At 72.1% G+C, this 56,463-nt stretch carries 51 protein-coding genes and 1 riboswitch (2 of these 52 cut by a window edge); of the genes, 26 read left to right on the forward strand and 25 right to left on the reverse strand.

Going from position 1 to position 56,463, the window contains the following annotated elements:
- Window positions 1–176, reverse strand: partial view of a hypothetical protein gene (locus ACIRS4_RS08635; protein ID WP_020939540.1) — the 5' portion only. It extends 64 nt beyond the left edge of the window; 176 of the gene's 240 nt are visible here — the first part of the coding sequence; it begins with the start codon at window positions 174–176; its stop codon lies beyond the left edge, outside the window.
- 180 nt (window positions 177–356) lie between these two features.
- Here ACIRS4_RS08635 and ACIRS4_RS08640 point away from each other — a divergent pair, with 180 nt between their 5' ends.
- Complete coding sequence (locus ACIRS4_RS08640; protein ID WP_404191958.1) at window positions 357–1,091, forward strand: rhomboid family intramembrane serine protease; 735 nt, start codon at window positions 357–359, stop codon at window positions 1,089–1,091.
- A complete protein-coding gene (locus ACIRS4_RS08645; RefSeq protein ID WP_358795271.1) occupies window positions 1,088–1,369 on the forward strand; it encodes an Lrp/AsnC ligand binding domain-containing protein in 282 nt (93 codons plus the stop codon). Before ACIRS4_RS08640 ends, ACIRS4_RS08645 begins: the two co-directional genes overlap by 4 nt.
- Before the next feature lie 87 nt (window positions 1,370–1,456).
- Here ACIRS4_RS08645 and ACIRS4_RS08650 read toward each other — a convergent pair whose 3' ends face one another.
- The 6 genes from ACIRS4_RS08650 to ACIRS4_RS08675 all read right to left on the reverse strand — a co-directional run bounded on the left by ACIRS4_RS08650 (window position 1,457) and on the right by ACIRS4_RS08675 (window position 8,541).
- Window positions 1,457–2,818: an aminotransferase class V-fold PLP-dependent enzyme gene (locus tag ACIRS4_RS08650; RefSeq protein WP_404191961.1), complete on the reverse strand. Its 1,362-nt coding sequence runs from the start codon at window positions 2,816–2,818 to the stop codon at window positions 1,457–1,459.
- Between the two features lie 180 nt (window positions 2,819–2,998).
- A riboswitch (SAM riboswitch) is annotated at window positions 2,999–3,115 on the reverse strand.
- Window positions 3,116–3,187: 72 nt separating this feature from the next.
- On the reverse strand, window positions 3,188–4,252 hold the full coding sequence (gene trpD / locus ACIRS4_RS08655; RefSeq protein ID WP_358795273.1) for an anthranilate phosphoribosyltransferase: 1,065 nt from the start codon (window positions 4,250–4,252) through the stop codon (window positions 3,188–3,190).
- Window positions 4,253–4,370: 118 nt separating this feature from the next.
- The gene (locus tag ACIRS4_RS08660; RefSeq protein WP_404191962.1) at window positions 4,371–5,993 is read right to left on the reverse strand and encodes a cytochrome bc complex cytochrome b subunit; all 1,623 of its coding nucleotides are present in this window, start codon (window positions 5,991–5,993) and stop codon (window positions 4,371–4,373) included.
- Window positions 5,990–7,048, reverse strand: coding sequence for a Rieske 2Fe-2S domain-containing protein (locus ACIRS4_RS08665; protein ID WP_404191965.1), 1,059 nt, complete (start codon window positions 7,046–7,048; stop codon window positions 5,990–5,992). Before ACIRS4_RS08665 ends, ACIRS4_RS08660 begins: the two co-directional genes overlap by 4 nt.
- On the reverse strand, window positions 7,045–7,857 hold the full coding sequence (locus ACIRS4_RS08670; RefSeq protein WP_404191967.1) for a c-type cytochrome: 813 nt from the start codon (window positions 7,855–7,857) through the stop codon (window positions 7,045–7,047). Before ACIRS4_RS08670 ends, ACIRS4_RS08665 begins: the two co-directional genes overlap by 4 nt.
- Window positions 7,858–7,920: 63 nt before the next feature.
- Complete coding sequence (locus ACIRS4_RS08675) at window positions 7,921–8,541, reverse strand: heme-copper oxidase subunit III (protein WP_130437156.1); 621 nt, start codon at window positions 8,539–8,541, stop codon at window positions 7,921–7,923.
- A gap of 179 nt (window positions 8,542–8,720) precedes the next feature.
- On the opposite strand from ACIRS4_RS08675, the gene ACIRS4_RS08680 reads away from it, so the two are divergent.
- Window positions 8,721–9,122: a hypothetical protein gene (locus tag ACIRS4_RS08680; protein ID WP_404191970.1), complete on the forward strand. Its 402-nt coding sequence runs from the start codon at window positions 8,721–8,723 to the stop codon at window positions 9,120–9,122.
- A 70-nt stretch (window positions 9,123–9,192) separates the two neighbouring features.
- On the opposite strand, the gene ACIRS4_RS08685 is transcribed toward ACIRS4_RS08680, so the two are convergent.
- The 4 genes from ACIRS4_RS08685 to coxB all read right to left on the reverse strand — a co-directional run bounded on the left by ACIRS4_RS08685 (window position 9,193) and on the right by coxB (window position 13,706).
- Entirely contained in the window at window positions 9,193–10,455 is a 1,263-nt protein-coding gene (locus ACIRS4_RS08685; RefSeq protein ID WP_404191972.1) for an Ig-like domain-containing protein, read from the reverse strand.
- Window positions 10,456–10,618: 163 nt separating this feature from the next.
- Window positions 10,619–11,017, reverse strand: coding sequence for a cytochrome c oxidase subunit 4 (locus ACIRS4_RS08690; RefSeq protein ID WP_404191975.1), 399 nt, complete (start codon window positions 11,015–11,017; stop codon window positions 10,619–10,621).
- Window positions 11,014–12,750, reverse strand: coding sequence for a cytochrome c oxidase subunit I (ctaD, locus tag ACIRS4_RS08695; protein ID WP_404191978.1), 1,737 nt, complete (start codon window positions 12,748–12,750; stop codon window positions 11,014–11,016). The genes ACIRS4_RS08690 and ctaD overlap by 4 nt, the downstream gene beginning before the upstream one ends.
- The gene (gene coxB / locus ACIRS4_RS08700; RefSeq protein WP_404191981.1) at window positions 12,747–13,706 is read right to left on the reverse strand and encodes a cytochrome c oxidase subunit II; all 960 of its coding nucleotides are present in this window, start codon (window positions 13,704–13,706) and stop codon (window positions 12,747–12,749) included. Before coxB ends, ctaD begins: the two co-directional genes overlap by 4 nt.
- Before the next feature lie 280 nt (window positions 13,707–13,986).
- Between coxB and ACIRS4_RS08705 the strand changes: the two genes are divergently transcribed.
- Window positions 13,987–15,369 (forward strand): cysteine desulfurase/sulfurtransferase TusA family protein, encoded by a 1,383-nt coding sequence (locus tag ACIRS4_RS08705; protein ID WP_404191983.1) that lies wholly within the window; start codon window positions 13,987–13,989, stop codon window positions 15,367–15,369.
- A 6-nt stretch (window positions 15,370–15,375) separates the two neighbouring features.
- Here the strand turns inward: ACIRS4_RS08705 and ACIRS4_RS08710 are convergent, their stop codons facing one another.
- Window positions 15,376–16,350, reverse strand: a complete 975-nt coding sequence (locus ACIRS4_RS08710) for a carbohydrate kinase family protein (RefSeq protein WP_404191986.1) — start codon at window positions 16,348–16,350, stop codon at window positions 15,376–15,378.
- A gap of 132 nt (window positions 16,351–16,482) precedes the next feature.
- Here ACIRS4_RS08710 and ACIRS4_RS08715 point away from each other — a divergent pair, with 132 nt between their 5' ends.
- Together ACIRS4_RS08715 and ACIRS4_RS08720 are read left to right on the forward strand one after the other, a co-directional pair.
- Entirely contained in the window at window positions 16,483–16,719 is a 237-nt protein-coding gene (locus tag ACIRS4_RS08715; RefSeq protein ID WP_404191988.1) for a hypothetical protein, read from the forward strand.
- 146 nt (window positions 16,720–16,865) lie between these two features.
- Window positions 16,866–19,046: a hypothetical protein gene (locus ACIRS4_RS08720; RefSeq protein WP_404191990.1), complete on the forward strand. Its 2,181-nt coding sequence runs from the start codon at window positions 16,866–16,868 to the stop codon at window positions 19,044–19,046.
- Between the two features lie 77 nt (window positions 19,047–19,123).
- On the opposite strand, the gene erpA is transcribed toward ACIRS4_RS08720, so the two are convergent.
- Window positions 19,124–19,480 (reverse strand): iron-sulfur cluster insertion protein ErpA, encoded by a 357-nt coding sequence (erpA, locus tag ACIRS4_RS08725; RefSeq protein ID WP_130437147.1) that lies wholly within the window; start codon window positions 19,478–19,480, stop codon window positions 19,124–19,126.
- Window positions 19,481–19,758: 278 nt separating this feature from the next.
- Between erpA and nadA the strand changes: the two genes are divergently transcribed.
- The gene (gene nadA, locus ACIRS4_RS08730) at window positions 19,759–20,943 is read left to right on the forward strand and encodes a quinolinate synthase NadA (protein WP_404191993.1); all 1,185 of its coding nucleotides are present in this window, start codon (window positions 19,759–19,761) and stop codon (window positions 20,941–20,943) included.
- A 32-nt stretch (window positions 20,944–20,975) separates the two neighbouring features.
- Here nadA and ACIRS4_RS08735 read toward each other — a convergent pair whose 3' ends face one another.
- The 5 genes from ACIRS4_RS08735 to ACIRS4_RS08755 all read right to left on the reverse strand — a co-directional run bounded on the left by ACIRS4_RS08735 (window position 20,976) and on the right by ACIRS4_RS08755 (window position 26,529).
- Window positions 20,976–23,300 carry a PQQ-binding-like beta-propeller repeat protein gene (locus ACIRS4_RS08735; protein WP_404191996.1) on the reverse strand — a complete coding sequence of 775 codons (2,325 nt, stop codon included), beginning with the start codon at window positions 23,298–23,300 and terminating at the stop codon, window positions 20,976–20,978.
- A 100-nt stretch (window positions 23,301–23,400) separates the two neighbouring features.
- Window positions 23,401–24,081, reverse strand: a complete 681-nt coding sequence (locus tag ACIRS4_RS08740) for a response regulator (RefSeq protein ID WP_404191999.1) — start codon at window positions 24,079–24,081, stop codon at window positions 23,401–23,403.
- Window positions 24,078–25,304: a sensor histidine kinase gene (locus ACIRS4_RS08745; protein ID WP_404192002.1), complete on the reverse strand. Its 1,227-nt coding sequence runs from the start codon at window positions 25,302–25,304 to the stop codon at window positions 24,078–24,080. Before ACIRS4_RS08745 ends, ACIRS4_RS08740 begins: the two co-directional genes overlap by 4 nt.
- Window positions 25,305–25,416: 112 nt before the next feature.
- Window positions 25,417–25,695: a hypothetical protein gene (locus tag ACIRS4_RS08750; protein ID WP_404192004.1), complete on the reverse strand. Its 279-nt coding sequence runs from the start codon at window positions 25,693–25,695 to the stop codon at window positions 25,417–25,419.
- 33 nt (window positions 25,696–25,728) lie between these two features.
- A complete protein-coding gene (locus ACIRS4_RS08755; protein WP_404192006.1) occupies window positions 25,729–26,529 on the reverse strand; it encodes a PspA/IM30 family protein in 801 nt (266 codons plus the stop codon).
- A 272-nt stretch (window positions 26,530–26,801) separates the two neighbouring features.
- Between ACIRS4_RS08755 and ACIRS4_RS08760 the strand changes: the two genes are divergently transcribed.
- Entirely contained in the window at window positions 26,802–27,431 is a 630-nt protein-coding gene (locus ACIRS4_RS08760) for a DUF3043 domain-containing protein (RefSeq protein ID WP_404192009.1), read from the forward strand.
- An 83-nt stretch (window positions 27,432–27,514) separates the two neighbouring features.
- Entirely contained in the window at window positions 27,515–28,216 is a 702-nt protein-coding gene (locus tag ACIRS4_RS08765) for a class I SAM-dependent methyltransferase (protein ID WP_404192124.1), read from the forward strand.
- Between the two features lie 203 nt (window positions 28,217–28,419).
- On the opposite strand, the gene ACIRS4_RS08770 is transcribed toward ACIRS4_RS08765, so the two are convergent.
- Entirely contained in the window at window positions 28,420–28,632 is a 213-nt protein-coding gene (locus tag ACIRS4_RS08770) for a hypothetical protein (RefSeq protein ID WP_130437139.1), read from the reverse strand.
- Window positions 28,633–28,745: 113 nt separating this feature from the next.
- On the opposite strand from ACIRS4_RS08770, the gene ACIRS4_RS08775 reads away from it, so the two are divergent.
- A complete protein-coding gene (locus ACIRS4_RS08775) occupies window positions 28,746–29,963 on the forward strand; it encodes a bifunctional adenosylcobinamide kinase/adenosylcobinamide-phosphate guanylyltransferase (protein WP_404192014.1) in 1,218 nt (405 codons plus the stop codon).
- A 40-nt stretch (window positions 29,964–30,003) separates the two neighbouring features.
- Here the strand turns inward: ACIRS4_RS08775 and ACIRS4_RS08780 are convergent, their stop codons facing one another.
- Window positions 30,004–30,933 carry a class I SAM-dependent methyltransferase gene (locus ACIRS4_RS08780; RefSeq protein ID WP_404192016.1) on the reverse strand — a complete coding sequence of 310 codons (930 nt, stop codon included), beginning with the start codon at window positions 30,931–30,933 and terminating at the stop codon, window positions 30,004–30,006.
- 194 nt (window positions 30,934–31,127) lie between these two features.
- Between ACIRS4_RS08780 and cobT the strand changes: the two genes are divergently transcribed.
- On the forward strand, window positions 31,128–32,282 hold the full coding sequence (cobT, locus tag ACIRS4_RS08785) for a nicotinate-nucleotide--dimethylbenzimidazole phosphoribosyltransferase (RefSeq protein WP_404192019.1): 1,155 nt from the start codon (window positions 31,128–31,130) through the stop codon (window positions 32,280–32,282).
- 44 nt (window positions 32,283–32,326) lie between these two features.
- Here cobT and ACIRS4_RS08790 read toward each other — a convergent pair whose 3' ends face one another.
- Entirely contained in the window at window positions 32,327–33,088 is a 762-nt protein-coding gene (locus tag ACIRS4_RS08790) for a hypothetical protein (RefSeq protein ID WP_404192022.1), read from the reverse strand.
- 61 nt (window positions 33,089–33,149) lie between these two features.
- Between ACIRS4_RS08790 and cobS the strand changes: the two genes are divergently transcribed.
- The 7 genes from cobS (at window position 33,150) to ACIRS4_RS08825 (ending at window position 44,281) form a co-directional block, all read left to right on the forward strand.
- Entirely contained in the window at window positions 33,150–33,974 is an 825-nt protein-coding gene (cobS, locus tag ACIRS4_RS08795; RefSeq protein WP_404192025.1) for an adenosylcobinamide-GDP ribazoletransferase, read from the forward strand.
- A gap of 363 nt (window positions 33,975–34,337) precedes the next feature.
- On the forward strand, window positions 34,338–35,876 hold the full coding sequence (locus ACIRS4_RS08800) for a leucyl aminopeptidase (protein WP_404192028.1): 1,539 nt from the start codon (window positions 34,338–34,340) through the stop codon (window positions 35,874–35,876).
- A gap of 303 nt (window positions 35,877–36,179) precedes the next feature.
- A complete protein-coding gene (lpdA, locus tag ACIRS4_RS08805) occupies window positions 36,180–37,568 on the forward strand; it encodes a dihydrolipoyl dehydrogenase (RefSeq protein WP_404192031.1) in 1,389 nt (462 codons plus the stop codon).
- Between the two features lie 60 nt (window positions 37,569–37,628).
- Window positions 37,629–39,440: a 2-oxoglutarate dehydrogenase, E2 component, dihydrolipoamide succinyltransferase gene (sucB, locus tag ACIRS4_RS08810; RefSeq protein WP_404192033.1), complete on the forward strand. Its 1,812-nt coding sequence runs from the start codon at window positions 37,629–37,631 to the stop codon at window positions 39,438–39,440.
- A gap of 216 nt (window positions 39,441–39,656) precedes the next feature.
- The gene (locus ACIRS4_RS08815; RefSeq protein ID WP_404192035.1) at window positions 39,657–40,295 is read left to right on the forward strand and encodes a GntR family transcriptional regulator; all 639 of its coding nucleotides are present in this window, start codon (window positions 39,657–39,659) and stop codon (window positions 40,293–40,295) included.
- A gap of 615 nt (window positions 40,296–40,910) precedes the next feature.
- Window positions 40,911–43,622: a pyruvate dehydrogenase (acetyl-transferring), homodimeric type gene (gene aceE / locus ACIRS4_RS08820; RefSeq protein WP_404192038.1), complete on the forward strand. Its 2,712-nt coding sequence runs from the start codon at window positions 40,911–40,913 to the stop codon at window positions 43,620–43,622.
- 140 nt (window positions 43,623–43,762) lie between these two features.
- The gene (locus ACIRS4_RS08825) at window positions 43,763–44,281 is read left to right on the forward strand and encodes a DUF4240 domain-containing protein (RefSeq protein ID WP_404192127.1); all 519 of its coding nucleotides are present in this window, start codon (window positions 43,763–43,765) and stop codon (window positions 44,279–44,281) included.
- On the opposite strand, the gene ACIRS4_RS08830 is transcribed toward ACIRS4_RS08825, so the two are convergent.
- Window positions 44,271–45,131: a peptidoglycan recognition protein gene (locus tag ACIRS4_RS08830; RefSeq protein ID WP_404192041.1), complete on the reverse strand. Its 861-nt coding sequence runs from the start codon at window positions 45,129–45,131 to the stop codon at window positions 44,271–44,273. The genes ACIRS4_RS08825 and ACIRS4_RS08830 overlap by 11 nt on opposite strands.
- A 197-nt stretch (window positions 45,132–45,328) precedes the next feature.
- On the opposite strand from ACIRS4_RS08830, the gene ACIRS4_RS08835 reads away from it, so the two are divergent.
- Complete coding sequence (locus ACIRS4_RS08835; RefSeq protein ID WP_404192044.1) at window positions 45,329–46,513, forward strand: MarP family serine protease; 1,185 nt, start codon at window positions 45,329–45,331, stop codon at window positions 46,511–46,513.
- A gap of 31 nt (window positions 46,514–46,544) precedes the next feature.
- Here ACIRS4_RS08835 and ACIRS4_RS08840 read toward each other — a convergent pair whose 3' ends face one another.
- Window positions 46,545–47,090, reverse strand: coding sequence for a GNAT family N-acetyltransferase (locus tag ACIRS4_RS08840; RefSeq protein WP_404192047.1), 546 nt, complete (start codon window positions 47,088–47,090; stop codon window positions 46,545–46,547).
- A gap of 70 nt (window positions 47,091–47,160) precedes the next feature.
- On the opposite strand from ACIRS4_RS08840, the gene ACIRS4_RS08845 reads away from it, so the two are divergent.
- Both ACIRS4_RS08845 and ACIRS4_RS08850 read left to right on the forward strand, forming a co-directional pair.
- The gene (locus ACIRS4_RS08845; protein ID WP_404192050.1) at window positions 47,161–48,060 is read left to right on the forward strand and encodes a TIGR01777 family oxidoreductase; all 900 of its coding nucleotides are present in this window, start codon (window positions 47,161–47,163) and stop codon (window positions 48,058–48,060) included.
- A 198-nt stretch (window positions 48,061–48,258) separates the two neighbouring features.
- Entirely contained in the window at window positions 48,259–49,689 is a 1,431-nt protein-coding gene (locus ACIRS4_RS08850; protein WP_404192053.1) for an NAD(P)/FAD-dependent oxidoreductase, read from the forward strand.
- A 51-nt stretch (window positions 49,690–49,740) separates the two neighbouring features.
- Here the strand turns inward: ACIRS4_RS08850 and ACIRS4_RS08855 are convergent, their stop codons facing one another.
- Window positions 49,741–51,342 (reverse strand): regulator, encoded by a 1,602-nt coding sequence (locus ACIRS4_RS08855; RefSeq protein ID WP_404192055.1) that lies wholly within the window; start codon window positions 51,340–51,342, stop codon window positions 49,741–49,743.
- Window positions 51,343–51,633: 291 nt separating this feature from the next.
- Here ACIRS4_RS08855 and lipB point away from each other — a divergent pair, with 291 nt between their 5' ends.
- From lipB to ACIRS4_RS08875, 4 genes are all read left to right on the forward strand, one after another.
- A complete protein-coding gene (gene lipB / locus ACIRS4_RS08860) occupies window positions 51,634–52,452 on the forward strand; it encodes a lipoyl(octanoyl) transferase LipB (RefSeq protein WP_404192058.1) in 819 nt (272 codons plus the stop codon).
- A 131-nt stretch (window positions 52,453–52,583) separates the two neighbouring features.
- Window positions 52,584–53,573, forward strand: a complete 990-nt coding sequence (lipA, locus tag ACIRS4_RS08865; protein WP_404192061.1) for a lipoyl synthase — start codon at window positions 52,584–52,586, stop codon at window positions 53,571–53,573.
- 280 nt (window positions 53,574–53,853) lie between these two features.
- Complete coding sequence (locus ACIRS4_RS08870) at window positions 53,854–54,054, forward strand: hypothetical protein (RefSeq protein WP_358799336.1); 201 nt, start codon at window positions 53,854–53,856, stop codon at window positions 54,052–54,054.
- A gap of 69 nt (window positions 54,055–54,123) precedes the next feature.
- On the forward strand, window positions 54,124–54,825 hold the full coding sequence (locus ACIRS4_RS08875) for a DUF4191 domain-containing protein (protein ID WP_130437120.1): 702 nt from the start codon (window positions 54,124–54,126) through the stop codon (window positions 54,823–54,825).
- Between the two features lie 93 nt (window positions 54,826–54,918).
- Here the strand turns inward: ACIRS4_RS08875 and ACIRS4_RS08880 are convergent, their stop codons facing one another.
- Complete coding sequence (locus ACIRS4_RS08880) at window positions 54,919–55,386, reverse strand: RDD family protein (protein ID WP_130437119.1); 468 nt, start codon at window positions 55,384–55,386, stop codon at window positions 54,919–54,921.
- Window positions 55,387–55,607: 221 nt separating this feature from the next.
- Here ACIRS4_RS08880 and glnA point away from each other — a divergent pair, with 221 nt between their 5' ends.
- Window positions 55,608–56,463 carry the 5' portion of a type I glutamate--ammonia ligase gene (gene glnA / locus ACIRS4_RS08885; RefSeq protein ID WP_404192064.1) on the forward strand. 554 nt of this gene lie beyond the right edge of the window, so the window shows 856 of its 1,410 coding nt (coding positions 1–856); its start codon is at window positions 55,608–55,610; the stop codon falls past the right edge of the window.

Raw genomic sequence — 56,463 nt, forward strand, 5'->3', positions numbered from 1 at the left:
CGCACCGACTCGATGGTCTCACTGACCACCTCGCGCTCCTCGACGTTCGGCTCACCCGCCAGATCGAGGTGAACGTACTCGACGACCTTCGACGAGCGCGTCACGTCGAACCGGGTGAGATTGCCGCACAGCGTGCAGCGCCACCGCGTCGTGGCGGTCGGCAGGGGAACCGTCATCGTGACTGTCGCTTCCTTCTAGTGTCGGTCTTCCGCTGGTCGGACACCCACCGGACGCCCGGCGGGCACCCTGTGCGTGTGGCTCGTAACCCTACGGCCTGGCGGGTACTCGTCGCCCATCCGTCCACGGCGGCGAGGCGGTACGGGGGTGTGCGTCCCGTTACGTCATGCTCTGTGTCCATGATCAGCGACTGGAACGGGGCTCTGGACCGGGCGATCCGGCACCCCGCCGCCCCGGTGACGTACGCGACGATCGCGCTGTGCTGTGTGCTCTTCGCGATCAGCCCGGCCTCCGGCCTCAATCCCGCGTACGGCTCCGGCGAGGAACTCGCGGCCGCGCAGCGGGCCTACTTCCGCCGCTGGGGCGTGATCCCGGCCGACCTGTTCGACGGCTCCCCACGCGCCCTCCTCACCCCGGCCACGGCCCTGTTCGTCCACGGGACCTGGGTGCACCTGCTGGGCAACATGCTCTTCCTCTACGTCTTCGGGGCGATGACCGAGCACCGGATGGGCCGCGTGCAGTTCTCGCTCTTCTTCCTCGGCTGCGGCTACCTGGCCCTGTCGGGCTACGCCGCCGCCAACGCCGGCTCCGAGCAGCCCCTGGTGGGGGCGTCCGGGGCGATCTCGGCGATCCTCGGCGGGTTCCTGTACCTGTTCCCCCGGGCGCGGGTGACCAGTCTCCTGCCGTTCCTCTTCTTCCTGCCGCTGCGGTTCCCCGCGTGGTTGGTGCTGCCCTTCTGGGCGGCGCTGCAGTGGCTGGCGGCGGGGCGGGCCGGGCCGGGGCCCGGGGTGGCGTACCTGGCGCACCTGATGGGGTTCGGCCTGGGCTTCGGCTACGCGTGGGCCCGGTTCAACGTGCCCACTAGAGTGAAACCCGCCCCGACTCCGTCCCCCGAGGGAGAGAACCAGCCGTGATCACCGCGATCGTCCTCATCAAGACCAGCGTGGACCGGATTCCCGAGATCGCGGAGTCGATCGCCTCGCTGGAGTCCGTGAGCGAGGTGTTCTCCGTGACCGGGACGTACGACCTGATCGCCATGGTGCGGGTCCGGCAGCACGAGGACCTCGCCGAGGTGATCCCGGGGCGGATCAGCAAGATCCCCGGCGTTCTCGGGACGGACACGCATGTAGCTTTCCGCACGTATTCCCAGCATGACCTGGAGGCGGCTTTCGCCATCGGGCTGGACTCTTAGAGCTCCGAACAAAAGTGGAGCCCGGCCGGCGGTGGACGGTCGCGCGGTTCCCCGCGCCCCAGGGCGTCGCCCCTGACGCGGGCCGCGTCATACCGCCGGTACGCAGCGGCCGTCTTCCGTCCTGTACCGCCACTTCGCGCCCTGCGTGACCAGTTCGCGCACCGCGTGGACGAAGCGGTCCACGTGCTCGTCCGGGGTGCCCGCGCCGAAGCTCACCCTGATGGCGTTGAGGGACTTCTCGCCCGGGGCCGCCTCGGGGGCCCCGCACTCGCCCTGGGTCTCGGGAGCCGTGCCCAGCAGGGTGCAGACCAGGGGGTGGGCGCAGAAGAGGCCGTCGCGGACGCCGATGCCGTACTCGGCGGAGAGGGCGGCGGCGAAGTGGGAGCTGTTCCAGCCCTCGACGACGAAGGAGATCACGCCGACCCGCGGGGCGTCGTCGCCGAAGAGGGAGAGGATCCGGACCTCGGGGACCTCCGCGAGTCCCTCGCGCACCGTGGCGATCAGATGCCGCTCGCGGGCGACCAGCGTGTCGAAGCCGGCCTCGGTGAGGGCCTTGCAGGCCGACGCGATGGAGTAGGCGCCGATCACGTTCGGGGAGCCGGCCTCGTGGCGGGCGGCGCTCTCGTGCCACTCCACGTCCACTCCCCCGTCCTCGCGCCGGGTGACCTTGCGGCTCGCGCCGCCGCCGGCGAGGTAGGGATCGGCGGCCCGGAGCCAGTCGGCGCGGCCGGCCAGGACGCCGGAGCCGAACGGGGCGTACAGCTTGTGGCCGGAGAACGCGACCCAGTCGACGTCCAGGTCACGGACGGACACCGGATGGTGGGGGGCCAGCTGGGCGGCGTCCAGGACGATCCGGGCGCCGTGCGCGTGGGCGGCGGCGGCCAGCTCCCGTACGGGCCACAGCTCGCCGGTGACGTTGGAGGCGCCGGTGACGCAGACCAGGGCGGGACCGTACGGGGCGCGGGCGGCGAGGGCGCGCTCCAGGGTCTCGACCGCCTGACCGGGGGTGCGCGGGGCGTCGAGGTAGGTGACGCGGGCGTCCTGCCAGGGCAGCAGCGAGGCGTGGTGCTCGGTCTCGAAGACGAAGACCTGGCAGCCGGCGGGGAGGGCCCCGGCGAGCAGGTTCAGGGAGTCGGTGGTGGAGCGGGTGAAGACCAGCTGGTCGTCGGCGCGGCAGTCGAGGAACTCGGCGATCGTCCGGCGGGCGTTCTCGAAGAGATCGGTGGAGAGCTGGGAGAGGTAGCCGGCGCCGCGGTGGACGCTGCCGTAGTACGGGGCGTAGGCCGCCACGTCGTCCCAGACGCGCTGGAGGGCGGGGGCGCTGGCCGCGTAGTCGAGCGCCGCGTAGGCGACTTCGCCGCCCGTGACGAGCGGGACGGTGACGTCCCCGCCCAGAACGGGCAGCGGGGCACAAAGCGACGGAGCGACGGCAGCGGTGGAGACGGACATGGCGGAACTCCCGTGAAAGGCAGGCGGATTCACCACGCGAGCGGATGCGGCTCAAGCGCGGAGAAGAGGTGAAAGGGGGTGCGGAGGCGGGGCTCTGCGGCCCTAACGCATTCGCTTGCTCACGGGAGGCTCCCTCGATGACCAGGATCCCTGGGCTGTGCTCATCTCAGGAGCGTGAGGGATCCGCGCTTGCCGCGGACCTCGCTGCCCACGGCCTGGTCTTCACCCGGGGCACCCCGCCACGGACGGAGGGTTGCCGGACAGTCGGCCGGGGCCTCATGACTGTCACTCATGACCTGCGAAGGAACGTACGCGATGGGTTCGCGGTCCCGCAACTCCTGTCCGGATCGCGGGACCGCCTCTCTTCGGCTACGCGTTGCTCGCGGCCACCCAGCGCTCCAGCGCCCGCTTGGCCGCGCCGGAGTCGACGGACTGCGCCGCCTTGTCCATGCCGGCGCGGAGCTGCTCGGTGAGCGGCGCGTCCGACGGGTCCAGCGCCACCAGGGCCGCCGCGGAGTTCAGCAGGACGGCGTCGCGCACCGGCCCCGTCTCACCGTCCAGCAGCCGGCGCGCGACCTCCGCGTTGTACGACGGGTCGGCGCCGCGCAGCGCCTCCACCCCGACCAGCTCGATGCCGACGTCCCGCGGGTCGAAGGTCTCCTCGGTGACCTTGCCGTCGCGGACGACCCAGACCCGGGAGGTGGACGTCGTGGTCAGCTCGTCGAAGCCGTCGTCGCCGCGGAACACCAGGGAGGAGTTGCCGCGTTCGGCGAAGACGCCGGCGATCAGCGGGGCCATCCGCGGGTCGGCGACGCCCACCGCCTGCGCCTTCACCCTGGCCGGGTTGGTCAGCGGGCCGAGGGCGTTGAACGTGGTGCGGATGCCCAACTGGCCGCGTGCGGCGGCGACATGACGCAGCGCCGGATGGAACTTGATCGCGAAGCAGAAGGTGATCCCTGCCTCCTCGGCGACCTCGGCCACCCGCCGCGGAGTCAGTTCCAGATTGACGCCGAGCTTCTCCAGGACGTCGGAGGCGCCGGACGCGGAGGACGCGGCCCGGTTGCCGTGCTTGACGACCTTCGCACCGGTGCCGGCGATGACGATCGACGACATCGTGGAGATGTTCACCGTCTTCGCGCCGTCGCCGCCGGTGCCGACGATGTCGACGGTCCGTCCGGGCACGTCGATGACGTTGGCGTGCGCGTACATCGTCCGGACCAGGCCGGTGATCTCCTGAACGGTCTCGCCCTTGGCGCGCAGCGCCACCGCGAACCCGGCGATCTGCGCGTCCGTGGCCTCGCCGCGCATGATCAGGTCCATCGCCCATGCGGTGTCGTCCGCGGAGAGGTCGCGGCCCTCCAGCAGGCCGTTCAGCAGGGCGGGCCAGGAGCGGCCCGCCGCGGTGTCGCCTCCAGCGGGGGTCACAGCGCTCATAGGGCCGCTCCTGGGTGTCGTAGAAGAGTGCGGTCCCACCCTATCCAGCCGCGGGGAACGGAAGGGCCCCGTCCGAACACCGGACGGGGCCCTTCAGTGTGGTGTGGCGACGCAGTGATCAGTGGTGGCCGTGGCCGCTCGTGATCTCCCGGTACTCCTCGACGGTCGGCTTCGAGATCTGGTTCTCCTCGCCGTAGTACGCCTTGCTCAGCTTGGCGCGGACCTTCTCGGAACGCTTCACCTTGCGCTCCACGCCGTTCTCGTCGACCGTGGGGCCGATCTCGGCGGGCTGGTACTGCTCGTGCGCGGTGAGCGTGTACAGGGCCTCCTGGCTGAGCGGCTCGTGCACCTCGATGAACTCACCGTGCGGCAGGCGCTTGATGGTGCCGGTCTCGCGGCCGTGCAGCACCTTGTCCTTGTCGCGGCGCTGGAGGCCGAGGCAGATCCGCTTGGTGACCACGAAGGCCAGCACCGGTCCGACGAAGAAGCCGATCCGGACGAACCAGGTGACCGCGTTGATCGACAGGTGGAAGTGGGTGGCGACGATGTCGTTGCCACCGCCGATCAGCATGATCATGTAGCCGGTGATCCAGGCGACGCCGAAGGCCGTGCGGGTCGGGGCGTTGCGCGGACGGTCCAGGATGTGGTGCTCGCGCTTGTCGCCGGTGACCCAGGACTCGATGAACGGGTACAGGGCGATCACACCGAGGAACAGACCGAAGAGCACCAGCGGGACGAACACGCCCAGGACCAGCGTGTGACCCCAGAGGTTGATCTCCCAGCCCGGCATGGCGCGGATCAGGCCCTCGGCGAAGCCCATGTACCAGTCGGGCTGGGCGCCGGTGGACACCTGGTCCGGACGGTACGGGCCGAGCACCCAGATCGGGTTGATGGACGCGATGCCGGCGATGGCCGCGATGGCGCCGAAGACCAGGAAGAAGAATCCTCCGGCCTTGGCCATGTAGACCGGCAGCAGCGGCATGCCGACGACGTTCTTGTTGGTGCGGCCGGGGCCCGCGAACTGCGTGTGCTTGTGGTAGAAGACCAGGATCAGGTGGCCGACCACGAGCCCGAGCATGATGCCCGGCAGCAGCAGGATGTGGATCGAGTAGAACCGCGCGACGAAGTCGCCGCCCGGGAACTCCCCGCCGAACAGGAACATCGAGATGTACGTGCCGACGATCGGCACGGACAGGATCGCGCCCTGCGTGAAGCGGACACCGGTGCCGGAGAGCAGGTCGTCCGGGAGCGAGTAGCCGGTGAAACCGGTGAACATGCCCAGGACGAACAGCAGGAAGCCGAACAGCCAGTTGATCTCACGCGGCTTGCGGAACGCGCCGGTGAAGAAGACGCGCATCATGTGCACGAACATGCCGGCGAGGAAGATCACCGCGGCCCAGTGGTGGATCTGCCGGATCAGCAGACCACCGCGCACATCGAAGGAGATGTGCATGGTCGAGTTGAACGCCTCGGACATCAGCTGTCCCTGGAGCGGGACATAGGAGCCGTGGTACTCCACCTCGTTCATCGACGGGTGGAAGAACAGCGTCAGATACACACCCGTGAGGATGATGATGATGAAGCTGTAGAGGCAGATCTCGCCCAGCATGAAGGACCAGTGGTCCGGGAAGATCTTGCGCATGTTGGCCTTGGCCAGGGAGTAGATCCCCAGCCGACCGTCGGCCCAGTCGGCGACCCGCTCACCTGCGGGCGCCTTGCGGCGGTCGTCCTTGTTGCTCATCCGCGCTCCCAGAATGCAGGACCGACGGGCTCTTCGAAGTCGCCGAGCGCCTCGAGGTAGCCCTCGTCGTTCACACCGATACGCAGCTGCGGCAGGGCGTGACCGGCCGGGCCGAAGATCACTCGGGCACCGTCGGACAGGTCGAAGGTGGACTGGTGGCAGGGGCACAGCACGTGGTGCGTCTGCTGCTCGTACAGGGAGATCGGGCAGCCCACGTGGGTGCAGATCTTCGAGTACGCCACGATGCCGTCGTGCGACCACTCGAGCTCGCGCTTGTCCTTGATGTTGTCCGGCTGGATGCGGACGATCATCAGGGCGGCCTTGGCGATCTCGTTCTGGAAGTCGTGGTCGGTCTCCTCGAGACCCTCCGGCTTGGCGAAGGTGAGGGAGCCGACCGCGACGTCCGAGGGACGCAGCGGCTCGTTGGTGTTCATGTTGACGAGCAGCTTGCCCTTGCCCCACAGCGTGTGGCGCAGCTTGTCCCCGGGCAGCGGACCGAGGTCGCGCAGCAGCACGACGCCGGAGAGCGGGAACAGGGCCAGCGCGCCGAACATCGTGTTGCGGATCAGCTTGCGCCGGCCGAGCGCGGACTCCTTGGCGCCCTGCTTGAAGTCGGCCATGACCTTGGCCTTGACCTCGGGGCTCGCCTCGATCGCGTGACGGTCGTCCGCGACCTCCTCGTCCGACATCAGCGTGCGGGCCCAGTGGACCGCGCCGGCGCCGATGCAGAACAGGGCCGCGCCGAGGGTCAGGCCCAGCGCGAAGTTCATCGCGCTGATGTGACCGATCGGGAACACGAAGATCGACTTGTCGTGCGGGATCGTCACGTACGAGGCGATGAAGCCGACGGTGGCCAGCATCGACAGCGTGAACAGGAAGGCGACCGTACGCTCGGACCGCTTGGCGGCCCGCTCGTCGATGTCCTGGACACGGTGCTCGTGGGGCGGCAGCCCCGGGTCCGCGAACGGGTGCTGCTCGTCCGCGACGCTCACCGCGCCGTGGCGGGCGTCCTGCTCAGCGGGCAGGTTCTCTTCTGGAATGTCTTGGCTACTCATGACTTCTTGGCCTTTGCGGTCCGGGCGGCGACCCACACGGCGACGGCGATCAGTCCGCCGAGTCCGAAGATCCAGCCGAACAGACCCTCGCTGACCGGCCCGAGGCCGCCCAGTTCGAGACCGCCGGGGCTCTCCGTCTCATCTCCGTTGACCGCGTTCAGGTACGCGATGATGTCCTTCTTGTTCTGCTCCGACAGCGTGGTGTCGGGGAAGGAGGGCATGTTCTGCGGGCCGGTCTGCATGGCCTCGTAGATGTGCTTCGGGTCCACGCCCTCGAGCGAGGGGGCGTACTTGCCCCGGGTCAGGGCGCCGCCCTTGCCGGTGAAGTTGTGGCACTGCGCGCAGTTGGTGCGGAACAGTTCACCGCCCTTGGCGATGTCCGCGCCCTCCGGACCGTACTCGGCGTCGGTCGGGACGGACGGGCCGGCGCCGAGGGAGGCGATGTACGCGGCCAGCTGGTCGATCTGGGCCTGCGTGTAGACGACCTTCTTCTTCGGCACCTGGACGCCCTGGGAGGTCGCCGCGGGCATACGGCCGGTGCCGACCTGGAAGTCGACGGCGGCGGCGCCCACGCCCACGAGGCTCGGACCGTCGGAGGTGCCCTGACCGCCGGTGCCGTGGCAGCTGGCGCAGCCTACGGCGTAGAGCTTCTTGCCCTCGTCGATGGCGAGGGACTGGGCGGTTTCATCTGCCTGCGCCTTGCTCGCGGGTGCGAACGCGGCGTACAGCCCCCCGGTGCATGCCAGCGCGAGGAGTAGGACGACGAGCGCCGCCAGCGGATGGCGTCGTCGTGCGGAGAGCTTTTTCACGGATTACCCCGGTGTCAGGATCTTCTGCGTCGATGCTTCTGGAATGTGCGGGTGCGGGCCCGGCTACTTGATCATGTAGATCGTGGCGAAGAGGCCGATCCAGACGACGTCGACGAAGTGCCAGTAGTAGGACACGACGATCGCGGCGGTCGCCTGCTCGTGGGTGAACCTCCTGGCCGCATAGGTGCGCCCCAGGACCAGCAGGAAGGCGATGAGACCGCCCGTCACGTGCAGGCCGTGGAAGCCGGTGGTCAGGTAGAAGACCGAGCCGTAGGGGTCGGACGAGAGCGAGAGGCCCTCGTGCTTGACCAGCTCGGTGTACTCGTACACCTGACCGCCGATGAAGATCGCACCCATGATGAAGGTGACGATGAACCAGCCCCGGAGCTTCTTCACGTCACCGCGCTCGGCGGCGAAAACGCCGAGCTGGCAGGTGAGCGAGGAGAGCACCAGGATCGTGGTGTTCGTCGCCGAGAACGGGAAGTTCAGGGCTGCGGCCTGTTCCTTCCAGAACTCTGGACCCGTCACCGATCGCAGGGTGAAGTACATCGCGAAGAGGGCCGCGAAGAACATCAGCTCGGAGCTCAGCCAGATGATGGTTCCGACGCTGGTGAGGTTCGGCCGGTTGACCGACGGGTGCGCGTGCCCGGTATCTACTGTCGTTGCTGTCGCCACGACCGACATTATGTCGGTCGCTTATCTCGCCCTCACTCCCGGGGGTGCCGTTCGGAGTGTCCGTACCGTGTGGAGTGCCCGGATGGCCCAGCACGGGGGTGTTCCGACAGGTGTTGACGTGGTGTTCAGGGGAGTAGCATCCGCCCCATCGGTACCCGGAAGTTCCACTCCAATGACGCGGAGGAACCATGCAGGAGACCGCCACGGTGCTGGTCTACAGCGACGACGCCCGGACCAGGGAGCAGGTGCGGCTGGCGACCGGACGGCGGCCCGCGCCGGACTCCCCCGTCGTGGAGTTCATCGAGTGCGCGACGCACGCGGCCGTGCTGCGGGAGCTGGACGCGGGCGGGGTCGACGTCGTGGTCCTGGACGGGGAGGCCGTGCCCATGGGGGGCATGGGGCTGTGCCGGCAGATCAAGGACGAGGTGTTCCGGTGCCCGCCGGTGCTGCTGCTCATCGGGCGGCCGCAGGACGCCTGGCTGGCCACCTGGAGCCGGGCGGAGGCGGCGGTGACGCTGCCGGTGGAGCCGGTGGAGTTCGCGGCGGCGCTGGCCGCGCTGTTGCGCGAGCGGCGACTGCAGAGCGCCTGAGGGGGCGGCCCTGGGCCGCCGTGAGGGGCCTTGAGCGGCTCTGGGCGGCTCTGGGCGGCTCTGAGGTGATCTAGACGGCCGTCGGGCGCAGGCGGGTGGTGTCGGGCTGCGCCTTGTGCGCGCCGGCCGTCAACGCGCTGCCCTCGGTCCACTTCTTCCAGTCGACGTTCCAGTCGCCGAAGCCGTTGCCGAAGGTCTCCATCGTGCGGCCGTTGCTGTTGACGACCTGTACGACGTCGCCCTGGCGGACGTGGTCGAAGAACCAGGCGGCGTTGGCGGTGCTCATGCCCGTGCAGCCGTGGCTGACGTTGGCGTACCCCTGGGATCCCACCGACCAGGGGGCGGCGTGCACGTACTCGCCGCTCCAGGTGACGCGGGTGGCGTAGTAGACGGGCAGGTCGTAGGAGTCCGAGGAGCCCTCGGGGATGCCGATGCTGGTGCCGCGCATCCGGACGAAGTACTCCTTGCCCAGGACGACCTTGACGCCGTTGCGGGTCTCGAAGCCGGGCTTGCCGGTGGTGACCGGGAGCCGCTTGATCTCCTCGCCGTTCCTGGTGAGGGTCAGCGTGTGGGAGGCGGCGTCGGTGACGGCGATGACCCGGTCGCCGATGGTGAGCGAGAGGTCCTTGCCGGCGCCGCCCCAGAGGCGGTCGCCGATCTTTATGCCGTCCAGGTTGCTGTGCACCCGGATCGTGGCGTGGGCGGGCCAGTACTCCTGCGGGCGGTAGTGGAGCTGCTTGTCGTCGACCCAGTGCCAGCCGCCCTGGACGGCGGGCAGCGACTCCACCTTGAGGGCCCGTTCGACGAGGGCGCGCTGCGCGGGGTCCTTGACGGGCTGGCTCAGTTCCGCGGTGAGGGGCTGGCCGACGCCGTAGGTGCCCGTCTGCGGGCCGAAGGCCACCGTCAGGCGCTTCTTGTCGGCGGGCTTGCCGGTGACGAAGGACAGGACGCGGCGGCCGGGGGCTCCGTCCTCGTCCTCGGTGCTCACGCGGACCGTGTAGCGGGCGTCGGCGGCGAGCGGCTCGGTGCTGTGCCAGCGGGCGCCGTCCGCGGAGAGTTCGCCGGCTATGTAGCGGCCGGTCGCGTCGAGGGCGGTGACGTCCGTCATCCGGCCGTCCGCGGCCCGCGCGGTGATCTCCAGGGGCTTGTCCGGGTCGGCCTTCTCGGCCTCTTCGGTGGGCCCGCTGAAGGCGATCTGGTCCGTGGCGTCGTAGGGGCGCGCGGCGAGGGGGTTGTCGTCCGGGCCGCAGGCGACGGCGCCCTCGGCCAGGGCGATCACCAGCAGGGTGCAGCCGACGACGGTGCGGGGGTGGGGGCGGGGTGCGTGGCTCATGTGGATCACGCTAGGAAGCCGTGTCAACGGCGGCGCGCTGGGAGACACGCACGGGTGACACTCGTTGCGGCGAACGCAGGAGCCCGGACGCTCCTCGCGGAGTGTCCGGGCTCTGCCGCGTTCAGCGGCCGGTGCGGCGCCGTCGGCCGGGCGCCGCCGGGTGCTACTGGGTGCGGTTCTCACCGCGGTAGTACTCGAACACCCAGCCGAACAGGCCGACGAGGATCACGGGTGTCGCGAAGTACAGCAGCCACCAGCCGACCGCGACCCCCAGGAAGGCGAGGGCGCCGCCGATGGCCAGGGACAGCGGCTGCCAGCTGTGCGGGCTGAAGAAGCCCAGCTCGCCGGCGTCGTCCGCGACGTCCGCCTCCTTGTTGTCCTGGGCGCCGGTGTCGACCCGCCGGGCGGTGAAGCCCAGGTAGAAGCCGACCATGATGCACAGACCGAAGGCCAGGAAGAGGGCCGTGGTGCCGGCCGGCTCCTTCGACCACACGCCATAGACGACCGCCATGGCGAGGACGAAGACGCTCAGCCAGATGAACATCTTGCCCTGGATCTTCACTTGCCGGCCTCCTTGCTGCCCGCGATGGCGCCGGTGCCGTGGTCGGCGTGCTCCAGCTGCTCGAGCGCGGCGATCTCCGGGTGGTGCAGGTCGAACGCCGGGGATTCACTGCGGATCCGCGGCAGGGTGAGGAAGTTGTGCCGCGGCGGCGGGCAGGAGGTCGCCCACTCCAGGGAGCGGCCGTAGCCCCACGGGTCGTCCACGCCGACCGGCTTGCCGTACTTGGCCGTCTTCCACACGTTGTAGAGGAACGGCAGGATCGACAGACCGAGCACGAACGAGGCGATCGTCGAGATCGTGTTCAGGGCGGTGAACCCGTCGGCCGCCAGGTAGTCGGCGTACCGGCGCGGCATGCCCTCGGCGCCCAGCCAGTGCTGGACCAGGAAGGTGCCGTGGAAGCCGACGAACAGCGTCCAGAAGGTGACCTTGCCGAGGCGCTCGTCCAGCATCTTGCCGGTCCACTTCGGCCACCAGAAGTGGAAGCCGGAGAACATCGCGAAGACGACGGTGCCGAAGACGACGTAGTGGAAGTGCGCCACCACGAAGTACGAGTCGGAGACGTGGAAGTCCATCGGCGGCGAGGCCAGGATGACACCGGTCAGACCACCGAAGGTGAAGGTGATCAGGAAGCCGGTGGCCCAGAGCATCGGCGTCTCGAAGGAGAGGCTGCCCTTCCACATCGTGCCGATCCAGTTGAAGAACTTCACGCCGGTCGGGACGGCGATGAGGAACGTCATGAAGGAGAAGAACGGCAGCAGCACACCGCCGGTGACGTACATGTGGTGCGCCCACACGGTCACGGAGAGACCGGCGATGGAGATCGTCGCGGCGATCAGACCCATGTAGCCGAACATCGGCTTACGGGAGAAGACCGGGATGACCTCGGAGATGATGCCGAAGAACGGCAGGGCGATGATGTACACCTCTGGGTGTCCGAAGAACCAGAAGAGGTGTTGCCACAGCAGGGCGCCGCCGTTGGCCGCGTCGAAGACGTGGGCGCCGAACTTGCGGTCCGCCTCCAGGGCGAACAGCGCGGCCGCCAGCACCGGGAAGGCCAGCAGGACCAGGACACCGGTCAGCAGGACGTTCCAGGTGAAGATCGGCATACGGAACATCGTCATGCCGGGGGCGCGCATGCAGATGATCGTGGTGATGAAGTTGACCGAGCCGAGGATCGTGCCGAAGCCGGAGAAGGCCAGACCCATGATCCACATGTCGGCGCCGATGCCGGGGCTGCGGATCGCGTCCGACAGCGGGGCGTAGGCGAACCAGCCGAAGTCGGCGGCGCCGTTCGGCGTGAGGAAGCCGGCGACGGCGATCAGCGAGCCGAACAGGTACAGCCAGTAGGCGAACATGTTCAGCCGCGGGAACGCCACGTCGGGCGCGCCGATCTGCAGCGGCATGATCCAGTTCGCGAAACCGGCGAACAGCGGCGTCGCGAACATCAGCAGCATGATCGTGCCGTGCATCGTGAACGCCTGGTTGAACTGCTCGTTCGACATGATCTGCAGGCCCGGACGGGCCAGCTCGGCGCGCATGAGGAGAGCCATCGCGCCGCCGATGATGAAGAACGCGAACGACGTGGCCAGGTACAGCGTGCCGATCGTCTTGTGGTCGGTCGTCGTCAGCCACTTGACGACCACTTCACCGCGACGCTGGCGCCGGACCGGCAGCTCGTCCTGGTAGTGGGACCCTGCTGCCGCGGCACCCTGGGGTTCGTTGAGGATGCTCACAGGTTGTTCGTCTCCCGGTTCTTCTCGTGGCTCGTCTGCTCGATGCCCGCGGGAACGTAACCGGTCTGCCCCTTCTTGGCGAGGTCCTTGAGATGCTGCTCGTACCGCTCGGGGGAGACGACCTTCACGTTGAACAGCATGCGGGAGTGGTCGACGCCGCAGAGCTCGGCGCACTTGCCCAGGAAGGTGCCCTCCCGGTTGGGGGTCACCTGGAAGGCGTTGGTGTGGCCCGGGATGACGTCCTGCTTCATCAGGAACGGCACCACCCAGAAGGAGTGGATGACGTCCCGCGAGGTGAGGACGAACCGGACCGTCTTGCCCTCGGGGAGCCAGAGGGTCGGACCGGGGTTGTTGGTCTGCGGGTTCCGCTCACCGGGAGTGCCGCAGGTGTAGACGCCGCCCGCGTCGGCCGGGAAGTCCTTCTTGTACCTGTCCGGGATGGCGGCCAGGTTCTCGTCGGTCTTCGCGTCACCGGTGGAACCGTCGACGTTCTGGATGTAGTTGAAGCACCAGCTCCACTGGAAGCCGACCACGTTGACCGTGACGTCGGGCTTCTTCTCCAGGCTGAGGAGCTTGGACTCGTCGCGGGCGGTGAAGTAGAACAGCACCGAGACGATGATGATCGGGACCACCGTGTACAAGGCCTCGATGGGCATGTTGTAACGGGTCTGCGGAGGTACCTCGACCTTGGTGCGGCTGCGCCGGTGGAAGATCGCACTCCACAGGATCAGGCCCCACACCAGCACGCCGACGGCGAGCGCGGCAGCCCACGATCCCTGCCACAGGGAGAGGATCCGCGGAGCCTCTTCCGTGGTCGGGGTGGGCATGCCAAGGCGGGGGAAGTCCTTCCATGTGCAACCGGTTGCGGTCGCAAGGACCAGGCCCGCGGTCAGTGCCTGCAGCAGCTTCCGCCGCATCGGGCGCCGCGGCGAGCGGTCGGAGCCGTTGGGACTCACGTAGCGCCTTCCCGAGAGTCTCGCCCGCGCGGTTGGCTGCGGCCTTCTCGCTGGTCGGTCGCCGCCCTGCGTCGGGCAGGGGTTTGGATGTTTATGCGGACCAAACCCTAGCCGACGCCCTCCGGGGGTTCTCCAGGAGGGGTGCCTACTCACTCGGGTGGTTCGCTTGTTTGGCGGGGCGGCATCCGCTGCGGCCTGTCGCGCCCCCGCGGCGCAGCCGCATGTCGTCACAGTCCTGCGCCCCTGGGGGTTCCGCGCACCGGCGTTCTAACGTTGCTGTGTGTCCTACTTTGACGCGGCCTCCGCCGCTCCTCTCCATCCCGTCGCCCGGCAGGGGCTGTTGGCTGCTCTGGACGAAGGGTGGGCTGATCCTTCGCGGTTGTACCGGGAGGGGCGGCGGGCTCGGTTGCTGCTCGACGCCGCCCGGGAGGCCGCGGCCGAGGCGGTGGGGTGCCGGGCGGACGAGCTGGTGTTCACGTCGTCCGGGACGCAGGCCGTGCACAGCGGCATCGCGGGCGCGCTGGCGGGACGCCGGCGGGTCGGGCGCCACCTGATCGTGTCAGCCGTCGAACACTCCTCGGTACTGCATTCGGCGGAGCTGTTCGAGGCCGACGGCGGTGCGGTGACCCGGGTTCCGGTGCGGCGGTCGGGGGCGGTGAGCGTGGGGTCGTACGAGGAGGCGCTGCGTTCCGACACGGCGCTGGCCTGTCTGCAGTCGGCCAACCACGAGGTGGGGACCGAGCAGCCGGTGGCCGAGGTGGCCGAGGTGTGCCGGGCGGCGGGGACGCCGTTGCTGGTGGACGCGGCGCAGTCGCTCGGTTGGGGGCCGGTGCCGGGCCCCTGGTCGCTGCTGACGGCGAGCGCGCACAAGTGGGGTGGGCCGCCCGGGGTGGGGCTGCTGGCGGTGCGCAAGGGGGTGCGGTTCGTGGCCCAGGGGCCGGTGGACGAGCGGGAGTCGGGGCGGGCGGCCGGGTTCGGGAACCTTCCGGCGATCGTCGCCGCGGCGGCCTCGCTGCGGGCGGTGCGGGCGGAGGCGGAGGCCGAGGCGGCCCGGCTGCGGGAGATGACGGAGCGGATCCGGGCCCGGGTGCCCCGGCTGGTGCCCGATGTGGAGGTGGTGGGGGACCCGGAGCGCCGGCTGCCCGGGACCGTCACGTTCTCGTGCCTCTACGTCGACGGGGAGGCGCTGCTGCACGGGTTGGACCGGGAGGGATTCTCGGTGTCGTCCGGGTCGTCGTGCACCAGCGGCACGCTGACGCCCAGCCATGTGCTGAGGGCGATGGGGGTGCTGAGCGAGGGGAACGTGCGGGTGTCGCTGCCCGCGGGGGCCGCGGAGGAGGACGTGGAGCGGTTCCTCGCGGTGCTGCCGGAGGTGGTGGCGGGGGTGCGGGAGAAGCTGAGGGCGCCGTCGGCGACCGCTGCCGCCGGCGTCGGGCGCGAGGAGCTGGTCGTGGACGCGCTCGGGAAGCGCTGCCCGGTCCCCGTCATCGAACTGGCGAAGGCCTTCGGGGGCGTGCCGGTCGGCGCGACGGTGCGCGTGCTGTCCGACGACGAGGCGGCCCGGCTGGACATCCCGGCGTGGTGCGAGATGCGGGGCCAGGAGTACGCGGGCGAGGAGCCGGCGGACCGAGGTACGGCATACCTGGTCCGCCGGGTGTCCTGAACCGGGCTAGCCGAGGTGCTTGCGGACCTCCGCCGCCGCCTCGTCGCCGTAGGCCGTGGCGAAGCGGTCCATGAAGTGGCCGCGGCGCAGCTGGTACTCCTGGGTGCCGACGGTCTCGATGACGAGGGTGGCGAGCATGCAGCCGATCTGGGCGGCGCGCTCCAGGGAGACGTTCCACGCCAGGCCGGAGAGGAAGCCGGCGCGGAAGGCGTCGCCGACGCCGGTCGGGTCGGCCTTGCGGTCCTCGGCGGGGCAGCCGACCTCGATCGGGGTCTCGCCGGACCGCTCCACGCGGACGCCGCGCGAGCCGAGGGTGGTGACGCGGTGGCCGACCTTGGCGAGGATCTCCTCGTCGCTCCAGCCGGTCTTGGACTCGATGAGGCCCTTCTCGTACTCGTTGGAGAACAGGTACGTCGCGCCGTCCAGCAGTATCCGGATCTCTTCGCCGCTCATACGGGCGATCTGCTGGGAGAAGTCGGCGGCGAAGGGGATCGAGCGGGCGCGGCACTCCTCGGTGTGGCGGAGCATCGCCTCCGGGTCGTCGGCGCCGATCAGCACCAGGTCCAGGCCGCCCACGCGGTCGGCGACCGTCTTGAGCTCGATGAGGCGGGCCTCGCTCATCGCGCCCGTGTAGAACGAGCCGATCTGGTTGTGGTCGGCGTCGGTGGTGCACACGAAGCGGGCGGTGTGCAGGGTCTCGGAGATGCGGACCGACTCGGTGTCGACGCCGTGCCGGTCGAGCCAGGCACGGTAGTCGTCGAAGTCGGAGCCGGCGGCGCCGACCAGGACCGGCTCGGTGCCGAGCTGGCCCATGCCGAAGGCGATGTTCGCGCCGACCCCGCCGCGCCGTACGTCCAACTGGTCGACCAGGAAGGAGAGCGAGACCGTGTGGAGCTGGTCCGCGACGAGCTGGTCGGCGAAGCGGCCGGGGAACGTCATGAGATGGTCGGTTGCGATGGAGCCGGTGACTGCGATGCGCACGGCGTGGACTCTCCTGTGTGGGGAGCGGGATTGACAGTTCACGCTACCCGGTCGACCGCCGCCATCGAAGCCTCAGAAACTACCCGATAGTAGATCTTTCTTCGTTTGCTCCCCCGTGCGTACGGTGCCGCTATGACGAACCTCAAGGCGTACGCACCCGCTTCGGCCGCTTCTCTCGCCGCCGATCACGCCGGTGACCTGGACGGCGGCCTGGCCTCGCTGCGGGGCGACTGCGCGCGGATGACGCCGCACTGGGCCGCCCCGGAGCGGATCGCCTCCCGGCCGGTTCCGCTCTCCCTGCTGCACGGGGTGTCCGTACCGGCCACGTCGGCCCGGCTGCTGGAGGCCATGCCCGAGTACGGGAACTGAGAACGACACGGGCCTTCTGAGCCGTTCGGGTGGCGAATCCTTCGGTCGGAGCGCGAGGGGGAACCGTGCGCTCCCCCGCTGCGTCCCATCGCTGTCCCCCGTAAAGGGGATGTGAGGTACGACAGCGCAGCCGAAGGAGCGATGCGGTGAACACCGAGCGACCCGACAACGACGACGCCGCACGCGGGCCGGAGGACGGGGCCACACCGGAGCCGGAGACGACGGAGCCCGCCGACGGGACCGAGGCCGTGACGGACGACGCGACGGAAGCGGACACGGCGGAAGGCAACACGGCCGAGGCGGCGGCGGAGGCGGGCGCGGAGCCTGAGGCCGACGCCAAGCCGAAGGCGGGAGCAGAGCCGAAGACCGACGCCCAGCCGAAGGCGGAAGCGCGGCCGAAGGCGGCAGAAGCAGAGGTCGAGGCGGGCGCGGAGCCTGAGGCCGACGCCGAGCCGAAGGCGGACGCGGACGCCGTCGCGGAGTCCGACGCGGCGGCCGAGCCTGCGACCGCGGCGGCCGTGGAGGCGGCGGAAGGAAACACGGCAGAGGCCGAGGCGGCCGCGAAGCCGAAGACGGAAGCCCGGCCGGAGACCGACGCCCAGCCGAAGACGGAAGCCCGGCCGGAGACCGACGCCCAGCCGAAAGCGGAAGCCCGGCCGGACACCGACGCCAAGCCGAAAGCGGACCGGGACGCCGTCGCGGAGTCCGACGCGGTGACCGAGTCCGCGACCGCGGCGGCCGTGGAGACCGCGCCCGTCAGGGCCGAGGACAAGCCCGCCGCCGACGCCGCACCGGCTGACCGCACCGCGGCCGCCGGTGGCGAGCTCGGGGATGTGGGGCCCGTGGCGGGCGAGGCGCGGGGCGGGCGGCGGCGGTCGCCCGCAGTCGTGGCCGCGGTCGCCGCAGCCGTGCTGCTGGTGGGCGGCGGCGGGGCCTATCTCGCCGCCAACGCGGCCGGCGGGGGCGGCGGCGAGTCGGCGGCCGGGTCTCCCTCGCGGGACGGGGCGCCGCCGGCACTCGTGCTGGACGACTACAACGCGGCCGCCGCTCCCTCCGACAACGGCAGCAGCAGCGACAGCGGCGGCAACGGCATCGCGCCCGGTGAGCCCAACCCCTACGGGGTGGTCTACCGCGCCGAGGGCACCCTCCCGGACGGTCCCGACACCGCGCCCGTGTACTGGGCGAAGGGCGCGGTCGGCGAGGGCGAGGTGGCCCGGCTGGCGGCCGCGCTCGGGGTGAAGGGCACGCCGGTCACCGAGGGGCAGAGCTGGAAGGTCGGCGCCGGGACGGACGGTTCGGGTCCGGTGCTGAGGGTGGAGAAGCAGGCGCCCAGCCTGTGGACGTTCAACCGGTACGCCCCCGGCACCGACTCCTGCAAGAGCGGTGGCGCCGTCTGCGCGCAGGGCTCCGCGAGCGGCGATCCGGTGAGCGAGGAGGCGGCGAAGAAGGCGGCCGAGCCGGTCCTCGAGGCCGTCGGCCAGAGCGACGCCGAGATCGACGCGAGCCAGGTCGCGGGCGCCCAGCGGATGGTGAACGCCGACGCCGAGTTCGGCGGTCTGCCCACCTACGGCTGGACGACCGGCGTCACCGTCAACGGCCAGGGCGAGGTCGTCTCCGGGAACGGGCAGCTGAAGACGCCGGCCGAGGGGGAGTCGTACCCCGTGCTGAGCGCGCGGGAGACGCTGGACCGGATGAACGCCGCTCCCGGCACCGACCGTCGGATGGGCATCGGGGGCTGCGCCAGCTCGGCCCCGCTGGACGGCCGGCCGCAGGGCAGGGAGGACCGGCTGGCGAGCCCGTGCGCCCCGTCGGCCGACATGCCGGGGAAGCAGACGCGCAAGCAGACGGTGACGGTTCAGGAGGCGGTGTTCGGGCTGGCCCCGCACTCCTCGGGCGGGCGGCAGGTCCTGGTGCCGTCCTGGCTGTTCGAGGTGCGGGGCGCCGGGGACGGCACGTACACGGTGACGCATCCGGCCGTCGAGCCGGAGTACCTGGGCACGCCCGCGACGGCGAGCCCGTCCGGCGGGCCGACCTCGGGCGCGACGACGCAGGACGTGAAGGTCGACGGCTACACCGCCGAGGGGCGGGAGCTGACGGTCGCCTTCACCGGCGGGGTGTGCGCCGACTACACGGCGGCGGCGACCGAGCGCGGCGACCGGGTCGAGGTCACCGTGACCGCGACGCCGTGGCCGGACAAGGTCTGCATCAAGATCGCCAAGGTGTTCCACAAGACGGTGACGCTGGACGAGCCGCTCGGCAGCCGGACCGTGGTCGGGTCGGACGGCAAGGCGGTCCCGCTGGAGAAGCCGGGCGCGCGGCTGCCGTAGCGGGTGGCCGACGGAGAAGACGCGGAAGGCGGCGGCCCCGGAGTGGGGCCGCCGCCTTCCCGTCGTTCCGGTACGGCTCAGCTGAAGGAGTCGCCGCAGGCGCAGGAGCCGGTCGCGTTCGGGTTGTCGATCGTGAAGCCCTGCTTCTCGATCGTGTCCACGAAGTCGATCGTGGCGCCGCCCAGGTAGGGAGCGCTCATGCGGTCCGTGACGACCTTGACGCCGTCGAAGTCCTTCTCGACGTCGCCGTCGAGGGAACGCTCGTCGAAGAAGAGCTGGTAGCGCAGGCCGGAGCAGCCGCCGGGCTGGACGGCCACGCGCAGGGCGAGGTCGTCACGGCCTTCCTGGTCGAGCAGGGCCTTGACCTTCGACGCGGCGGCGTCGGTCAGGATGATGCCGTCGGTGACGGTGCTGGTCTCGTCCGATACGGACATCTACATCTCTCCCGGGTTGTACGGAGACTGCTTGCCGACGGTTGCAACCGACGGGGCCGCGGATTCATTCCGGGCCGAGGGGCCCGAGCGAATAGTGTTTCGCTCCTTCTTGCGCCCCTCTGCCCTTCATGCTCGCACACACGCGTGGGGGCGCACAGTGTCCGCCCGGGCGGGCCAGGGATTCACGTCACATCGACGCAATGACCATCGTCAAAGTGACGTGAAGCGGGTTATCATAGATAACGTCAGTTCGACGAAAAGTAGAAAGGGTGCGTGCCGTGACCACCGCCCCAACCCCGGAGCTCGACGTACAGCCGACTCCCCTCGCCCTGTTGCTGCTCGGCCGGGAGGCCGACCCGAAGAGCGAGCGGGGCGTCGATTGCCCCGGCGACCTGCCCTCCCCGTCCGACCCGGACCTGGTGGAGCGGGCCCGCGCCGCCAAGGAGAAGCTCGGCGACAAGGTCTTCGTCCTCGGTCACCACTACCAGCGCGACGAGGTCATCCAGTTCGCCGACGTCACGGGAGACTCCTTCAAGCTGGCCCGGGACGCGGCCGCGCGCCCCGACGCCGAGTACATCGTGTTCTGCGGTGTGCACTTCATGGCGGAGTCCGCGGACATCCTCACCTCCGACGACCAGAAGGTCGTGCTGCCCGACCTGGCCGCCGGCTGCTCCATGGCCGACATGGCCACGGCCGAGCAGGTCGCCGAGTGCTGGGACGTGCTGACCGAGGCGGGCATCGCCGAGCAGGTCGTCCCGGTGTCGTACATGAACTCCTCCGCGGACATCAAGGCGTTCACCGGCAAGCACGGCGGCACCATCTGCACGTCGTCGAACGCCCGGCGGGCCCTGGACTGGGCCTTCGAGCAGGGCGACAAGGTCCTCTTCCTGCCGGACCAGCACCTCGGCCGCAACACCGCCGTCCGCGACATGGGCATGTCCCTGGAGGACTGCGTCCTCTACAACCCGCACAAGCCGAACGGCGGGCTCACCGTCGAGCAGCTGCGGGACGCGAAGATGATCCTGTGGCGGGGCCACTGCTCGGTGCACGGCCGCTTCAGCCTGGAGTCGGTGGAGGACGTGCGCGCCCGCATACCCGGCGTGAACGTGCTGGTTCACCCCGAGTGCCGGCACGAGGTCGTGGCCGCGGCGGATCACGTCGGTTCGACCGAGTACATCATCAAGGCGCTGGAGGCCGCTCCGGCCGGCTCGAAGTGGGCGATCGGCACCGAGCTGAACCTCGTGCGGCGGCTGGCGAACCGTTTCGCTCCCGAGGGCAAGGAGATCGTCTTCCTCGACCGCACGGTGTGCTTCTGCTCGACCATGAACCGCATCGACCTGCCCCACCTGGTGTGGACCCTGGAGTCCCTGGCCGAGGGCAAGCTGGTCAACCGCATCGAGGTCGACAAGGAGACGGAGGCGTTCGCGAAGCTGGCCCTGGAACGGATGCTGGCGCTGCCGTAGTCCTCACCCGGCCCCGGCTCCGGCGTGCACGCTCACGCCGGAGCCGGTGTGCTGTCGGGGTGCGCGGGGTTCACGGAGAAGACCGTCCCGTCGGGGGTGACCACCACCAGCGCGCCCGCCAGCGGGAGCATCTCCGGGAGCCAGCCCGACGCCCCGACCCGGGCGGCGTGCGGGAGGGTCTCCCACAGCACGCCGCCCGTACGGGCGTCCAGCGCGGCCGTCCGCCCGCTCGCGCTGGCGAGGAACACCGTCGTCCCCCGCGGGCCCGCCATCGGCTGCCCCGGCTGTTCCAGGCTCGTCCGGGTCTGCCACAGCCGTGCGCCCGTCTCCGGGGAGACGGCGGTGACCAGTCCGTTGGACGCCGCGAAGCAGACCACCCCGCCGACCAGCGCCGGCTGTCCGCCGGGCTCCCCCGCCGCCGTCACCGCCCGCTGTACACGGCTCGCCGGATCGACCGTCACCACACGCGTGTACGCCGGCTCCCCGGACTCCTGCACGCTCGCCTCGGTCGGCTCCACGAGCACCGGTCGGCCGTCCAGCTCACCGAGCAGGACACTGTGCGGCGCGACGACCGCGAGTTCACGGGTCGTGCCGTCGGCGGGGTCGATGGCGAGCAGCCGGGCTTTCGGCTCGTCGATGTCGTACCTGCCGCACAGGGCGTACAGGGCGTCGCCGAAGCCGTGGAAGGTGCAGGCGTGGTCGGCGGGCAGGGCGGCGGACCAGCGGCGGGCGCCGTCGCGCGGGGAACGGGCGGTCATCGACCGCTGGTCGGCCTCGGGGATCAGGACCAGCCCGCCCGCAAGGCCCGCGGCGCCGTTCCCGGAGGACACCGGACGCGACCAGAGCTTCTTTCCGGTGTCGGCGTCGAGAGCCGTCAGGGCCGGGGGCCGCGGGCGGTCCGCCGGCGTGGACTCGGCCTCCCTGATCAGCACCACGCCGTCCTGGGCCCCGAGCATGTCCCCGCCGTACCCGACGGGCGCCTTGTCGTCGCCGGCCGCGCCGGCCCGCCACAGGGTCCGGCCGGTCAGCGCGTCGAGCCGGACCGGCAGGACCCCGCCGCCGACGCAGTAGACGGCGCCCGCGTCCAGCGCGCAGGCCGGGGTGCCCTGGTCGCCGGTGCCCTCCAGGGCGCGGGTGACGCCGTGCTCGGCGGGCTCGCGCACCGTGGTGGTCCACGGCTTCCAGCCGGCCGGCACCGCCGCCCAGCGGGAGGCCGTGGCGCTCGGGGAGCCGCCCGCACGGTCACCGCCGCGGTCGTTCAGCGGACCGAGGACGAGGTAGACGGCGAGGGCGACGGCCAGCACCCCGGCCGCACCGGCCAGAGCGAACACGCGGACACGGCCGCGACGCCCGCCGGCCGGCTCGGCGACCGAGAGGGCGACGGGGCCGGCGACCGACTCGGCGGCGGCCTCGGCCGTCGGTCCGGCGGCCGGTTCGGCGGCTGGTTCCGCCACCGGCCGGGGGCTCGTGCCGGGACCGGGCCGCCGTGCAGCCTCGGCGACCCGGTCCTCCTGCGCCCCGTGGTCCTCCTCGCGGTCCCCTTGCGCGTCGTCGGGCAGCGCGGCCGCGAACTGCTCCAGCAGGGCGTCCAGTTCGGGGCGCTCGTCGGGGAGTTTGGCCAGGCAGTGGGCTACGACCGCGCGCAGGGGCGGCGGCACGCGCGTCAGGTCCGGCTGCTCGTTCATCACCCGGTACGCCGTCAGGTACGGGCTGTACGCGTCGAAGGGGCCGCGGCCCGTCGCCGCGAACGTCAGAAGCGCTCCGAGGGAGAAGACGTCCGAGTGCGGCCCGACCGTGCGGGCGTCGGTGAGCTGCTCCGGGGACATGAACGGCGGGGTGCCCATCATGTGGCCGGTCTCGGTCAGCGCCTGGTTCTCCGTCGCCCGGGAGATGCCGAAGTCGATGACGCGGGGTCCGTCCTCGGCCATCAGGACGTTCCCCGGCTTGAGGTCGCGGTGGACGACCCCGGCCCGGTGGATCTCCCGCAGCGCCTCCACCAGCCCCAGGGCGAGCCGGCGCAACTCCGGCGGTCCGAGCGGGCCTTCGTCCCGGATCCGGGCGGCGAGCGAGGGCGCGGGCACGTACTGGGTGGCCATCCACGGCCGTACGGCCTCCGGGTCCGCGTCCACGACGGGCGCGGTGAAAGCGCCGCTCACCTTGCGGACGGCCTCGATCTCCTGCCGGAAACGGGTACGGAAGACGGCGTCCTCGGCGTACTGGGCGTGCACCACCTTGACGGCGAGCTCGCGCCCCGACCCGGACACGGCCCGGTAGACCACGCCCATGCCGCCGGCGCCGAGCCGGTCGACGATCCGGTACCCGCCGAGCGACTTCGGGTCCTCCTTGTGCAGCGCCACCGCCCCGATCCCCCTTCCCCCGCAGAGCAGTTCGAGCTCACAGGATAGGAAACCCGCGCGGGAGAAAGGGAATCGGCGCCACCGGAGTCGGCACCACGGCTCAGTCCGCTCTGGGGCGTACCAGCCCGGACTCGTAGGCGATCACGACGAGTTGGGCCCGGTCGCGGGCGCCCAGTTTGGCCATGGCCCGGTTGACGTGTGTCTTGACGGTCAGCGGGCTGACCTCCAGACGTTCGGCGATCTCGTCGTTGGAGTGGCCGCCGGCGACCTGGACGAGGACCTCGCGCTCGCGGACGGTGAGGGCGTCCAGGCGCTGCGCGCGGGCGGGGTCGCGGATGTCGTCGGGGTCGCTCTGGGCGAGGAAGCGGGCGATCAGGCCCTTGGTGGCGGCCGGCGACAGCAGGGCGTCGCCGCCGGCGGCGACCCGGATGGCGCTCAGCAGTTCGTCGGGCTCGCTGCCCTTGCCGAGGAAGCCGGAGGCTCCCGCGCGCAGCGACTGCACCACGTAGTCGTCGACCTCGAACGTCGTCAGGATCACCACGCGGACGTCGGTGAGCGTCGGGTCGGCGCTGATCAGGCGGGTCGCGGCGAGGCCGTCGGTGCCGGGCATGCGGATGTCCATCAGGACGACGTCAACCTCGCGTTCCTTGGCCAGCCGCACCGCCTCGGCGCCGTCGGAGGCCTCGCCGACCACCTCCATGTCGGGCTCGGAGTCGACGAGCACACGGAAGGCGCTGCGCAGCAGTGCCTGGTCGTCGGCGAGCAGGACACGGATGCTCATGCGGGGTCCTCCGGTTCCGCGGCGGCGCTGGGGGTCTTGAGCGGCAGGATCGCATGGACGCGGAAGCCGCCGCCGTAGCGCGGACCGGTGGTGAGGGTCCCGCGCAGGGCGGTGACGCGTTCGCGCATGCCGAGCAGGCCGTGGCCGCCGCCGGCCTGGTGCGCCGGGGCGTCGCCGGAGCCGTCGTCGAGGACGGTGACCTCGATGTGGGGCCCGACGCGGACGACGCTGACCTCGGCCTTGGCGTCGGCGCCGGCGTGCTTGCGCACATTGGTCAGCGCCTCCTGGATGACCCGGTAGGCGGCCAGGTCGACGGCGGCGGGGAGCGCGGTGTCCTGGTCGTCGCGGGCGACCTCCACCTGGAGGCCGGCGCTGCGGAAGGTGCCGGCGAGCTCGTCGAGGCGGTCCAGGCCGGGGGCGGGTTCGGTGGGGGCCTCGGGGTCGCCGGACTGGCGCAGCAGGCCGACGGTGGCGCGCAGTTCGTTCAGCGCGGAGCGGCTGGCGTCGCGGACGTGCGCGAGCGCCTCCTTGGCCTGGTCGGGACGCTTGTCCATGACATGGGCGGCGACCCCGGCCTGGACGTTGACCAGGGCGATGTGGTGGGCGACGACGTCGTGCAGGTCCCGGGCGATGCGCAGGCGCTCCTCGGCGACCCGGCGGCGGGCCTCCTCCTCGCGGGTGCGTTCGGCGCGTTCGGCTCGTTCCCGGATGGCCTGGAGTGCGGCCCGGCGGCTGCGGACGGCGTCGCCGGCGGTGGCGCCGATGCCGGTCCAGGCGAGCAGGCCCAGGTTCTCCTGGGCGTACCAGGGCAGCGGTCCGGCGATCATGGCCGCGCCGGTGAGGACGGTCATGGTGAGCAGGCCGGCCCGCCAGGTGGTGGCGCGGTCGGTGGCGGCGGCGACGGTGAACAGGGCGACGACGGCGGACATCGCGACCGGGGCGCGCGGGTCGCCGGTCACGGACTCGACGAGGGAGAGGCTGCCGGTGACGGCGAGGACGGTCATGGGGGCGCTGCGCCGGAAGACGAGGGCGGCGGCGCTGAAGGTCATGAGCAGCAGGCTCAGCAGGTCGGGGGTGCGCAGGCTCCAGCTGACGCCGCGCTCGCCGTGCGGGTCGACGAAGGAGCCGGCCAGCATGCAGGCCAGGACGCCCGCGGCGAGGGTCGCGTCGGCGGCCAGGGGGTGTGCTTTCAACTGGCGCTGGGCTCGGGCGAGGGGTGTCAAGGTGCCGTGCCTTCTCGAGTGACCGTCGCTGCGGTGGACGTCGCTGGGGGCTGCCGCCCCCGGAGGGCGGAATCAGCCTGCCCGGCGTCCGGAGAGCGGCACTCGGTCGGCCTCAGCCCGGGATCAGCCCGTCGTCGCTCAGCATCTCGCGGACCTCCTCCAGGCTCGCGTCCGGGGCCGGGAGGATGAGTTCCGAGGGTTCCAGGGTCTCGTCCGGGAGGGGCTCGCCGAGGCGGCGGACGGCGTTCAGGAGGGCGCCGAGAGTGCGGCGGAAGCCGTCGGCGTCGCCGCTCTCCATCTCCTTCAGCAGCTCGTCGTCCAGCGTGTTCAGCTCGCTCAGATGGGAGTCGGCCAGCGTCCACTGGCCCTCCCCCATGATCCGTACGATCATGCGCCCTCCTCGGAGTGCGGTCCCGGCGCCGGGCTACTGCTTGTCGAAGCGCGGGGTGTCCTGCGGCTGCTGCTGGGGCTGCGCCTGGTGGCTCGTGCCACCTTCGATGGCCTGCTGTCCGGCGGAGGGGCCGCCGGCGAGCTCGGCCTTCATGCGCTGCAGCTCCAGCTCTACATCCGTACCACCGGAGAGGCGGTCCAGCTCGGCCTGGAGGTCGTCCTTGGCGATGCCGGTGGGGTCGTCGAGGGCGCCGGAGGCGAGGAGTTCGTCGAGGGCGCCGGCGCGGGCCTGGAGCTGGGCGGTCTTGTCCTCGGCGCGCTGGATGGCCAGGCCGACGTCGCCCATCTCCTCGGAGATGCCGGAGAAGGCCTCGCCGATGCGGGTCTGCGCCTGCGCCGCGGTGTAGGTGGCCTTGATGGTCTCCTTCTTGGTGCGGAAGGCGTCGACCTTGGCCTGGAGCCGCTGGGCCGCGAGGGTGAGCTTCTCCTCCTCGCCCTGGAGCGTCGCGTGCTGCGTCTCCAGGTCGGTGACCTGCTGCTGGAGGGCGGCGCGGCGGGAGAGGGCCTCGCGGGCGAGATCCTCCCGGCCGAGGGCGAGCGCCTTGCGGCCCTGGTCCTCCAGCTTGGAGGACTGCGACTGAAGCTGGGTGAGCTGGAGTTCCAGCCGCTTGCGGGAGGTGGCCACGTCGGCGACGCCGCGGCGGACCTTCTGCAGGAGCTCCAGCTGCTTCTGGTACGAGTAGTCGAGGGTTTCGCGCGGGTCCTCGGCCCGGTCAAGGGCCTTGTTCGCCTTCGCGCGGAAGATCATCCCCATACGCTTCATGACACCGCTCATGGGCTTCGCGCGCCCCCTTCTGACGGACTCCAGCTCACAGGTCTGCGACAGGACCCACAGTACGGGCCCTGCATCCATTGACGCACTGTTCGGAGACGGATGCGCTCATCCCCAAGGACGACTGGTGAAGCCTCGACCTCCGGCCTGGGGAGTAGGCGGCCCTCAGGGTGAGCGGCGGGCGTCGGGTGTCCCCTCTCACCCCGTCTCCGCCCGGTCTGTCCCCACTACAGACGACTGGTGTTGCCGGATCGTTCCCCGCCGGGCTGGGGTCCATGCCCGCGGAGCGCTTACCCTTGGGTTTTGTGTTCCGTAGCCGTGCCAAGGAAGAGAAGGCCGCAGTCGCCGACAAGGCGCCGCTGACCGACTCCAAGCAGCCCCGCGACCCTGAGGCCCCCAAGGGCCGGCCCACGCCCAAGCGCAGCGTGGCCCAGTCCCAGCGCCGCAGCGTCGCCAACACCCCGATGACGCGCAAGGAGGCCGCCAAGCGTCAGCGTGACGATCGTCGCGCCCAGATGGAGCGGCAGCGTCAAGCGCTGGCGGGCGGCGACGAGCGGTATCTGCCGGCCCGGGACAAGGGCCCGGTGCGCCGGTTCGCGCGCGATTTCGTCGACTCGCGGATCAACGTGGCGGAGTGGTTCCTGCCCATGGCCGTGGTCATCCTCGTGCTGAGCATGGTCCGGGTCGCTTCCCTGCAGAGCATGGCGCTGCTGCTGTGGCTCGTGGTGATCGTGCTCATCGTGCTGGACTCGATCCTCACCGGCTTCCGTCTGAAGAAGCGGCTCGCCGAGCGCTTCCCCGACGACAACCGGCGCGGCGCGGTGGCCTACGCGCTCATGCGCTCCCTCCAGATGCGTCGGCTGCGGCTGCCCAAGCCGCAGGTCAAGCGTGGAGCGCGGCCCTGAGCGCTGCTTCGTTCTCCGGGGGTGCGGCGCAGGCCTGGCTGGACACGCTGGGCGGCTTGCGTGACGTGGTGCGGCAGGAGCTGGTGGCCCGGCAGCTCGACGAGCAGATAGCCGGGCGCTATCCGATCGGGCAGCGGCTGCGGGTGCTCGACGTTGGCATGGGGCAGGGCACGCAGGCGCTGCGGCTGGCCCGGCTCGGTCACCGGGTGACGGGCCTGGAGCAGGACGCGACGATGATCGCCGCGGCCCGCGCGGCCCTGTCCGGGGAGCCGGAGGGCATCCGGGAGCGGATGCGGATCATCGAGGGGGACGGCCGGGACACCGGCGTGCACTTCCTGCCGGGCAGTTTCGACATCGTGCTGTGCCACGGCGTGCTGATGTACGTGGAGGAGCCGGACCCGCTGCTGGCGGGGCTGGCGCGGGTGCTGGCACCGGGCGGGCTGCTGTCGCTGCTCGTCCGCAACGGCGACGCGCTCGCTCTGCGGCCCGGTCTGGCCGGCGACTGGGCGGGGGCCCAGGCCGCCTTCGACACCGTCTCCTATCGCAACCGGCTCGGGCTGGAGGTGCGGGCGGACCGGCTGGAGGCGCTGACCGCGACGCTCGCCGGCATCGGCGCGCCGCTTCAGTCCTGGTACGGCGTCAGGGTGTTCACGGACCTGGCGGCGGACGGGGCGGAGGTCCCGGCCGACGTGGAGACGCTGCTGTCCGCCGAGGAGCGAGCGGGCCGCACGGACCCGTACCGCAGGATCGCAGCACTGCTGCACCTGTGCGGCGTCCGAGGCTGAAGGCGCCTGCCGCGGGCTTGAGGCCGAGGTACCGGGGGCCGGGATAGCCGGAGGCCAAGGCGACCGAGGGCCCGGATGACCGGAGGCCGAGGCGACCGAGGGCCGGGATGGCGATCAGGGTGGCCGTGGAGCGGAGTGGGCGTGGGCCGGGGCTGGCGGCCGGGGGGTGGTTCCCGGCCGCCGTGGCCGTCGGACTCGGGGTGTTACGACTCGTCGGCGTGCAGGTTCATCGGGCCGTAGATCTCGGTGGTGTCCTCGAACAGCCGCACCTGGTCGGCGCCGCCTTCGAGCAGGGCCTTCCAGTGCTCCCCGATCCAGGACTCGGCGTCCCCCTGAGTGGTGAACTCCTCGGGCTCCACCGCGGGCTGGACCTCCGTGCCGTCGGCCTTCTCGAACCGCCACGTCCATGCCGCCATGTACACCTCCAACGTATCGAGCACGAACAACGCAGAAGCCGGATCTTGGTCCGGCTCCTGCTCGCAGCCTAGTCGGATGCGCAAGACCGGCGGCGACAAGCGAAAATCGGTTCGTGGAAGTCACTCTGCTCGGTACCGGCGCCCCCGCGGGACTCCCCCGCCCCGACTGTCCGTGCGCGGTCTGCGCGACCTCGCTCGGGTCGGACGCGCGGGCGGCGACCGCCGTTCTCGTGGACGGCGCGCTGCTGTTGGATCTGACGCCGGGCGCGGCGTTCGCGGCGGCGAGAGCGGGGCGTTCGCTGGCCGGGGTGCGGCAGGTGCTGCTCTCGCACCCGCACGACGGACCGGCGGTGGAGGTGCCGGTCGGCGTGCCGCAGCCCGGACGGGTGCCGGACGGACAGGAGTTGACGCAGCTGACGGGGCATCGGGTGCGGGCGGTCGCGCTGGACGCGCCCGGCACCGGGTACGCGGTGACCGGGCCGGACGGGCAGCGGCTGCTGTATCTGCCGCCGGGCGGCGCGCCGGCCGGGCTTCAGGAGCCGGTGGACGCCGACGGGCGCTACGACATCGTCCTCGCGGACGTGGTCGGGCGGCCGGACGCGCTGGCGAAGCTGCGGGCGGTGGGCGCGGTCGGGCCGACGACGGACGTCGTGGCGGTCCATCTCGACCATGACGTGCCGCCGGGCGCGGAGACGCGGCGGCGGCTCGCGGCGGCGGGCGCGCGGGCGGTGCCGGACGGATCGACGCTGACGGCGGGGTCGTACGAGAACGTGTCGGCCGTGCCGGACGTGCCGCGCAGGACGCTGGTGCTGGGCGGGGCGCGGTCGGGGAAGTCGGTCGAGGCGGAACGGCGGCTGGAGTCCTTCCCCGACGTCCTGTACGTGGCGACCGGGGGGACGCGGGGCGGGGACGGGGAGTGGGCGGCCCGGGTGGCGCTGCACCGGGAGCGGCGGCCGGGGTCGTGGCGGACGGCGGAGACGTGTGATCTGGTGCCGCTGCTGGGCGCGGACGGGCCCGCGCTGCTGATCGACTGCCTCTCGCTGTGGCTGACGGACGCGATGGACTCCGTCGGGGCGTGGGACGACGCGGAGTGGGCGGGCGGCGGTGAGCGGGAGCTGCGCAAGCGGGTCGCGGAGCTGGCGGGCGCTCTGCGGGCGACGCGGCGGACGGTGGTGCTGGTCTCCAACGAGGTGGGGTCGGGGATCGTGCCGGCCACGGCCTCCGGGCGGCGCTACCGGGACGAGCTCGGGAGGCTGAACGCGGCGGTGGCCGGCGAGTGCGAGCAGGTGGTGCTGGTGGTGGCGGGTCAGGGGGTCGTGCTGCGGGGGTGAGAGGCGCGCGGGCACGGGGCGTGCGGCGCGCGCCGCCGGTTCAGGGGAGCCGGGCGATCAGGCGGTAGGTGTTGCTGAAGCGGGTGTGGCGCAGCACCGGGGAGAGGGTGTGGTCGAGGGCTGTGGCGGCGGCCAGGAGGGGGGTGGCCCGGCGGGCTCGCGGGAGGGAGAGCACGAGGGCGGCCGTGAGGTCGTGGGGGACGTGGGCGGCGCTGCGGTCCGCCGTGACGATCGTGCAGCCTCTCGACTCCAGTTCGGCGCGGACGTTGGCCAGCGGGAGGAGGTGGAGGTGGCGCGGCTGCCCGTGCGGCGCCCACCACTTGCCGAGGAGCGGGGCGAACGCGCTGAGCGGGTCGGGGAGTTCGAGGAGGAGACGCCCGCCGGGCCGCAACACGGCGAGGGCGGCGGCGAGTTCCTCCCGGGGGTCCGGGGTGTGCTCCAGGTGGTGCAGCATGCTGACGACGTCGTAGCGGCCCCGCAGGCGGGCGGTGATCCCGGGGGTCGTCAGACGGCCGACGTGGGCCTCCTCGACCCGGCCGGCCCATCTCGCCCGCTCCACCCGGGGCGTGGGGTCCAGGCCGTCGAACGCCGTGTAGGGGAACACCTCCTTGGCCGCCTGCGGGAACAGCGCGTGTCCTGTGCCGACGTCCAGCCAGCTCTCCGGCTCGGGAAAGCGCAGCATCGTCCGGGCGACGGCTCTCAGACGGCGCCGGCCGGTGCGGGCGGCGAGGACGCGTTCCGTCAGGCCCCGGCCGCTGCCCGCCTCCGGTTCGCGCAGGTAGAGGGCGAGTCCCTCGCTGGTCAGGCGCGGGTTCTGGAAGGCGTGCGCGCAGTCGAGGCACTCGTCGACCACGAAGGTCCCGGGTCGGTGGTGCAGCAGGTCCGGGGCGCGCAGCCGGGTGCGCAGACGTGTCGAGCCGCACCAGGGGCAGTCGTCGCGGCGCGGCTCGTGGATGGGCCTGGGGGGCATGAGCGGCTCCGGGGAGGGGGAAGCAGTGGGAGAAACCGGGGAACACGAGTGATGCAGGGCGAGACACGGCCAACTCTGACAATCCGTAGCAAACCGGAACGTATGGGATCGCGATCGGGGGTGCAACGACGTCGCGGGGGTGTGGTGGTCGAGTGGCGCTGAAGCGTTCGATCAGTGCCGGTACTGTTCGGCGAATGAGCTCGCTGAATCTCGACGACTTCACCGACCTGATCGAGCGCCCCGACGGCGGGGTGCGACGCGACGCGGAGGCGCGCCGCGAGCGGCGGAGCGTGCCGCCCGGATCGCTGGGGCGCCTGGACGACCTGGGCGAGTGGCTGGCGGCGGCTCAGGGTTCGGTGCCGGTGCGGCCCGTCGAGCGGCCGCGGGTGGTGCTGTTCGCCGGCGATCACGGGGTCGCCGGGCTGGGCGTCTCGGCGCGGCCCGCGGGGAGCGCGGCGGAGCTGGTGCGGGAGGTTCTGGAGGGCGGCCGTCCGGTGTCGGTGCTGGCGCGCCGGCTGGGGGTGCCGTTGCGGGTCGTGGACATGTCGCTGGACTGCGAGCCGGGCGCGTTCCCCGAGGACGTCGTGCGGCACCGGGTGCGGCGCGGCAGCGGTCGTATCGACGTCGAGGACGCGCTGACCCTGGAGGAGGCGGAGGCCGCGTTCCTGGCCGGGGTGGCCGTCGCCGACGAGGAGGCGGACTCCGGGACGGACCTGGTGGTGCTGGGCGACGTCAGCGTGGGCGGGACGACGGCGGCGGGCGTGCTGGTGGCCGCGTTGTGCGGGACGGACGCCTCGGTGGTGACCGGGCGGGGAGGTGAGGCGATCGACGACCTCGCCTGGATGCGCAAGTGCGCGGCGATCCGGGACGCGTTGCGGCGGGCGCGGCCGGTGCTCGGGGAGCAGTTGCGGCTGCTGGCGACGGTCGGCGGGGCGGACCTGGCCGCCATGACGGGCTTTCTGCTCCAGTGCGCCGTACGGAAGTTGCCGGTCGTGCTGGACGGGGTGGTGGCGGCGGCCTGCGCGCTCGTCGGACAGCGGATCGCGTTCCGGGCGCCGGACTGGTGGCTGGCCGGGCAGCGCAGCGGGGAGCCCGGGCAGGCGAAAGCGCTGGACCGGATGGCGCTGGAGCCCCTGCTGGACCAGGGCGTGACGGTGGGCGAGGGTGCGGGCGCGCTGCTGGCCCTCCCCCTGGTACAGGCGGCGTCGGCCCTGGCGGCCGAACTCCCGGAGAAGCCGGAGCCGGAGAAGCCGGACACGGCCGGCGAGAGCCCGGACCTGGAGAAGCCGGACACGGACACGGCCGATGAGGAGGCCGAGCCGGGGAAGGCCCTTCAGCCGGAGGACTGAGCCCCGGTCTGGCGCTGTCCGCCCGCGGCCGGCCTTCGGCAGTCCTACTCGTGGCTCGCCGAACCCAGCTCCGGCGTCGGTTTTCCGCCGAGCCAGTTGGCCATGGCCCGGGTGGGGCCGCTCCAGCGGCGGTCGTGGTGGTAGGCGCGCAGTGCGGCCTTCGCCCGGGCCCGGGGGCGGTGACGGTAGAAGCGGCGGGCCCAGGGCGAGCCGGGGCGGGCGAGGCGGACGAAGCCGATCAGCGCGATGAACGGGACGATCACCCCGAAGATCGCCATCTTCAGTTTGCCCTTGGCGAGCGCGGCCAGGGCGACCAGGAAGTTGCCGCCGACGGTCGCGATCACGGTGCCGCGGTCCTGGAGCTCGTCCGCGGTCAGGTCGTTGACGCCGAACGGCGAGAAGCCCACCAGCATCAGGCCCACGAGGGCCGCCGTCAGCACCACGGCCTCCACGCTCTGCCGGCCCGCCTCCGTCCAGTACACATCGGCCAGGTGCAGGATCAGCGCGAACTCGTCGAGGACGAGGCCCGCGCCGACGCCGAAGACGACCGCGAAGGCGGCCGAGCCGAAGCCGTACTGACCGCCGGCCACCGCGCCGAAGCCTCCGAGGACGGTCAGGATCACACCGGGCACGACGTGGTGGATGTGCAGCCCGCCCGCGCTGACGTTGCCGAACGGCCCCTTCCCGGCGCGGATCAGACGGGTGACCGTCCGTGTGACGACGAAGGTCAGGACGAAGGCGGTGAGGGCGAGGAGCAGCGGGAGCTTGCCCGGCTCGACGATGTTGCGCTGCAGCCAATCTCCCATATGCGCATTTTGATCCCGGTGCTCCTCGGCCGCCCGTCCGACCGCCGGGTAACCTGCGCCCGTGTCCACGCCCCCGCCGCCCGCCTCGCCGCCCGTCCCGCCGTCCGCCGCCTCCTCGTCGGACGGCCTGCGGTTCGCCTTCGGCACGCTGACGGTGCTGCCGGTCCGGGTGACCCGCTGGGACCGTTCGGCCGCGCGCGGGGGCATGACCGCGGCCCCCGCGGTCGGACTGGTCGTCGGCGGCTGCGCGGCCGGGCTGGGGCTGCTGGCGCTGCTCGCGGGCACGGGCCCGCTGCTCGCCGCGGTCGCCTCCGCCGCCGTGCCCGCCGTCCTGACGCGCGGTCTGCACCTGGACGGGCTGGCCGACACCGCGGACGGCCTGGGCAGCGGCCGTCCCGCCGAGGACGCGCTGCGGATCATGAAGCAGTCGGACATCGGCCCGTTCGGCGTGCTCACCCTGGTCTTCACGCTGCTCGCCCAGGTCGCCGCGCTGACCCGGCTCTACGACGCCTCCTGGACTCGTGGCGCGACCGCTGCCGTCGTATCGGCGGTCGCGGCCCGGCTGGCGCTCACCCTGGCCGCCCGCACCGGTGTGCCGGCCGCCCGGCCGGAGGGGCTGGGCGCGACGGTCGCCGAGGCGGTCCCGGCCCGGCGGGCGGTGGCCCTGACGGCCGTCTGCGTCGCCGCCGCGGCCGCCGGGGGTGCGCTCACCGGCCCGTACGACGCCGTCCGCGCGGCCCTCGCGGTCGTCCTCGCCGTCGCCTCCGCCGAACTCCTGCTGCGCCACTCGGTCCGCCGCTTCGGCGGCGTCACCGGGGACGTCTTCGGCGCCGTCGCGGAGACGGCGGCGACCACGTCCCTGATCGCCCTCTGCCTGGGCGGCTAGGGCCTGTCTGACAAATCCCCGTCGTCCGACCGCAGAGCAGGCGGGGATTTGTCAGACAGGCCCTAGGGCAACTCCACCGGCCTCCACGACTGTCCTGTTTGCCGTGTGTGGCAGGGCTCATGGGGTGCGAGGATCGGCTCAGAACCGTGGCGCCGCGGCCGGGTTGACACCCGCGTGCGTGAGTGACCGCACGCGCACGCGTAGGCTCATTGCGGGGTCCGCCCCATCGGTTCGCCGCGCCGGTGGGACACACCCCCGGTGACGACCGCTCCCCCGGCCCGGATCTAGGGTCGGCTGTCGGGTCCGGTCGGCCCACCACTTTCGGCCACCGCAACTTCACATCGGAAGCGAGATTTCACCACCGTGACTGCTCTCACTCTCAGCACCGCCGCGGCGCCCGGCCTGCGGGCCGACGCGATCGTGATCGGTGTCGCCAAGGGCCCTGCCACCAGGTCGTCGAACCTGGTCGTCGCCCCGGGCGCCGAGGCCGTGGACAAGGCCTACGACGGCCGGCTCGCCGCCGTCCTGGAGACCCTCGGGGCCACCGGCGCCGAGGGAGAGGTGACGAAGCTGCCCGCTCCGGCCGGCTTCAAGGCGCCGCTCGTGCTGGCGGTGGGCCTGGGCGGGGAGCCCGAGAAGGACGCCTCCTACGACGCCGAAGCCCTGCGCAAGGCGGCCGGCGTGGCCGCCCGCACCCTCGCCGGCGCGAAGAAGGCCGCCTTCGCCCTGCCCGTGACGGACGCCGCCGACCTCGGCGCGGTCGCCGAGGGCGTCGGACTGGGCGCCTACTCCTTCGACGCCTACAAGCAGCAGGCCAAGGACCCCAAGGCCAAGAACGGCAAGGCCCCTCTCGCCGAAGCCGTCCTGCTCGGCGGCAAGCCGCGCGACGCCGCCCACAAGGCCGCGCTCGCCCGCGCCGGCGCCGTCACCGAGGAGCTCAACCGCGCCCGCGACCTGATCAACATGCCGCCGAACGACCTCGACCCCGAGGCGTTCGCGGCGATCGCGCAGGACGCGGCCAAGGCGCACGGCGTCAAGATCCAGATCCTCGACGAGAAGGCGCTCACCAAGGGCGGCTACGGCGGCATCCTCGGCGTCGGCGCCGGCTCCGCGTCGGCCCCGCGCCTGGTGAAGCTGTCGTACACCTCGTCCAAGGCGAAGAAGCACCTCGCGTTCGTCGGCAAGGGCATCACCTACGACTCGGGCGGCATCTCGCTGAAGCCGGCCGGCCACAACGAGACGATGAAGTGCGACATGAGCGGTGCGGCGGCGGTCTTCGCGGCCGTCGTCGCCGTCGCGCGGCTCGGTCTCGACGTCAACGTCACCGCGTGGCTGGCGCTGGCCGAGAACATGCCCTCCGGCTCCGCCACCCGGCCCGGCGACGTGCTGCGGATGTTCAGCGGCAAGACGGTGGAGGTGCTCAACACCGACGCCGAGGGACGCCTCGTCCTCGCCGACGCGCTGTGGGCGGCGTCGCAGGAGAAGCCCGACGCGATCGTGGACGTCGCGACCCTCACGGGCGCGATGATGCTGGCGCTGGGCAACCGGACGTTCGGCGTCATGGCCAACGACGACGCGTTCCGCTCCGCGGTGTACGAGGCCGCCGAGGAGGTCGGCGAGCCGGCGTGGCCGATGCCGCTGCCCGAGCACCTGCGCAAGGGGATGGACTCGGCCACCGCCGACATCGCGAACATGGGCGAGCGGATGGGCGGCGGGCTCGTCGCGGGGCTGTTCCTGCGGGAGTTCGTGGGCGAGGGGATCGCCTGGGCGCACCTGGACATCGCCGGGCCCGCGTACAACGAGGGCGGGCCTTTCGGGTACACGCCCAAGGGCGGCACCGGTACGGCCGTGCGGACGCTCGTGCGGCTCGCGGAGCTGACCGCCGCGGGTGACCTGGGCTAGTCCCTCCGGGGGCGGGGGCTGTGCGCCTCATCACTCGGATCGGCCCGTCGTCGGCGGGTGCGGACCGAGGGTGGCTGGTCGCGCAGTTCCCCGCGCCCCTCGGCGGGCGCCGTCCCCCTCGTCACAAGTGTGCGTGGGACGTCTCACACCCCGGCCCGGCGTCTCGTCCGTCTCCCACAAGTGCAAAGATGGGGCTCGGCAGGACAGGGCCCACACCACAGGGCCGGAGAAAGAGCGGCCGGACACCAGCCGCCGGCGGTCAGCGACGACCGGCGCACGGCGCACATGCATGGAGGACGTGACGTGGCGAACGACGCCAGCACCGTTTTCGACCTAGTGATCCTCGGCGGTGGCAGTGGCGGTTACGCCGCGGCACTGCGCGGGGCGCAGCTGGGCCTGGACGTCGCCCTGATCGAGAAGGACAAGGTCGGCGGCACCTGCCTGCACCGGGGATGCATCCCCACGAAGGCCCTGCTGCACGCGGGCGAGATCGCCGACCAGGCCCGTGAGAGCGAGCAGTTCGGCGTCAAGGCGACCTTCGAGGGCATCGACATCGCCGGGGTCCACAAGTACAAGGACGGCGTCGTCTCCGGCCTGTACAAGGGCCTCCAGGGACTCGTCGCCTCCCGCAAGGTGACCTACATCGAGGGCGAGGGACGGCTGTCGTCCCCGACCTCCGTCGACGTGGACGGCAAGCGCATCCAGGGCCGTCACATCCTGCTGGCGACCGGCTCCGTGCCGAAGTCGCTGCCGGGCCTTGAGATCGACGGCGACCGGATCATCTCCTCCGACCACGCCCTCGTCCTGGACCGCGTGCCGAAGTCCGCGATCATCCTCGGCGGCGGTGTCATCGGCGTCGAGTTCGCCTCGGCGTGGAAGTCCTTCGGCGCGGACGTGACCGTCATCGAGGGTCTGAAGCACCTCGTCCCGGTCGAGGACGAGAACTCCTCCAAGCTCCTCGAGCGCGCCTTCCGCAAGCGCGGCATCAAGTTCAACCTGGGCACCTTCTTCGACAAGGCCGAGTACACCCAGGACGGCGTCAAGGTCACCCTCGCCGACGGCAAGGAGTTCGAGGCCGAGGTGCTGCTGGTCGCCGTCGGCCGCGGCCCGGTCTCGCAGGGTCTCGGCTACGAGGAGCAGGGCGTCGCGATGGACCGCGGCTACGTCCTCGTCGACGAGTACATGCGCACCAACGTCCCCACCGTTTCCGCCGTCGGCGACCTCGTGCCCACGCTCCAGCTCGCGCACGTCGGCTTCGCCGAGGGCATCCTGGTGGCGGAGCGCCTGGCCGGCCTGAAGACCGTCCCGATCGACTACGACGGTGTCCCGCGGGTGACGTACTGCCACCCCGAGGTCGCCTCCGTCGGCATCACCGAGGCCAAGGCCAAGGAGATCTACGGCGCGGACAAGGTCGTCGCTCTGAAGTACAACCTGGCGGGCAACGGCAAGAGCAAGATCCTCCAGACCGCGGGCGAGATCAAGCTCGTCCAGGTCAAGGACGGCGCCGTGGTCGGCGTCCACATGGTCGGCGACCGCATGGGCGAGCAGGTCGGCGAAGCCCAGCTGATCTACAACTGGGAGGCGCTGCCGGCCGAGGTCGCCCAGCTCGTCCACGCCCACCCGACGCAGAACGAGGCGCTCGGCGAGGCCCACCTGGCCCTCGCGGGCAAGCCGCTGCACGCGCACGACTGACCCCTCGGTCGACGAAGCGACGATCCAGACTTCCGCAATTCGTAAGGAGCAACAGAAACCATGGCGGTTTCCGTAACCCTTCCGGCGCTCGGCGAGAGCGTCACCGAGGGCACTGTCACCCGCTGGCTGAAGGCCGAGGGCGAGCGCGTCGAGGCCGACGAGCCGCTGCTGGAGGTGTCGACCGACAAGGTCGACACCGAGATCCCCTCGCCCGCCGCCGGCGTCCTGGCCTCCATCAAGGTCGCCGAGGACGAGACCGTGGAGGTCGGCGCCGAGCTGGCCCTCATCGACGACGGCACCGGTGCGCCGGCCGCCGCCCCGGCCCCGGCCGCCGAGCAGGTCGCCGAGCCCGCTCCCGAGCCGGCCGCGGCCGCTCCCTCCACCGAGCAGGAGGCCCCGGCCCCCGCTCCCACCGCCGAGGCGGCCGCCGGCGGCGGTTCCGCCGAGGGCACCGACGTGGTCCTGCCCGCGCTGGGCGAGTCCGTCACCGAGGGCACCGTCACCCGCTGGCTGAAGTCGGTCGGCGACTCCGTCGAGGCCGACGAGCCGCTGCTCGAGGTCTCCACGGACAAGGTCGACACCGAGATCCCGGCGCCCACGTCCGGTGTGCTGCTCGAGATCACCGTCGGCGAGGACGAGACCGCCGAGGTCGGCGCCAAGCTGGCCGTCATCGGCGCCCCGGGCGCGGCTCCGGCCGCCGCTCCGGCCCCCGCCGCCCCGGCTCCGGCTCCGGCCGCCGAGGCCCCCGCCGCGCCCGCCCCCGCCCCGGCCGCGCCCGCCGCTCCGGCCCCGGCTCCGCAGGCGCCCACGGCTCCGGCCCCGCAGCAGCAGACCACCCCGGCTCCCGAGCCGGTCCCGTCCGCTCCGGCTCCCGCGCCCGCACCGGCTCCCGCCCCGGCGGCTCCGGCCGCGCCCGCCCCCGCCGCCTCGGGCGCCGGTGACGACGGCGCGTACGTGACCCCGCTGGTGCGCAAGCTCGCCGCCGAGAACGGCGTCGACCTGGGCTCCGTCAAGGGCACCGGCGTCGGCGGGCGGATCCGCAAGCAGGACGTGCTCTCCGCCGCCGAGGCCGCGAAGGCCGCCGCCGCGCCGGCTCCGGCCGCCGCCGCTCCCGCGGCCGCCAAGAAGGCCCCGGCGCTGGAGGCCTCCCCGCTGCGCGGCCAGACCGTCAAGATGCCGCGCATCCGCAAGGTCATCGGCGACAACATGGTCAAGGCCCTGCACGAGCAGGCCCAGCTGTCCTCGGTCGTCGAGGTCGACGTGACCCGCCTGATGCGTCTGCGCGCCCAGGCCAAGGACTCCTTCGCCGCGCGCGAGGGCGTCAAGCTCTCGCCGATGCCGTTCTTCGTGAAGGCGGCGGCCCAGGCGCTGAAGGCCCACCCGGTCATCAACGCCAAGATCAACGAGGCCGAGGGCACGATCACCTACTTCGACTCCGAGAACGTCGGGATCGCGGTGGACTCCGAGAAGGGCCTGATGACCCCGGTCATCAAGCACGCGGGCGACCTCAACATCGCCGGCATCGCCAAGGCCACGGCGGAGCTCGCGGGCAAGGTCCGCGCCAACAAGATCACCCCGGACGAGCTGTCCGGCGCGACCTTCACCGTCTCCAACACCGGTTCGCGCGGTGCGCTCTTCGACACGATCATCGTGCCGCCGGGCCAGGTCGCGATCCTCGGCATCGGGGCCACGGTGAAGCGTCCGGCCGTCATCGAGACGGAGGAGGGCACGGTCATCGGCGTCCGCGACATGACGTACCTGACCCTGTCCTACGACCACCGTCTGGTGGACGGCGCCGACGCCGCGCGTTACCTGACCGCGGTGAAGGCGATCCTGGAGGCCGGCGAGTTCGAGGTCGAGCTCGGCCTCTGAGCCCTCCCGCCGACCTGCGTACGGTCGTACGGCGCCCCTGCCGGAGCCCTCGGGCTTCCGGTGGGGGCGCCGTCGTGTTACCCAGGCGTGTAAGTCTCGTCTCACCTGCGGGAAAGCGCCCCCGCGCACCTTCCGGCAGGGGCTGACGGCCGTATTGTTTCTCCACGTCACCGCCGCCCCAGGGGCCGATGCGCGACCCCTCCCTAAGGAGCACTCATGACCGCGCCCGTCGTCCACTCGCTGCGCGAACAGATCCGCGAGCACATCGTGGAGGGGATCGTCAGCGGTCGCTGGAAGCCGGGCGAGCGGATCGTGGAACGGCGGATCGCCACCGAGCTGGAGGTCAGCCAGACACCGGTGAGGGAGGCGCTGCGCGAGCTGGAGTCGCTGCGGCTGATCGAGTCCGCGCCGAACAAGGGCGTCCGGGTGCGGAACCTGACCGCGGCCGACCTGGAGGAGAGCTACCCGGTCCGGGCCGGCCTGGAGGCGATCGCGGCGGAGCTGGCGGCCGCGCGGCTGGCGGAGGACTGCTCGGCCCTGGAGACGCACGTGGCGGCGCTGTACGAGGCCGACCGCGCCGCCGACGGCACCGGACAGGTGCGGCACACGGTGGGCTTCCACCGCGAGCTGGTGCGCGCGGCGGGCAACTCGGTGCTGCTGCACACCTGGGAGGGCCTGGGCATCGAGGTCTTCACGGCCCTGTCGATCCGCTGGCTGGGCACGGTCCAGCAGTCGTACGCGGAGGAGCACCAGGCCCTGGTGGAAGCCTTCCAGCACCGCGACCCCGACATAGGCCGCCTGGTGAAGAACCACGTCCTGGGCTGCGCCCCCCGAGCAGCGGAACCCACCCCCTGACCCACCCAGCCACACCGACTCCCCACGCCCGACGCGACGGTCCTTCCAAGCCGGCGACGGCTCCCCACGGCTGAAGCGACGGTCCTACGAGCCCGGCGCCAACCCCCCACGCCCGACGCGACACTCCCCCGAGCCCGGCGCCAACCCCCCACGCCCGACGCGACACTCCCCCGAGCCCGGCGACAACTCCCCACAGCGGACGCGACAGTCCCCCCAGGTCAGCGGCAACTCCCCAAGGGGCGCGGGGAACTGCGCGACCAGCCCCCACAACCCGCACCCACACCCGCACCCACACCCGCACCCAATCCGCACCCACACCCCCACCCGCACCGCCACGCTGAGGCCCCCGACCCCGCGCCCGGCGAAGCCCCACCCCCGCCACCTGCACAAACCCCGGCCGACACGACACCCCGTGCCCCCGTGGGAGACACCCCGTGCCGACTTTCTCGTGATCAAGAGGTTTTGCCCCTCAACCCTTTGATCGATCATCGATCACCGGGTTATTGTCGCCGACGGGCTCTCACCCGAGCCCCACCGCCCTGTCCTGCCAAGAACAAGGGCACCCCGATCCCCCGACCGATGAGGGAACCCCCTTCGACTGAGGAAGGCGGCGACATGACCGACCCCCACGCCATCCAGCCGAGCGCGCTCGACCAGCTCCCCGACCGGGACCCGGAAGAGACCGCCGAATGGCAGGCCTCGCTGGACGCGGTCGCCCAGGCGGCCGGGCCGCACCGTGCCGCATACCTGATGCGGCGCACGCTGGAGCGTGCCGAGGGCAACGGCATCGCGCTGCCCAAGCTGCTCGAGACGGACTACGTCAACACCATCCCCACCTCCGCCGAGCCCGCCGCCCCCGGCGACGAGGCGCTGGAGGACCGGATCACCGCCTGGAACCGCTGGAACGCGGCCGCGATGGTGACCAGGGGCAGCAAACACGGCGTCGGCGGCCACATCGCCACCTTCGCCTCCGCTGCCTGGCTCTACGAGACCGGCTTCAACCACTTCTTCAAGGGCAAGGAATCCCAGGATTCCCCCGGCTCGGGCGACCAGCTCTACATCCAGGGCCACGCCTCCCCCGGCATCTACGCCCGCGCCTTCCTCGACGGCCGGCTCACCGAGCACCACCTCGACAACTTCCGCCAGGAGGCCGCGGGCAACGGCCTCCCGTCGTACCCGCACCCGCGGCGGCTGCCCTGGCTGTGGGAGTTCCCGACGGTGTCGATGGGCCTCGGCCCGCTCTCCGCGATCTACCAGGCGCGCTTCAACCGCTATCTGACCAACCGCGGCATCAAGGACGTCTCCGCCTCCCACGTCTGGGCCTTCCTCGGCGACGGCGAGATGGACGAGCCCGAGTCGACGGCCGCGCTCGCGCTGGCGAGCCGCGAGGGCCTGGACAACCTGACCTTCGTCATCAACTGCAACCTGCAGCGCCTCGACGGCCCGGTCCGCGCCAACTTCAAGATCGTGCAGGAGCTGGAGGCCCAGTTCCGCGGCGCCGGCTGGAACGTCGTCAAGACGCTGTGGGGCACCGCCTGGGACGAGCTGCTCCAGCTCGACACCACCGGCGCACTCGTCCGCCGCCTGCGCGAGGTGCCGGACGCCCAGGTGCAGACGTACCAGACCCGCGACGCCGCCTACATCCGCGAGGACTTCTTCGGCAAGGACCCGGCGCTCGCCGAGATGGCGAAGCTGCTGAGCGACGACAAGATCCTCGAGTGTTTCCACCTCTCCCGAGGCGGCCACGAGGCGCGCAAGGTGTACGCCGCCTACAAGGCCGCGGTCGAGTTCAAGGGCGCGCCGACGGTCATCCTGGCGCAGACGGTCAAGGGCCACACCCTCGGCCCGGGCTTCGCGTCGAAGAACGCCAACCACCAGATGAAGAAGCTGACGGTGGACGAGTTCAAGGCCATGCGCGACCTGCTCGAACTGCCGATCCCGGACGCGCGGTTCGAGGACGGGGTCGTCCCCTACGGCCACCCCGGCGCCGACTCGCCCGAGGTCCGCTACCTCCAGGAGCGCCGCGCGGCCCTCGGCGGCCCGGCCCCGGCCCGCCGCGTGCATCCGGTCGCGCCGCTGCCCGCGCCCGCGGAGAAGGCGTTCGCCTCCTTCGACAAGGGCTCCGGCTCGCAGAACGTCGCCACCACGATGGCCTTCGTCCGCCTGGTCAAGGACCTGGTCCGCGACAAGGAGACCGGGAAGCGCTGGGTGCCGATCGTCCCCGACGAGGCGCGCACCTTCGGCATGGAGTCGCTCTTCCCCTCCCTCGGGATCTACTCCCCCAAGGGCCAGACGTACGAGCCGGTCGACCGCGACCAGCTGATGTACTACAAGGAGGCCCAGAACGGCCAGATCCTCAACGAGGGGATCACCGAGGCCGGTTCGATGGCCGACTTCATCGCCGCGTCGACGTCGTACGCGACGCACGGCGAGGCCATGATCCCGTTCTACATCTTCTACTCGATGTTCGGTTGGCAGCGCACGGCCGACCAGATGTGGCAGCTCGGCGACCAGCTCGGCCGCGGCTTCCTCGTCGGCGCCACGGCGGGCCGTACGACGCTGACGGGCGAGGGCCTGCAGCACGCCGACGGTCACTCCCCGGTCATCGCCGCGACCAATCCGGCGGCGCTGACGTACGACCCGGCGTTCGCGTACGAGGTCGCCACGATCGTCAAGGACGGTCTGCGCCGGATGTACGGCGAGGCGGCCGACGGTGAGGACCAGAACGTCTTCTACTACCTCACCGTCTACAACGAGCCGATGCCGCAACCGGCCAAGCCGTCCGGCCTCGGCATCGACGAGGGCATCGTCAAGGGCCTGTACCGCTTCAACACCGCGGAGTCGGCGGGGCTCGCCCCGGCCGCCAACGCGCCGCGCGTCCAGCTGCTCGGCTCCGGCACGGCGATCCACTGGGCGCTCGCGGCGCAGAAGCTGCTCGCCGAGGACTGGGGTGTGGCCGCCGACGTGTGGTCGGCGACCTCGTGGACGGAGCTGCGCCGGGACGCGCTGGAGGCCGACGCGGCCCTGCTGCGCGGCGAGGAGCGGGTCCCGTACGTCCGGCAGGCGCTGAACGGCGCGGAGGGCCCGGTGCTCGCGGTCTCCGACTACATGCGTCAGGTCCCCGACCAGATCGCCCAGTGGGTCGAGCAGGACTACTCCTCCCTCGGCGCCGACGGCTTCGGCCTCTCCGACACCCGTGAGGCGGCTCGCCGTCACTTCGGCGTCGACGCGCCGTCGATCGTCGTCGCCGCCCTGGCCCAGCTGGCGAAGCGGGGCGAGGTGCAGGCGACGGCGGTGAAGGAGGCCCGGGCCCAGTACGGGCTGTAGTTCCGTCGGCCGGTCCGGGGGCTCGTCCCCCTGGACCGGCCGAGCCTGTCCCGGCGGCGCTCGCGGAGCCGTACCGGTGGGACGAATGCGCCGCACTCCGGGTGCGTCCCGCCCCTCCAGGCACGATGCTGGGACCCGTGATGGACGAGACGGAGTTCTGGGAGCTGGTCGACGCCGCCCGGGAGGCGGCCGAGGGGGACCCCGAGGAACAGGCCGACGTGCTGGTGGACCGGCTGCTGCGGCTGGACCCGGATCTGGTGCTGGACTTCGCCCGTCACTTCGAGGCCCGCTACAACCGCGCGTACACCTGGGATCTGTGGGGCGCCGCCTGGGTGCTGCTGGACGGGGCGAGCGACGACGCCTTCGACTTCTTCCGCTGCTGGCTGATCGGCCAGGGCCGGGAGGTCTACGAGGGGGCGGTGCACGATCCGGACTCGCTCGCCGACCTGCTGGGCGACTTCGACGAGGAGATCGACGGCGACGGCGAGGAGCTGGGCTACGCGGCCGACGAGGCCTACGAGCAGCTCACCGGGACCGTCGCCCCGGATCTGGGCATTCCCCCCGCGCGGGCGGAACCCGAGGGCACGCCGCTCGACTTCGAGAACGCGCGGATCCTCGCCGAGCGCTACCCCCGGCTGTGGGAGCGGTTCAAGGAGTGAGCGTTTCCGCGAAGGCGGGGACCGTGGTGGCGGCGGCGCGGCCCTGGAGCCGGGCCGCCGTCCGCCGGATCTCCGGCAGGCGCGCGGTGAGGGCGGCGCCGGGGCAGGTCGTCTCGAAGCCGTCGTTGTGCCCGGCGAGGGCGGGCAGGGAGACGGTGACGCCGGCGTCGTAGCGGCTGCGGCTGCTGCTGGAGGTCAGCCGGACCGTCGACCTGGGGTCGATTCCGGCGGGGCCGAGTTTCCAGGCGGCGAGGGCCGCGATCGCGTCGAGCATCGGCTGCGGCACGTGCGTCCCGGCGGTGAAGGTGCCGAGTGCGGCGACGCCCGCGGTGCGGTGGTTGAAGCCCTGGGTGTGCGCGCCGGTGACGGCGCGGTCGATCCCGCCGGCGCGGCCCTCGTAGATGGTTCCGCAGCGGTCGACGAGGAAGTTGTAGCCGATGTCGTCCCAGCCCCGGGCGCCGGTCTGGCCGGCGTAGAGATGGCGGATGACGCGGGGCGCGTCGGCGCAGTCGTAGGCGTTGGGCGAGTCGGTGTGGTGGACGAAGACGGCGACGACCCGGTCGTCGAGGCGGGGCGGCGGCTGGGTGCGGCCGGCGAGGTCGGCGAGGTCTGCGAGCCAGACGGAGCGCGGTACGACGGGCGGCCGGGGGGCGAGGTGCGCCACGGTGTGACGGGAGCCGGCGGAGGGCAGGGCGCGGGCGGTGGCGGCGCGCTCGACGCCGTCCGCGCACAGCACCAGGGCGAGGGCGGCGAGCCCGGGCAGGCAGACCAGGGTCACCAGGAGCGGCCTGGGCAGCCGCCCCAAAGGCCGTCCTCGCGCCCGCCGCGCGACCTGTCGGATGGCACGCATGATCCCACTGTCGGCGGGTTCGTCCCAGTCCGCGATGTGTGGTGTGCCACGCGGTGGAACCATCGTCCCTGTCCGCACCGTTTTCCGGGTAGACGCACGCGTGACCGGTTAGGTCCTCCCCGCGCGTGTGGCCGAATCACGGCTGATCACCGGGCCGGTCCCGCACGTACTAGAGGATCCCTGAGAAAGGCGGCCGCGTGGACCTGCTCGACATCCTGCTGGTGCTGGTGATGCTGGCGTACGCGGCCTCGGGGTACCGGCGCGGCCTGGTGGCCGGCTGTGTCTCGCTCGCCGGTTTCGTGGGTGGCGCGGCGGTGGGCGTCTGGGCGCTGCCGTCGGTGATGGGCCTGGTGACCACGGGTACGACGGCGGCGACGGTGACGGCGGTGCTCACGGTGCTGGTGCCGGCGGCGGTCGGGCACGAGCTGGCGAGCCGGCTGGCGCTGCGGCTGCGCAAGGAGTTGGACCGGGGACCGTTGCGGGTGGCCGACGGGGTCGGCGGGGCAGCGGCGAACGCGGTGGCGGTGCTGATCGTGGCGTGGGTGGCGGCGAGCGTGCTGGGCGCGTCGGCGTCGCCGATGGTGACGTCGGCGATCCGGGGCTCCCGGCTGCTGGGCACGGTGCAGCACACGATGCCGGAGACCACCCCGGCGTGGTTCGCGCGGGCGACGTCCGCGCTCACCCAGGCCGGCTTCCCGCAGGTGTTCAACCCGTTCGAGACGGAGTCGACGGCCGAGGTGGCCAAGCCCTCCGGTGACAACGTGACGCCGAGCGCGGCCAGTGCGGCCAAGCTGAGCACGGTGAAGGTCGAGGGCTCCTCGGGCAGCCAGGGCCGCGAGGGCAGCGGGTTCGTGTACGCGGCGGAGCACGTGATGACCAACGCGCACGTGGTGGCGGGCATCGACTACCCGACCGTGCGGATCGGGGGTGTGGGGCCCTCGTACGACGCGAAGGTGGTGCTGTTCGATCCGGCCGAGGACGTGGCCGTGCTGTACGTCCCGAACCTGCGCGCGCCGCTGCTGCGCTTCGACGAGGAGGCCTCCCGCGGGGACGCGGCGGTGGTCGCCGGCTATCCGCAGGACGGCGGCCTCGACCTCCAGGCGGCGACGGTCGCGGGCCGGGTGGACGCGATCGGCCGGAACATCTACAACGACGCGACGGTCACCCGTGAGATCTACTCGATCCGCTCCACGGTCCGCCCCGGCAACTCCGGCGGCCCGCTGCTGACCACCGACGGCAGGGTCTTCGGCGTGGTCTTCGCCCGTTCCACCTCGGACGCGGAGACGGGCTACGTCCTGACGGCGGCGGAGGTCGCCGACGACGCCGAACGCGCGGCGACGGCGACGCAGGCGGTGGACACGGGCGGCCTGATCACGTCGTGAGCGGGTGCGCCGCCGTCGCCGCGCCCGGCGACTACAGGGAGCGCCCCATGAAGACGTCGTCGACGTACTCCCCGCGCAGCAGGAACTCCTGCGGCAGGACGCCCTCCACCACGAAGCCCTCGGACGCGTAGAGCGCCCGGGCGGGGGCGTTGTGGCCGAGGACGCGCAGGGTGAGCCGGCGTGCGCCGCGTCGCCGGGCCTCCTCGACGGCCGCGCGGAGCAGGGCCCGTCCCACGCCGCGGCCGCGCGCCTCGTCGGCGACGGCGAGGCCCTGGATCTGCCGGACATGGGCGTTGCAGGCGAGGTCGGTGGGGAGACCGAGACGGATGTAGCCGACGACGCGGGACCGGGCCCCGGGGCCGAGTTCGGCGACCAAGTGGTCCTCGGGGAGGTGGCGTTCGTCGAAGAAGGGCCCGTACGGCGGCTGCGGCCGGGGCGCGACGGCGTGCAGCGGGGACCAGGTGAGCCGGTCGAGGAGGCTGAGGGCGTCGTCGTCGGCGGGCCGGGCCGGGCGTATGCGCGGGGCGTCGGAGTGCGGGCGCTGCGGTGTGCGCGGGGCGTCGGGGGCGGCGGGCATGGGGGTCACCCTATGGTCCGTCCGCCGGGTTCGGGGCGGGATTTTCCCGGGTTCCGGGCAGGATGGCGGCATGGTAGCTACGCGAATCGTGGTGGCCGGCGCGTCCGGTCTGATCGGCGGCGCCCTGGTGCGGTCCCTGGCCGCGGACGGGCACGAGGTGGTGCGCCTGGTGCGCCGTGCGCCCCAGGGGGCCGACGAGGTGCGCTGGGATCCGGAGCGGGGGCGGGTGGACGAGTCCGGGCTCGCCGGGTGCGACGCGGTGGTCAACGTGGCGGGTGCGGGGGTGAGCGACCACCGCTGGACGGACGCCTACAAGAAGCGGATCCACGACAGCCGGGTGCACGGCACGGCGGCGCTGGCCCGCGCGGTGGCGGCGCTGCCCACGCAGGACCGGCCGCGGGTCCTTCTCAACGGCAGTGCGATCGGCTTCTACGGCGAGACGGGCGAGCGGATCGTCGACGAGGACGCGCCCGCCGGGCGGGGCTTCCTGCCGGAGCTGTGCGTGGAGTGGGAGGCGGCCGCGGCCCCCGCCGCGGAGGCGGGCGTGCGGACGGTGTTCCCGCGCACCGGCCTGGTCGTCGCCCGGGGCGGCGGCGCGTGGGGGCGGCTGTTCCCGCTCTTCCAGGCCGGACTGGGCGGGCGGATGGGCGACGGACGGCAGTACTGGTCGTACGTGTCGCTGCACGACGAGGTCGCGGCGCTGCGGCATCTGCTGGACCGGGACGATCTGTCGGGGCCGTTCAACCTGACCGCGCCCGAGCCGCTGACGAACCGTGAGATCACGGCGGCGATGGGGCGGGTGCTGCGCCGGCCGACGCTGTTCCCGGTGCCGGCGCCGGTGCTGCGGGCGGCGCTGGGCGAGATGGCCGGGGATGTGCTGGGCAGCGCGCGGGTGGTGCCGAAGCGGCTGCTGGAGTCCGGGTTCACCTTCGCGTTCCCCGGGATCGAGGACGCCCTGCGCGCCGCCTGAGACACCGTCAGTTCACTGTCGTTTCATGTCGGTTCGCGCGGGGGCCGTATGCGACCGCCGTGCGACCGTGCCCCGTCCATGTGCGACTGTTCCTGACCGTTCACGGCCCTACCCTCGATCCGAACTCGGGTATCCCGGAAGCCTGTTGGGGGCATCACGTCTCCACCGGCCGCGCAACCTCGAGGCGAGGAGGGGCACGTGCTTGAGCCCGCTTACCAGGCAGACGTCGTCATCGTGGGGGCCGGGGTCGCCGGTCTCTCCGCGGCGCATCGGCTGACCGGCGCAGGAGTGACGACGACGGTCCTGGAGGCCGCCCCTTGTGTGGGCGGCCGCATGGCGACCGAGAAGGTCGACGGTTTCCGGCTCGACCGCATCGGACAGCTGCTGTCCACGGCGTATCCCGAACTGGCGCTCACCGGCGGACTGGACGCGCTGGTGCTGCGTCCGTTCGCCCCGGGGGTGCTGCTGCACAGCGACGGAAGCCACCACCGTGCGGGCGCACTGCCGGGCGCGGGAGGTGCGCGGAGCGCGAGGGGCGCACTTCACGCCGTGCGCGCCCTGGCGAGCGCCCCTCGGCCGGGGGCGTTGCCCCGTCCCGGGCCGCTGTCGAAGCCGCGGGCCACCGCGCCCGGGACCGTGGCGGCGCCGCCGCGGCTGCGTGCGGGGGCGCCGCTGGGCACCGCCGTGGACCAGGCGCGGCTCGGCGCCGCGCTGACCCGGCTCGCGGCCACGCCCGTGGAACAGCTGCTGCGCCGCCCCGAGGCGCCGGCCGCGCAGGCCCTGGCGGCCCGCGGGCTGCCCGCCCGTACGATCGACGGCTTCCTGCGTCCGCTGCTCGCCGCGCTGCTGTGCGACCCGGAGCTCACCACCTCCAGCCGGTGCGCCGACCTCGCGCTGCACGCGTTCGCCGCCGGGCGGCTGTGCCTGCCGGAGGGCGGCGCGGACGTGCTGCCGGAGCTGCTCGCGCGGACGCTGCCTGCGGGGACCGTGCACACGGGGGTGCGGGTCACCTCGGTGTCGACGACCGAGGTGACCACCGCCGAGCACGGGGTGTTCCGCTGCCGGGCGGTGCTGGTGGCGACCGACGCCCGTACGGCGGCGGAGCTGCTGCCGGGGCTGCGGGTGCCCGACTTCCACCCGGTGACGGTCCTGCACCACACGACCGACGAGCCGCCGGCGACCGGGGCCTCGCTGGTCCTGGACGCCGACCGGGGCGGCCCGGTCGCCCACACGGCCGTGGTCAGCGGGGTCGACCCGAGCCGGGCGCCGGGCGGGCGGACGCTGATCTCCTCCACGGTCCTCGGCCCGCCGCCGGCCGGTGTGGACACCGCCGTCCGTATCCATCTCGCCCGGCTGTACGGCGTCTCGACGGCCCGCTGGGAGACGCTCGCCGTGCACCACACCGCGGAGGCGGTCCCCGCGATGCGGGCTCCGCACGATCTGCGGCGGCCGGTGCGGCTGCTGGCGGGGCTGTACGTGTGCGGCGACCACCGGGACACCAGCACCGTGCAGGGGGCGCTGCACTCGGCTCGTCGGGCGGCGGCGTCGATCCTGGCCGACCTCGGGGCCGCCGGGTCCCTGCACTCGGCCGACCCCGCGCCGACAGCCCCCCGCCAGGCTGCGGCCTGACCCGGAGGCCCGGGGGCGAGCGAAGCGACGGCCCGCCCCCACCGCCGTCGGTCAGCCCAGCGCGGCCACCCTCTCGCGGTACACCCGGGCCGGGCCCGCGTCCCGGTAGGGCTCCAGGCGCCGCTCGAAGTCCCGTACGTACTCCACCGCCCGCACGGAGCGCATCTCGGCGGCCTGGCCCGCGGCCTCGGCCGCCAGCAGGCATGCCTGTTCCAGCTCCCCCAGGCCCAGTCGCGCCGACGCCAGCACCACCCGGCACAGGAGCCGGCTGCGCGCGTACCCCGCGGGGCGCAGCCGCAGAGACCGCTCGGCGTGCTGCGCCGCCGCCCGGAACTGCTGCAGATCCCGGTGGCAGTGCCCGAACTCGTCGGCGAGCTGTCCCTCGTCGAAGAACCGCGCCCAGAACGGCACCTCGTCCCCCGCCCTGGCCGCCTCCAGCGCCCGCTCCGCCCGCACCAGGGAGGCGGTGCACGCCCGTACCTCCCCCAGCATCCCGTGCCCCCGCGCCTCCGCCGCGTGCAGCAGCGCCTGGACGACGGGCGGCGCGCCGCCGCCGACGCCCTGCTGGGCGACGCGCGCGAGCTGCACCGCCTCCCGCCCGTGGCCGAGGTAGACGGCCTGGCGGCTCATGGTGACCAGCACGTACGCCCCGTACGCCCGGTCCCCCGCGGCCTGCGACAGCCGCAGCGCCTGCACGAAGTACCGCTGGGCGAGCCCGTGCGCGGCGATGTCGAAGGAGGTCCAGCCGGCGAGGCGGGTGAGGTCGGCGGCGGCGGCGAAGAGCCGGCGTCCGGTCTGCTCGCCGTACGCGCCGCGCAGCATCGGCTCGCACTCGTGCTCCAGGTAGCGCACGAGGGCCTGGCGGGCGTGGCCGCCGCCGTACATGTCGTCGAGGGTGCGGAAGAGCTCGCCGACGGAGCGGAGCGCGGAGATGTCGCCGCCGGTGACCCGCTGGCCGGGGCCGCGCTCGACGGGGCCCCGCTGCCGGGGCACCCCGGGCCCGGCCCGGCCGGCGCCGCCCGGCGGAGCGGGCCTGCCCCCGGGACGCCCCTGGGACGGCACCCGGGCCACCGCCGGCGCCGCACCGCCCGCCGCGGGGAGCACCCCGGCTCCCGCGCCGGCGGGGGCCGACGCCGGGGCCACGGCCTCCGCCGCCGGCCCCGGCGCCCCCGCCGCGGGCTGTTCGCGCGGTGACTGTTCACGCGCGACCCTGTCGTCCGCGCGGCCGATCAGCCAGTCCCGGCTCGGCACCACCAGACCCGCCGGGGTGAAGGCGATCTTGCGGAGTTCGGCATGGCTGCCGGAGTCCTTGCGCCAGAGTCCGCCGACGATGTCGACGGCCTCCTCGGGCGTGCCGGCGAACTCCAGCCCCGCGTAGACGGGCGCGCAGGCGTCCAGGCCGAGATCCTGGGCGGTCAGCCGGCGGCCCAGGCGCCGGGTGAAGACCTCCGCGATCAGGGCGGGGGTGGTGCCGCGGGGCTGCTGACCGCGCAGCCACCGGGTGACGGAGGTCTTGTCGTATCTGAGGTCCAGGCCGTGTTCGAGACCGAGCTGGTCGACGCGCCGGGCCAGACCCGCGTTGGAGAAGCCCGCTTCTGCGATGAGCGCGGCGAGTTGGCGGTTGGGAGTGCGCTGCGCGGGTCGTTCCGTCATCTGCGGTGCGGTCTCCTGCCTTCCGGGCTGCTGAAGTGCCCGGATTGCCCTGTGAGCAGCCCTAATGGCCTCGTGAACGGCGCGAATGTAGCTGAGCGTGAGCATGCGATCGCACATCTCGACGTTCATTCATCCGATCGTGTGAGGATTGACCGCACGGCTGACGTGCCGGAGGCGGACGTACAGTGGCGTGGGCGCGGTTCGCGCCTGACGCGGCGATCCGCTGCCCCGCACGGCGAACCGCTGCCAGGACACAGCCATCCGCTGTCACGCCTAGGGAGGCGCTTTACCGTGAGCGAGCTGCGGTTCGTCCGTATGGGGTTCGGCGCGGACGCCGTCGAGTACCAGGAGGCCTGGGAGGAGCAGCGCCGGGTGCACGCGGCCCGGTTCGCCGACGAGATCCCCGACACCGTCCTGCTGCTGGAGCACCCCCCGGTGTACACGGCGGGCCGGCGCACCGCGGACGACGAGCGGCCGCTGGACGGCACGCCGGTCGTCGACGTGGACCGCGGCGGAAAGATCACCTGGCACGGTCCGGGCCAGCTGGTCGGCTACCCCATCCAGAAGCTCCCGCGCCCGGTGGACGTCGTGGCCCATCTGCGCCGCCTGGAGGACGCGATGATCGCGGTCTGCGCGGAGTTCGGCGTGCGGACCAGCCGGGTGGAGGGCCGGGCCGGCGTCTGGGTCCTCGGCGACCCGGTGGAGCAGCGCCCCGCTCTGGGCGGGCTCTCCCTCGACTTCGACCCCCGGCTGACGGACGACGAGTTCGACCCCCGCCTCAACGGCCCCGAGTACGCCCCCTCCAACGCCGGCCAGCGCCGCGAGGACCGCAAGATCTGCGCCATGGGCATCCGGGTCGCCAAGGGCGTCACCATGCACGGCTTCGCCCTGAACGTGAACCCGGACACATCCAACTTCGACAAGATCATCCCCTGCGGCATCCGGGACGCGGGCGTCACCTCCCTCTCCCACGAGCTGGGCCGCGAGGTCACCATCGACGAGGTGCTGCCCGTCGCGGAGCGCCACGTCGCGGAAGTCCTGGGCAACGCGGACCTGAAGCCGCGGGAGATCGAGAAAACCTCAGCGCCCCTCAGCCCGTCCGGCGTCTGAGGGCGAGGCCGTCCGGGCCGAAGCAGGGGCCGGGGGCGGCAGCCCCCGGCAGGGCCGACACCCGCGCCGGGTTTCAAATCAACGGGCGTACGCTTAAAGCCGCCGAAGAATCAATCGCTAGGGAGCCGGTCGTGTCCGCAGTCGCACCCGACGGACGCAAGATGCTGCGCCTGGAGGTCCGCAACAGCCAGACCCCCATCGAGCGCAAGCCCGAGTGGATCAAGACCCGGGCGAAAATGGGTCCCGAGTACACGCAGATGCAGAAGCTCGTGAAGAGCGAGGGGCTGCACACCGTCTGCCAGGAAGCCGGCTGTCCCAACATCTACGAGTGCTGGGAGGACCGGGAGGCGACGTTCCTCATCGGCGGCGACCAGTGCACCCGGCGCTGCGACTTCTGCCAGATCGACACCGGCAAGCCCGAGGCGCTGGACCGGGACGAGCCGCGCCGCGTGGGCGAGTCCGTGGTCACCATGGACCTGAACTACGCCACCATCACCGGCGTGGCCCGGGACGACCTGGAGGACGGCGGGGCCTGGCTGTACGCGGAGACCGTGCGCCAGATCCACCAGCAGACCTCGGGGCGCGAGGGCGGCCACACCAAGGTCGAGCTGCTCGCCCCCGACTTCAACGCCGTCCCGGAGCTGCTGCGCGAGGTCTTCGACTCCCGGCCCGAGGTCTTCGCGCACAACGTCGAGACCGTGCCCCGGATCTTCAAGCGGATCCGCCCCGGCTTCCGCTACGAGCGCTCCCTCGGCGTCCTCACCGCCGCCCGCGACCACGGGCTCGTCACCAAGTCGAACCTGATCCTCGGGATGGGCGAGACCCGCGAGGAGGTCAGCGAGGCGCTTCGCCAGCTGCACGAGGCGGGCTGCGAGCTCATCACCATCACGCAGTACCTGCGGCCCTCGGTGCGTCACCACCCGGTGGAGCGCTGGGTGAAGCCGCAGGAGTTCGTGGAGCTGAAGGAGGAGGCCGAGGAGATCGGCTTCTCCGGTGTCATGTCGGGCCCGCTGGTGCGCTCGTCCTACCGCGCCGGACGGCTCTACGGGATGGCGATGGAGTCGCGCGAGTCCTCCGCTTCGCGGCGCGGCGGCGAGGTCGCCGCAGCCCAGGCCGTCTGACGCCGGGTCACCCGCCGTTCCCCGGATGGCCGCCGGGCAAGCGTGTGAATTCGGGCACAAGCGGCTACTGGCCGGTAGCGGCCGAAACGACGCGGTCCTGACCGTCCTCGCAGATGAGGGCATACGTCAGGGCCGCGTCCGCGTTTATGCCCAGCGCACCGGGGCTTCATGGACGTTTGACCGGTCGGTCACGCCCTGGTAACACCAAACAGTGACGCTGGTATCACATCACGTCGACCACGTCGTTTCGTGCCCAAGCCGCACTGAGGGGGACCTCCACATGCAGGCCGCGCCCGTCCGCGCCACCGCGATCCCTTCCTTCACCGACGCCCTGCGCGCCGTCGAGTCCCTGCTCATGAGCGGCGGCCAGCGCACCGCCCGGCGCAACGCCTGGACCTCCGTCCTGGAGGACCGCCGCCGCGCCAAGGACCGTTTCGAGGCGCAGCGCGTCCTCGAGGAGTTCACCTCCGCCAGCTCCTGACCGCCCCCGCCTTCCAGCAGCCGGACACTGCCGTCGTCGGCGCCGCCGGGGCCACGTAGACTGCGTGGCATGGCGAGGAAGGACACGGCGGCGGACGCCGCTAACCCCGGGCGACTGAAGCAGATCGCCCTGACCTACAAGATGACTCGCAAGGCCGACAAGAAGATCGGTCTTGTGCTCGCGGCTGTCGGAATCGTCACCTTCGGTGTCTTCCTCGCGATCGGCTTCTTGATCGGCCACCCCATCTATCTCGGCATCCTGGGCTTGCTGCTCGCCTTCCTCGCGACGGCGATCGTGTTCGGCCGCAGGGCCGAGCGGGCCGCCTTCGGCCAGATGGAAGGCCAGCCGGGCGCTGCGGCGGCCGTGCTGGACAACGTCGGCCGAGGATGGACCACCACCCCCGCGGTGGCCATGAACCGCAGCCAGGACGTGGTGCACCGGGCCGTCGGCAAGGCCGGCATCGTCCTGGTCGCCGAGGGCAACCCGAACCGGGTGAAGGGCCTGCTGGCCGCCGAGAAGAAGAAGATGAACCGCGTGGTCGCGGACGTCCCCGTGCACGACCTGATCGTGGGCACGGGCGAGGGACAGGTCGAGCTGAAGAAGCTGCGGACCACCATGCTGAAGCTGCCGCGGGTGCTGACCGGCCCCCAGGTGACGTCCACCAACGACCGGCTGCGCGCCATGGGCGACCTGATGAGCAACATGCCGCTGCCCAAGGGCCCCATGCCCAAGGGCATGCGCATGCCGAGGGGCGGCCCGAAGGCCCGCTGACCCACCCGACCCCGTCGACGACAGAAGGAGGGGCGCCCGGTCAAACCGGGCGCCCCTCCTTCGTCTCTTCCGTCTCTTCGTCTCTTCGAGGCCCTAGATCCGGACTTCCACCGTCCTGGCCAGCCGGTCGTGGAGGCCGCGGCCGTCGCGGTCCCAGATCAGGGGCGGAAGGGCGAGGCAGAGCAGGGCGGTGCGCAGCAGGGCGCGCAGCGGGTTGACCGTGCCGGTGTCCAGGGCGACCACGCGCAGGCCGAAGAGCCGCTTGCCGGGGGTGAAGCCGAGGGTGCCGACGGTCAGCACGCCGGTCACGAAGAAGATCAGCAGGGCCCAGTTGCTGGTCGCCTGACCGTAGCCGTCGGTGATCAGGCCGTATGCGATCAGGAGGCACAGGCCCCAGTCGACGGCCAGCGCGCCGAGCCGGCGGCCGGGACGGGCGATCGAGCCGGGTCCCGACTCGGGGAGGCCCAACTGTTCGCCCCGGTACCCGAAGTCGGCGCCGGCGTCCTCCATGGCCGCGCGGGGGCCGGACAGCCACGATCCGAGTGCTTGCCTGTTGTCCACCCGACCACGGTACTGCGCCCGCGTACGACCGGGGCACGGCGGGGGTGGCGGCGGCCGCCGACCGGGCTACGGTGGAACCGAAGGCGGTTAACTTCTGCGAAACAAATGAGTCACGCCAGAGAAATCACCCGTCCCTAGGGTCGGGGTCAGCGTGTGCCACCGCACTGGCCGCACGAACGAACTACCACCCCGGCGCGACGGTCGGGAGTAGGAGGAGCTGGATGTTCCAGAACGCCGACGAGGCCAAGAAGTTCATCGCGGACGAGGACGTCAAGTTCGTCGACGTCCGCTTCTGCGACCTGCCGGGCGTCATGCAGCACTTCACGGTGCCCGTCGAGGCGTTCGACCCGGACGAGGAGCTCGCGTTCGACGGCTCGTCGATCCGCGGTTTCCAGGCGATCCACGAGTCCGACATGGCGCTGCGCGCCGACCTGTCGACCTCGCGCGTGGACCCGTTCCGCCGCGACAAGACGCTGAACATCAACTTCTTCATCCACGACCCGATCACGGGCGAGCAGTACTCCCGTGACCCGCGCAACGTGGCGAAGAAGGCCGAGGCCTACCTCGCGTCGACCGGTATCGCGGACACGGCGTACTTCGGCCCCGAGGCCGAGTTCTACGTTTTCGACAGCGTGCGCTTCCAGACCTCCGCGAACGAGTCCTTCTACCACATCGACTCCGAGGCGGGCGCCTGGAACACCGGTGCGCTGGAGGACAACCGCGGTTACAAGGTCCGCTACAAGGGCGGCTACTTCCCGGTCCCGCCGGTCGACCACTTCGCCGACCTGCGCGCCGAGATCTCCCTGGAGCTGGAGAAGAACGGCCTGAAGGTCGAGCGCCAGCACCACGAGGTGGGCACCGCCGGCCAGGCCGAGATCAACTACAAGTTCAACACGCTGCTCGCCGCGGCCGACGACCTCCAGCTCTTCAAGTACATCGTGAAGAACGTCGCCTGGCGCAACGGCAAGACCGCGACCTTCATGCCGAAGCCGATCTTCGGCGACAACGGCTCGGGCATGCACGTGCACCAGTCGCTGTGGTCCGGCGGCTCCCCGCTGTTCTACGACGAGGCCGGCT

It is taken from the genome of Streptomyces sp. NPDC101166 (assembly GCF_044768125.1).
Classification (GTDB): domain Bacteria; phylum Actinomycetota; class Actinomycetes; order Streptomycetales; family Streptomycetaceae; genus Streptomyces.

Bases quoted from the DNA above. Each gene is read 5' to 3' on its own strand.
- ACIRS4_RS08685 (WP_404191972.1), bottom strand. From the start codon at position 10,455: ATGAGCCACGCACCCCGCCCCCACCCCCGCACCGTCGTCGGCTGCACC.
- ACIRS4_RS08790 (WP_404192022.1), bottom strand. From the start codon at position 33,088: ATGGGAGATTGGCTGCAGCGCAACATCGTCGAGCCGGGCAAGCTCCCG.
- aceE (WP_404192038.1), top strand. From the start codon at position 40,911: ATGACCGACCCCCACGCCATCCAGCCGAGCGCGCTCGACCAGCTCCCC.
- ACIRS4_RS08855 (WP_404192055.1), bottom strand. From the start codon at position 51,342: ATGACGGAACGACCCGCGCAGCGCACTCCCAACCGCCAACTCGCCGCG.
- ACIRS4_RS08830 (WP_404192041.1), bottom strand. From the start codon at position 45,131: ATGCGTGCCATCCGACAGGTCGCGCGGCGGGCGCGAGGACGGCCTTTG.
- ACIRS4_RS08640 (WP_404191958.1), top strand. From the start codon at position 357: ATGATCAGCGACTGGAACGGGGCTCTGGACCGGGCGATCCGGCACCCC.
- ACIRS4_RS08840 (WP_404192047.1), bottom strand. From the start codon at position 47,090: ATGCCCGCCGCCCCCGACGCCCCGCGCACACCGCAGCGCCCGCACTCC.
- ACIRS4_RS08780 (WP_404192016.1), bottom strand. From the start codon at position 30,933: ATGCCCCCCAGGCCCATCCACGAGCCGCGCCGCGACGACTGCCCCTGG.
- ACIRS4_RS08770 (WP_130437139.1), bottom strand. From the start codon at position 28,632: ATGGCGGCATGGACGTGGCGGTTCGAGAAGGCCGACGGCACGGAGGTC.
- ACIRS4_RS08760 (WP_404192009.1), top strand. From the start codon at position 26,802: ATGCCCGCGGAGCGCTTACCCTTGGGTTTTGTGTTCCGTAGCCGTGCC.
- ACIRS4_RS08665 (WP_404191965.1), bottom strand. From the start codon at position 7,048: ATGAGTAGCCAAGACATTCCAGAAGAGAACCTGCCCGCTGAGCAGGAC.
- ACIRS4_RS08650 (WP_404191961.1), bottom strand. From the start codon at position 2,818: ATGTCCGTCTCCACCGCTGCCGTCGCTCCGTCGCTTTGTGCCCCGCTG.
- trpD (WP_358795273.1), bottom strand. From the start codon at position 4,252: ATGAGCGCTGTGACCCCCGCTGGAGGCGACACCGCGGCGGGCCGCTCC.
- ACIRS4_RS08815 (WP_404192035.1), top strand. From the start codon at position 39,657: ATGACCGCGCCCGTCGTCCACTCGCTGCGCGAACAGATCCGCGAGCAC.
- ACIRS4_RS08675 (WP_130437156.1), bottom strand. From the start codon at position 8,541: ATGTCGGTCGTGGCGACAGCAACGACAGTAGATACCGGGCACGCGCAC.
- ACIRS4_RS08660 (WP_404191962.1), bottom strand. From the start codon at position 5,993: ATGAGCAACAAGGACGACCGCCGCAAGGCGCCCGCAGGTGAGCGGGTC.
- ACIRS4_RS08870 (WP_358799336.1), top strand. From the start codon at position 53,854: ATGCAGGCCGCGCCCGTCCGCGCCACCGCGATCCCTTCCTTCACCGAC.
- erpA (WP_130437147.1), bottom strand. From the start codon at position 19,480: ATGTCCGTATCGGACGAGACCAGCACCGTCACCGACGGCATCATCCTG.
- ACIRS4_RS08845 (WP_404192050.1), top strand. From the start codon at position 47,161: ATGGTAGCTACGCGAATCGTGGTGGCCGGCGCGTCCGGTCTGATCGGC.
- ACIRS4_RS08715 (WP_404191988.1), top strand. From the start codon at position 16,483: ATGACGAACCTCAAGGCGTACGCACCCGCTTCGGCCGCTTCTCTCGCC.
- ACIRS4_RS08755 (WP_404192006.1), bottom strand. From the start codon at position 26,529: ATGAGCGGTGTCATGAAGCGTATGGGGATGATCTTCCGCGCGAAGGCG.
- ACIRS4_RS08680 (WP_404191970.1), top strand. From the start codon at position 8,721: ATGCAGGAGACCGCCACGGTGCTGGTCTACAGCGACGACGCCCGGACC.
- cobT (WP_404192019.1), top strand. From the start codon at position 31,128: ATGAGCTCGCTGAATCTCGACGACTTCACCGACCTGATCGAGCGCCCC.
- ACIRS4_RS08875 (WP_130437120.1), top strand. From the start codon at position 54,124: ATGGCGAGGAAGGACACGGCGGCGGACGCCGCTAACCCCGGGCGACTG.
- sucB (WP_404192033.1), top strand. From the start codon at position 37,629: ATGGCGGTTTCCGTAACCCTTCCGGCGCTCGGCGAGAGCGTCACCGAG.
- ACIRS4_RS08750 (WP_404192004.1), bottom strand. From the start codon at position 25,695: ATGATCGTACGGATCATGGGGGAGGGCCAGTGGACGCTGGCCGACTCC.
- ACIRS4_RS08740 (WP_404191999.1), bottom strand. From the start codon at position 24,081: ATGAGCATCCGTGTCCTGCTCGCCGACGACCAGGCACTGCTGCGCAGC.
- ACIRS4_RS08825 (WP_404192127.1), top strand. From the start codon at position 43,763: ATGGACGAGACGGAGTTCTGGGAGCTGGTCGACGCCGCCCGGGAGGCG.